This window comes from Arcobacter sp. (assembly GCF_050300555.1).
Classification (GTDB): Bacteria; Campylobacterota; Campylobacteria; order Campylobacterales; family Arcobacteraceae; genus Arcobacter.
The window spans coordinates 27,505-76,348 of sequence record NZ_JBNKXY010000013.1 but is presented as its reverse complement, the minus strand read 5'-3'; the positions used below and the strand labels follow the sequence as shown (position 1 = coordinate 76,348).

47 protein-coding genes and 2 tRNA genes are annotated in these 48,844 nt (G+C 27.5%); 14 read left to right on the top strand and 35 right to left on the bottom strand.

From position 1 onward, the window contains the following. Positions 1 to 401 precede the first annotated feature (401 nt). Together ACQY5W_RS10435 and ACQY5W_RS10430 are read left to right on the top strand one after the other, a co-directional pair. The gene (locus ACQY5W_RS10435) at positions 402 to 671 is read left to right on the top strand and encodes a hypothetical protein (protein ID WP_428024908.1); all 270 of its coding nucleotides are present in this window, start codon (positions 402 to 404) and stop codon (positions 669 to 671) included. A 3-nt stretch (positions 672 to 674) separates the two neighbouring features. Beyond that, positions 675 to 1,442, top strand: a complete 768-nt coding sequence (locus ACQY5W_RS10430; protein ID WP_428024907.1) for a nucleotidyl transferase AbiEii/AbiGii toxin family protein — start codon at positions 675 to 677, stop codon at positions 1,440 to 1,442. Here the strand turns inward: ACQY5W_RS10430 and ACQY5W_RS10425 are convergent. The 3 genes from ACQY5W_RS10425 to ACQY5W_RS10415 all read right to left on the bottom strand — a co-directional run bounded on the left by ACQY5W_RS10425 (position 1,431) and on the right by ACQY5W_RS10415 (position 3,085). After that, positions 1,431 to 2,537 (bottom strand): tyrosine-type recombinase/integrase, encoded by a 1,107-nt coding sequence (locus tag ACQY5W_RS10425; protein WP_428024906.1) that lies wholly within the window; start codon positions 2,535 to 2,537, stop codon positions 1,431 to 1,433. The genes ACQY5W_RS10430 and ACQY5W_RS10425 overlap by 12 nt on opposite strands. Before the next feature lie 118 nt (positions 2,538 to 2,655). Beyond that, a tRNA-Val gene (locus tag ACQY5W_RS10420) sits at positions 2,656 to 2,730 on the bottom strand. A gap of 7 nt (positions 2,731 to 2,737) precedes the next feature. Beyond that, on the bottom strand, positions 2,738 to 3,085 hold the full coding sequence (locus ACQY5W_RS10415) for a hypothetical protein (protein ID WP_428024905.1): 348 nt from the start codon (positions 3,083 to 3,085) through the stop codon (positions 2,738 to 2,740). 140 nt (positions 3,086 to 3,225) lie between these two features. Between ACQY5W_RS10415 and ligA the strand changes: the two genes are divergently transcribed. Then, positions 3,226 to 5,196, top strand: a complete 1,971-nt coding sequence (gene ligA, locus ACQY5W_RS10410) for an NAD-dependent DNA ligase LigA (protein WP_428024904.1) — start codon at positions 3,226 to 3,228, stop codon at positions 5,194 to 5,196. A gap of 33 nt (positions 5,197 to 5,229) precedes the next feature. On the opposite strand, the gene ACQY5W_RS10405 is transcribed toward ligA, so the two are convergent. Together ACQY5W_RS10405 and ACQY5W_RS10400 are read right to left on the bottom strand one after the other, a co-directional pair. Continuing rightward, a complete protein-coding gene (locus ACQY5W_RS10405; RefSeq protein WP_428024903.1) occupies positions 5,230 to 6,153 on the bottom strand; it encodes a FecR family protein in 924 nt (307 codons plus the stop codon). 9 nt (positions 6,154 to 6,162) lie between these two features. Next, on the bottom strand, positions 6,163 to 7,479 hold the full coding sequence (locus tag ACQY5W_RS10400) for a tetratricopeptide repeat protein (protein ID WP_428024902.1): 1,317 nt from the start codon (positions 7,477 to 7,479) through the stop codon (positions 6,163 to 6,165). A 283-nt stretch (positions 7,480 to 7,762) separates the two neighbouring features. Here ACQY5W_RS10400 and ACQY5W_RS10395 point away from each other — a divergent pair, with 283 nt between their 5' ends. Next, positions 7,763 to 8,242 (top strand): acyl-CoA thioesterase, encoded by a 480-nt coding sequence (locus ACQY5W_RS10395; RefSeq protein WP_428024901.1) that lies wholly within the window; start codon positions 7,763 to 7,765, stop codon positions 8,240 to 8,242. 10 nt (positions 8,243 to 8,252) lie between these two features. Here the strand turns inward: ACQY5W_RS10395 and ACQY5W_RS10390 are convergent, their stop codons facing one another. The 6 genes from ACQY5W_RS10390 to ACQY5W_RS10365 all read right to left on the bottom strand — a co-directional run bounded on the left by ACQY5W_RS10390 (position 8,253) and on the right by ACQY5W_RS10365 (position 15,596). After that, the gene (locus ACQY5W_RS10390) at positions 8,253 to 9,842 is read right to left on the bottom strand and encodes an ABC-F family ATP-binding cassette domain-containing protein (RefSeq protein WP_428024900.1); all 1,590 of its coding nucleotides are present in this window, start codon (positions 9,840 to 9,842) and stop codon (positions 8,253 to 8,255) included. Positions 9,843 to 9,912: 70 nt separating this feature from the next. Beyond that, a complete protein-coding gene (locus ACQY5W_RS10385; RefSeq protein ID WP_428024899.1) occupies positions 9,913 to 11,409 on the bottom strand; it encodes a hypothetical protein in 1,497 nt (498 codons plus the stop codon). A gap of 123 nt (positions 11,410 to 11,532) precedes the next feature. Next, a complete protein-coding gene (gene thiI / locus ACQY5W_RS10380; RefSeq protein WP_428024898.1) occupies positions 11,533 to 13,005 on the bottom strand; it encodes a tRNA uracil 4-sulfurtransferase ThiI in 1,473 nt (490 codons plus the stop codon). Positions 13,006 to 13,204: 199 nt separating this feature from the next. Then, positions 13,205 to 13,834: an NAD(P)H-dependent oxidoreductase gene (locus ACQY5W_RS10375; RefSeq protein WP_428024897.1), complete on the bottom strand. Its 630-nt coding sequence runs from the start codon at positions 13,832 to 13,834 to the stop codon at positions 13,205 to 13,207. 11 nt (positions 13,835 to 13,845) lie between these two features. After that, positions 13,846 to 14,979, bottom strand: coding sequence for an iron-containing alcohol dehydrogenase (locus ACQY5W_RS10370; RefSeq protein ID WP_428024896.1), 1,134 nt, complete (start codon positions 14,977 to 14,979; stop codon positions 13,846 to 13,848). 17 nt (positions 14,980 to 14,996) lie between these two features. Continuing rightward, the gene (locus ACQY5W_RS10365) at positions 14,997 to 15,596 is read right to left on the bottom strand and encodes an NAD(P)H-dependent oxidoreductase (protein ID WP_428024895.1); all 600 of its coding nucleotides are present in this window, start codon (positions 15,594 to 15,596) and stop codon (positions 14,997 to 14,999) included. A 126-nt stretch (positions 15,597 to 15,722) separates the two neighbouring features. Here ACQY5W_RS10365 and ACQY5W_RS10360 point away from each other — a divergent pair, with 126 nt between their 5' ends. Next, a complete protein-coding gene (locus ACQY5W_RS10360; RefSeq protein WP_428024894.1) occupies positions 15,723 to 16,094 on the top strand; it encodes a winged helix-turn-helix transcriptional regulator in 372 nt (123 codons plus the stop codon). Between the two features lie 9 nt (positions 16,095 to 16,103). Beyond that, on the top strand, positions 16,104 to 17,264 hold the full coding sequence (locus tag ACQY5W_RS10355) for a DUF3095 domain-containing protein (RefSeq protein WP_428024893.1): 1,161 nt from the start codon (positions 16,104 to 16,106) through the stop codon (positions 17,262 to 17,264). 26 nt (positions 17,265 to 17,290) lie between these two features. Here the strand turns inward: ACQY5W_RS10355 and ACQY5W_RS10350 are convergent, their stop codons facing one another. Further along, complete coding sequence (locus tag ACQY5W_RS10350; RefSeq protein WP_428024892.1) at positions 17,291 to 17,983, bottom strand: aspartate/glutamate racemase family protein; 693 nt, start codon at positions 17,981 to 17,983, stop codon at positions 17,291 to 17,293. A gap of 94 nt (positions 17,984 to 18,077) precedes the next feature. Between ACQY5W_RS10350 and ACQY5W_RS10345 the strand changes: the two genes are divergently transcribed. Further along, positions 18,078 to 19,013 carry a DMT family transporter gene (locus ACQY5W_RS10345; protein WP_428024891.1) on the top strand — a complete coding sequence of 312 codons (936 nt, stop codon included), beginning with the start codon at positions 18,078 to 18,080 and terminating at the stop codon, positions 19,011 to 19,013. Positions 19,014 to 19,027: 14 nt separating this feature from the next. Here ACQY5W_RS10345 and ACQY5W_RS10340 read toward each other — a convergent pair whose 3' ends face one another. The 9 genes from ACQY5W_RS10340 to dapE all read right to left on the bottom strand — a co-directional run bounded on the left by ACQY5W_RS10340 (position 19,028) and on the right by dapE (position 26,877). Further along, complete coding sequence (locus ACQY5W_RS10340) at positions 19,028 to 19,471, bottom strand: GyrI-like domain-containing protein (protein ID WP_428024890.1); 444 nt, start codon at positions 19,469 to 19,471, stop codon at positions 19,028 to 19,030. A 13-nt stretch (positions 19,472 to 19,484) separates the two neighbouring features. Continuing rightward, positions 19,485 to 19,952, bottom strand: coding sequence for a GNAT family N-acetyltransferase (locus ACQY5W_RS10335; RefSeq protein WP_428024889.1), 468 nt, complete (start codon positions 19,950 to 19,952; stop codon positions 19,485 to 19,487). A 3-nt stretch (positions 19,953 to 19,955) separates the two neighbouring features. Then, on the bottom strand, positions 19,956 to 20,588 hold the full coding sequence (locus ACQY5W_RS10330) for a hypothetical protein (protein ID WP_428024888.1): 633 nt from the start codon (positions 20,586 to 20,588) through the stop codon (positions 19,956 to 19,958). Positions 20,589 to 20,635: 47 nt separating this feature from the next. Next, complete coding sequence (locus ACQY5W_RS10325) at positions 20,636 to 21,478, bottom strand: ATP-binding protein (protein ID WP_428024887.1); 843 nt, start codon at positions 21,476 to 21,478, stop codon at positions 20,636 to 20,638. A 66-nt stretch (positions 21,479 to 21,544) separates the two neighbouring features. Further along, positions 21,545 to 22,390 carry a helix-turn-helix domain-containing protein gene (locus ACQY5W_RS10320; RefSeq protein WP_428024886.1) on the bottom strand — a complete coding sequence of 282 codons (846 nt, stop codon included), beginning with the start codon at positions 22,388 to 22,390 and terminating at the stop codon, positions 21,545 to 21,547. A 46-nt stretch (positions 22,391 to 22,436) separates the two neighbouring features. Continuing rightward, on the bottom strand, positions 22,437 to 23,930 hold the full coding sequence (locus tag ACQY5W_RS10315) for an ATP-binding cassette domain-containing protein (RefSeq protein WP_428024885.1): 1,494 nt from the start codon (positions 23,928 to 23,930) through the stop codon (positions 22,437 to 22,439). Positions 23,931 to 24,058: 128 nt separating this feature from the next. Continuing rightward, positions 24,059 to 24,823, bottom strand: a complete 765-nt coding sequence (locus ACQY5W_RS10310) for an alpha/beta fold hydrolase (RefSeq protein ID WP_428024884.1) — start codon at positions 24,821 to 24,823, stop codon at positions 24,059 to 24,061. A gap of 317 nt (positions 24,824 to 25,140) precedes the next feature. Continuing rightward, entirely contained in the window at positions 25,141 to 25,695 is a 555-nt protein-coding gene (locus ACQY5W_RS10305; RefSeq protein ID WP_428024883.1) for an ORF6N domain-containing protein, read from the bottom strand. 81 nt (positions 25,696 to 25,776) lie between these two features. Continuing rightward, complete coding sequence (gene dapE / locus ACQY5W_RS10300) at positions 25,777 to 26,877, bottom strand: succinyl-diaminopimelate desuccinylase (RefSeq protein ID WP_428024882.1); 1,101 nt, start codon at positions 26,875 to 26,877, stop codon at positions 25,777 to 25,779. Positions 26,878 to 26,958: 81 nt separating this feature from the next. Between dapE and ACQY5W_RS10295 the strand changes: the two genes are divergently transcribed. Continuing rightward, a complete protein-coding gene (locus ACQY5W_RS10295) occupies positions 26,959 to 28,968 on the top strand; it encodes a DUF748 domain-containing protein (protein WP_428024881.1) in 2,010 nt (669 codons plus the stop codon). 6 nt (positions 28,969 to 28,974) lie between these two features. On the opposite strand, the gene ACQY5W_RS10290 is transcribed toward ACQY5W_RS10295, so the two are convergent. The 11 genes from ACQY5W_RS10290 to ACQY5W_RS10240 form a co-directional block, all read right to left on the bottom strand. Further along, a complete protein-coding gene (locus ACQY5W_RS10290) occupies positions 28,975 to 29,793 on the bottom strand; it encodes a mechanosensitive ion channel family protein (RefSeq protein WP_428024880.1) in 819 nt (272 codons plus the stop codon). An 11-nt stretch (positions 29,794 to 29,804) separates the two neighbouring features. Further along, entirely contained in the window at positions 29,805 to 32,006 is a 2,202-nt protein-coding gene (locus ACQY5W_RS10285) for an endonuclease MutS2 (RefSeq protein WP_428024879.1), read from the bottom strand. Positions 32,007 to 32,009: 3 nt separating this feature from the next. Then, the gene (locus ACQY5W_RS10280; protein ID WP_428024878.1) at positions 32,010 to 32,741 is read right to left on the bottom strand and encodes a DsbC family protein; all 732 of its coding nucleotides are present in this window, start codon (positions 32,739 to 32,741) and stop codon (positions 32,010 to 32,012) included. A gap of 41 nt (positions 32,742 to 32,782) precedes the next feature. Next, positions 32,783 to 34,117 (bottom strand): SLC13 family permease, encoded by a 1,335-nt coding sequence (locus tag ACQY5W_RS10275; protein WP_428024877.1) that lies wholly within the window; start codon positions 34,115 to 34,117, stop codon positions 32,783 to 32,785. Positions 34,118 to 34,125: 8 nt separating this feature from the next. After that, the gene (gene mog / locus ACQY5W_RS10270; RefSeq protein WP_428024876.1) at positions 34,126 to 34,656 is read right to left on the bottom strand and encodes a molybdopterin adenylyltransferase; all 531 of its coding nucleotides are present in this window, start codon (positions 34,654 to 34,656) and stop codon (positions 34,126 to 34,128) included. A gap of 2 nt (positions 34,657 to 34,658) precedes the next feature. After that, positions 34,659 to 35,177, bottom strand: coding sequence for a pimelyl-ACP methyl ester esterase BioV (bioV, locus tag ACQY5W_RS10265; RefSeq protein WP_428024875.1), 519 nt, complete (start codon positions 35,175 to 35,177; stop codon positions 34,659 to 34,661). Further along, positions 35,167 to 36,651, bottom strand: coding sequence for an AAA family ATPase (locus ACQY5W_RS10260; protein WP_428024874.1), 1,485 nt, complete (start codon positions 36,649 to 36,651; stop codon positions 35,167 to 35,169). The genes bioV and ACQY5W_RS10260 overlap by 11 nt, the downstream gene beginning before the upstream one ends. Then, complete coding sequence (gene mtaB, locus ACQY5W_RS10255) at positions 36,635 to 37,900, bottom strand: tRNA (N(6)-L-threonylcarbamoyladenosine(37)-C(2))-methylthiotransferase MtaB (protein ID WP_428024873.1); 1,266 nt, start codon at positions 37,898 to 37,900, stop codon at positions 36,635 to 36,637. Before mtaB ends, ACQY5W_RS10260 begins: the two co-directional genes overlap by 17 nt. Before the next feature lie 3 nt (positions 37,901 to 37,903). Next, positions 37,904 to 39,553, bottom strand: coding sequence for a mechanosensitive ion channel family protein (locus tag ACQY5W_RS10250; protein WP_428024872.1), 1,650 nt, complete (start codon positions 39,551 to 39,553; stop codon positions 37,904 to 37,906). Further along, positions 39,554 to 40,588, bottom strand: coding sequence for a 3-dehydroquinate synthase (gene aroB / locus ACQY5W_RS10245; protein ID WP_428024871.1), 1,035 nt, complete (start codon positions 40,586 to 40,588; stop codon positions 39,554 to 39,556). It abuts the gene before it with no gap. A gap of 88 nt (positions 40,589 to 40,676) precedes the next feature. Continuing rightward, entirely contained in the window at positions 40,677 to 41,042 is a 366-nt protein-coding gene (locus tag ACQY5W_RS10240) for a helix-turn-helix domain-containing protein (protein ID WP_428024870.1), read from the bottom strand. Between the two features lie 205 nt (positions 41,043 to 41,247). Here ACQY5W_RS10240 and ACQY5W_RS10235 point away from each other — a divergent pair, with 205 nt between their 5' ends. Continuing rightward, the gene (locus ACQY5W_RS10235) at positions 41,248 to 41,469 is read left to right on the top strand and encodes a hypothetical protein (protein WP_428024869.1); all 222 of its coding nucleotides are present in this window, start codon (positions 41,248 to 41,250) and stop codon (positions 41,467 to 41,469) included. Here ACQY5W_RS10235 and ACQY5W_RS10230 read toward each other — a convergent pair. After that, positions 41,466 to 42,104, bottom strand: a complete 639-nt coding sequence (locus ACQY5W_RS10230) for a Crp/Fnr family transcriptional regulator (RefSeq protein WP_428024868.1) — start codon at positions 42,102 to 42,104, stop codon at positions 41,466 to 41,468. The genes ACQY5W_RS10235 and ACQY5W_RS10230 overlap by 4 nt on opposite strands. An 86-nt stretch (positions 42,105 to 42,190) precedes the next feature. Here ACQY5W_RS10230 and ACQY5W_RS10225 point away from each other — a divergent pair, with 86 nt between their 5' ends. The 5 genes from ACQY5W_RS10225 (at position 42,191) to ACQY5W_RS10205 (ending at position 44,977) form a co-directional block, all read left to right on the top strand. Further along, positions 42,191 to 42,634 (top strand): hemerythrin domain-containing protein, encoded by a 444-nt coding sequence (locus ACQY5W_RS10225; RefSeq protein ID WP_428024867.1) that lies wholly within the window; start codon positions 42,191 to 42,193, stop codon positions 42,632 to 42,634. Next, positions 42,621 to 42,845 carry a hypothetical protein gene (locus ACQY5W_RS10220; RefSeq protein WP_428024866.1) on the top strand — a complete coding sequence of 75 codons (225 nt, stop codon included), beginning with the start codon at positions 42,621 to 42,623 and terminating at the stop codon, positions 42,843 to 42,845. Before ACQY5W_RS10225 ends, ACQY5W_RS10220 begins: the two co-directional genes overlap by 14 nt. Before the next feature lie 10 nt (positions 42,846 to 42,855). Further along, on the top strand, positions 42,856 to 44,103 hold the full coding sequence (locus tag ACQY5W_RS10215) for a hypothetical protein (protein WP_428024865.1): 1,248 nt from the start codon (positions 42,856 to 42,858) through the stop codon (positions 44,101 to 44,103). Positions 44,104 to 44,206: 103 nt separating this feature from the next. Further along, the gene (locus tag ACQY5W_RS10210) at positions 44,207 to 44,686 is read left to right on the top strand and encodes a helix-turn-helix domain-containing protein (RefSeq protein ID WP_428024864.1); all 480 of its coding nucleotides are present in this window, start codon (positions 44,207 to 44,209) and stop codon (positions 44,684 to 44,686) included. A gap of 96 nt (positions 44,687 to 44,782) precedes the next feature. Then, on the top strand, positions 44,783 to 44,977 hold the full coding sequence (locus ACQY5W_RS10205; RefSeq protein ID WP_428024863.1) for a hypothetical protein: 195 nt from the start codon (positions 44,783 to 44,785) through the stop codon (positions 44,975 to 44,977). A 23-nt stretch (positions 44,978 to 45,000) separates the two neighbouring features. Here ACQY5W_RS10205 and ACQY5W_RS10200 read toward each other — a convergent pair. Then, a tRNA-Glu gene (locus ACQY5W_RS10200) sits at positions 45,001 to 45,076 on the bottom strand. A gap of 96 nt (positions 45,077 to 45,172) precedes the next feature. Beyond that, positions 45,173 to 48,844, bottom strand: a 3,672-nt coding sequence (locus ACQY5W_RS10195; protein ID WP_428024862.1) for an Ig-like domain-containing protein, incomplete at its 5' end; no start/stop codon positions are given.

Sequence of the window (48,844 nt, the reverse complement as noted above, 5' to 3'; positions counted from 1 at the left end):
ATTTTCAAGATGATTTTATCATCTATATTCATAAATTAACGGAATAAATTTTTGTCTATATTTTTGGGGTCATTCCAGAGTGTAAATCCAAGTAAATGTCTAAATTGATGAAGTGTCATTGTGTCTATACCACATTTCTTTCTCAATTTGTGCCATTGCCTTTTAGGAAATGTATAATATCTTTCCCCTGTTACCGGCGAAGGGAATATTAAACCTTCTGTATTAACATTTAAGCACTGTATAGCCTCTTTTAACTCTGGATAAATAGATTAATTAAAACTGTACTGTCAAATAAAACAAATTAAAATATTCAATAAATTGTAATTTTTATAAATATTTGATATAATTAGTTTCAAAACACAGTACTTTTTGCTTTACACAAAAAAAGAAAGGAAAATCATATGACAATGTCACCTAAAATAAGTGCTCTTAGTGCTATTTGTTGGGATTACGATATTGATGCAACTTCAGTATATAAGATATTAACAACTAAAAATGATGTTGATTCTCCTGTTTCATATGATACACTAAGATATAAAATATTAAAATATTTGCCGGTTGATGACTTAAAAAAAGCTTTTTCGATGGAAGAAATAAAAAATATTTTTTCAGATATTAATGTTAAACGAATTAGAAACTCAAAAACTAAATATTTCATAGAAACACTTTAAATAATGGAAAAAAACAAAGAGCAATGGGATAAGCTCTATACTTTCCAAGAAGAAGTATTAGAGAGTTTCTCTCAAATAAAACAATCTGTTTCTACCATATATTTTGGAGGAGGGACTGCTTTAGCTAGATTTTATTTAAACCATAGACTTTCTGAAGATTTAGATTTTTTTGCTGATAATATTTTCCAATTTTATCAAGAATCATTACTCATTTCAAGACAAATACAAGCAAAATATAAAACAAGTGAGAATTTACCAAAAGAAGAAAGTGAAGATTACTCTTTCTTTTATATAGAAAAAGATGATATAGCTCTAAAAATTGAGATACAAAATTATTTTGAAAATAGAGTTGGTAAAATTCATACTTTAAGAAATGGTTTAAAAATTGACAATTTAGAAAATATATTATCGAATAAACTCACTACTTTTTGCAATAGAAATGAACCAAAAGATTTATTTGATATTATATGTATTGCGAATAATTTTTGTTTTGATTGGAGTTGTATACTTCAAGCTTCTTCAAAAAAACAACTTGAGACTGATGAATATGCTGGAAAAAAAGAAAATGTAGTAAAATCAATATATAATTTTAATTATGATCGATTAGAAAAATTTCTAAACTCTTATTATTGTTTAGATAAAAAAAACAATTTTAATGAATTAAAAAAAAAAGCTTTTACTTTGAGAGATGATCTAAATAAGGAACAATGGAATTCTTTAAGCCAGTCGTCTATATTGATAGAGGATGCAAAACCACATTTACTTCATTAATTTCAAATAACTATTAACCGCACTTGCTGCCATTTCTTCTTTTTGATTACTGTAAATTTGAGTAGTTGAAATTCTGCTATGTCCTAGTGCTCGTGATACTTGCTCAATTGGAACATTATTATTGATAAGAGTATATCCAAGAAGATGTCTAAAATCATGCAATTTCATATTAGCAATTCCACATTTCTTTTTTAAATTATGCCATTGTCTCTTAGGAAATGAATAATATTTTTTCCCTGTTACAGATGAAGGAAATAATAAGCCCTCTGTTTTAACTTCTAAACACTCTAAAGCCTCTTTTAACTCTGTATCTAATACAAAAGTTAAAGTCTTCCTTATTTTGCTTTGTGAATCTATTATAGTGTATCTATCATTTTTTAAATCTACATATTGCCATTCAAGTGATAATACTTCCCCTGCTCTTCTTCCTCTTAATAAAAATAAAAACATTGTTCTTATCTGATTATCTGGAATATTCAATATTTCACTATATAATAACTTTGCTTTTTCATCATCAAGAGTAAAATATCTATTTTTATCAAATTTAGGAAATTGCAAACCTTTTGAAATATTTTTATTAACATAATCAAGTTCAACTGCATAATTAAGCATTGGACTAAATACATCTTTAATAGTTAAAATTGAAGCAGGTTTATAACCAGCTAAAGCCATTTTATTTATAATTTTTTGTAAATCATCTTTTTGTAAATCTTTTAGTTTTTTATTTTTTAATTTTGAATCTACATGTTTATTAAAGAACTTTTCATAAATATAAATTTTATTGGAACTTATCATATTTCTTTTATATTTTATATATTCATCAAAAAATTCACACAATTTTGGATTTTCTATTTTTTTAATAGATTCACCATTTTTTATTTTGTTAATTAATTCATTTCTTTTTTCATAAGCTATTGTAGGATTAGTTTTTATTGCATCATTTGAATAACCTACTATTTGCTCTGTATCAATTATGCCAGCAACTTTAATTCGTGCAATATAAGTTTTTACTTTTGATTGAGAATCTTGAACAAAGTAGATTCCTGGAAATTTTGTCTTTTGATAATCACTTCTTTTTAATCCAATACTTCCCACACTTTTCCCCACACTTTTTTAGTAGTATTTATAATATTTGAAGTATATCTTAAAAGTAATTAAAAGTAATATATTAGAGACAAAAGCCCTATTTATAAGTATTTAGTAGTAATTTAGATGGTGTTCGATACTGGATTTGAACCAGTGACCCCTACGATGTCAACGTAGTGCTCTACCCCTGAGCTAATCAAACAATTTTACTAAATACTTCTTGATTTAGCTTTTTGAATATCGTATGAATATTTATAAACCATAAAATCATACATTGTAGTATTTTTATTTTTTGAAAAGAAAAGAAACATCTCTAAAAGTCTTAAAGACATCCTAAAAAAAGCAGTGAATGGTACAATATAAGAGGTTAAAATCTCTATTTTTCTATTTGGATAGTATTTATCAAATTCATATTTCAAATCTTCTAACAATCTCGTTTGTGCTTTTATTTCTTCTATGTCATTAGTTTTTATTACTCTTACAGCAAGCAATAAATTAACTACAAACATTAAAGCATTTAAATTCCAACCTAAAATAAAAATATCTAAATAACTCATTTTTTCTCCAAAGTCTATAATTATATCAAAAAAAATATTAGGTTAAAATGATATAATTCACTCACAAAATTAATAACTATTAATACAACTATATTTTATGCTAAAAATTTAATTTTTTACAAAAGAAACAAGAGAGAAATATGACACAAAATGAATACAATAAAAAAATAGAAACTTTAATAACATGGGCAAAAGCTTATTACGTATATGATAATCCACTTGCAAGTGATGAAGAGTATGATAAACTTTCCCGTGAATGTTTAGCTTTTGAACAAGAAACCCCTACCCTTTCTCACCCTAATTCTCCAAATAAAAGAGTTGGTGGTTTTGTTTTAGAAGGCTTTGAAAAAGCTTCTCATCTTAGTCGTATGTGGTCACAAGAAGATGTTTTTAACACTCTTGAATTAGAAGATTGGATAAAAAGAGCTCAAAAAGTAAATACAAATCTAGAGTTTTATTGTGAGCCAAAGTTTGACGGAGCTAGTTTAAATTTAATATATGAAAATGGTGTTTTAAAACAAGCTATAACCAGAGGTGATGGAAGTGTTGGAGAAGATGTAACTAATAATGTAAAAACAATTCACTCTATTCCTTTGCAAATAGAAGAAAAATCACTTATAGAAATTCGAGGTGAAATAGTTATAAAAAAAGCTGACTTTGAAAAAATAAATGAAGAAAGAGCTTTAAATAATGAGCAACTATTTGCAAACCCTAGAAATGCAGCTGCTGGAAGTTTAAGACAACTTGACCCAAATATTACAGCTAAACGTAAACTATTTTTTAATGTTTGGGGGATAGGAGAAAACTCACTTGAATATAAAAATCTAAGTGATAAGATGAACTATATTTATTCACTAGGTTTTGTAAAACCACCACTTCAAAAGATATGCAAAAATACTCATGAAATTGAAGAACTTTACCATGAAATAATTAAATCAAGAGATACAATTGAGATGATGTTAGATGGAATGGTTGTTAAAATTGATGATATTGAAACCCAAGATGAGTTAGGATATACAGTTAAATTTCCTAGATGGTCTTGTGCTTATAAGTTTCCTGCAGTAGAAAAAACAACTAAACTTAAAGATATTATTTTACAAGTTGGAAGAACAGGCGTTGTTACTCCTGTTGCCATTGTTGAGCCAACACTAATAGATGGAAGTACGGTAAGCCGTGCAACTTTACATAATTTTGATGAGATACAAAGATTAGATTTACGTATTAATGATGAGGTTATTATTATCAAAAGTGGAGATATTATTCCTAAAATCACTAAAGTTTTTACAGAACGAAGAACAGGAGAAGAAGCTATAATTAATCGCCCTACTTCATGCCCAGAATGTGAAAGTGAGCTTTTAGATGAAGGTACACAAATCAAGTGTCAAAATCTTGATTGTCCATCAAGAGTTGTAAACTCAATTATTTACTTTGCAAGTAAAAACTGTATGAATATTGATGGATTAGGAAATAAAATAGTTGAAACTCTTGTAAAAGAAAAAAAGATTTATGACATACTTGATTTATACTCACTTAAATATGAAGATTTGGAAAACCTTGAAGGATTTAAAGAAAAAAAGATAAACAATCTTTTAAATGCCATAGAAAACACTAAAAAAAGTTCTTTACATAGGGTTATAAATGCCTTAGGAATTGAACATATTGGAGAAGTAGCATCAAAACAAATATGTTTAGAATTTGGTCTTGATGTTGTAAGTATTGACTATAACTCTCTTGTAGCACTTGATGGTATAGGTGAACAAATGGCAAACTCTTTTTGTGAATTTATGAGAGTTAATGAAGAACTTGTAGGAAAATTAATAAATACTATAAATCCAACTGTTGAAGAAAAGATAGAAGTAAGCGAAAATGCCTTTAAAGGTAAAACAGTAGTTATTACTGGAACTATGAGTGTAAGTCGTGGAGAAATCAAAAAACAACTTGAAGCATTAGGTGCCAAAGTAAGCTCTAGTGTATCTAAAAAAACAGATTATGTAATATTTGGTGAAGATGCTGGAAGTAAATATGACAAGGCAGTTGAACTAAATGTAAAAACTATAAATGAAGAAGAAATGAATAAAATGGCAAATAAAAGTTCAAATATCAATCAATAAATGAATATGATATTTGAACTTAAAGATTAGTTATTATTCGGCGTGATTTCCATGGTTTCCATTATTTCCATGGTTTCCATTATTACCTAGCTTAATACTAGATGAGTTGCTATTATTCAACTCTGTATCTTTAACTTTAACAACTTTTGTTTTGCTATTGTTAACTTTTTGAACTAAATCTTTTGAGATTTCATTTCCTTTATTATAACCTTTAGAAGAAACTATCTTACCTACATTATTAGAATCAAAATTAATTTTTTTGTCAACTTTATTTTCATGTACACTTGTATTCTCATATGTAACTAAATCAGTTTTTTTACTTTTAGTTTCTTTTGAAGAATTGTTTTGTTTTTCTTTTATTTGTGGCACTGTTCCACCATCAAATTCTTTTTCTAAACTGTTTAAAGTTTCAGGTATAAGAGCTTGTGCAGAAGTTGGTATTTGACCTTGAAGTGTTTGTGTAAATTGTTGTTTTTCTACAAATACACTAACTCCATTGGCAGTTACACTAATTGCTCCATCTGTACATGCAATTATTCTTTGATTTCCAACTATAGTTGTCCCTCTAATACCAATAGATGCAGATTTTGTTTTAAGTTTAAACTTCTCTTTATTTATTTTTCCAATTTTTCCAGTTATTGATTTAAATGAACCTTCCATAAATCCAAAGCTAGCTTTAGACTCTTTTAGATTACTTTCATCATAAACATAATCAAAAATATTCAAAGTTGAATTCTGTCCAATAGTAATAATAGTATTGTCATTCATTGTAATTTGTGCCTTTGAACCTTTTGCACTATTTACTACGTCATTTTTTTCTAACTTTTCTCCAAGTTTTGCTAAAATAGTAGTATTATCTCTAGAGATTTTTATTTCTCCAACTAAAGCTGTTATTTCCCCTATACTTGCAAAAAGAAAATTTGTAAGTATAAAAAGTAAAAAAAGTGTTTTTTTCATGTTAAATCCTTAAAATGTATAAATCAATGATGATTTAATAGTATATTTACTATAGTCAAATGGTACTTGATTTGAAATAGTATTTTCCATGGTGCCCGTTAACCCTAAAATAAAATTCTTTGATATTGGTTTTACAATACCAAGTGAGAAACTAAATGTTTTATCTACTCTCCTATTCAAAAAATTAACATCCTGCTTCGTATATATTACTTTTTTTGTACCAATATTACTATTCAAAGTATATTCAGCAGGAAGAGGTAAACTGTTTTCTATATTAACTTCATAAGTGTTTTTACTAATATCAGTTCTTGTATTGTATATAGCTATTTCTTTATTATAAAAAGTGTTTAAAGTAAACAGCCCAAAATCATTTGTATTATGTTTATAACTATTTTTAAGTTCAAATACATGGGAATTTTTTCCTTTATCATCATTTTGATCATATAGTTTTTTACTAATTTTTAGTGAAATATCATTTAAAATAAGTTGATTAAAAATATGAGAGTTTGATAGAGTTAAATTATAATTTTTTAAATAATTTTTATCATTTAATATAACATAATCAATCCCTAATCCCGTTGAATATTTATTTTGTTCATTAAAATATGTAGGCGTTGTAGAAAAAGATATTACATCAATATTACTATCTTTTTTTCTTTTATAATTTTGTGTATAAAAAACTAAATTATTGTTTAATGTCATATTCTCTTTATATTTGTAAACATGATTTAAAACTGCAATTGCATCATATGAGTAATCTGATTTATTAGTCTCGTCATTTGTTAAAGTCAAGTTACTAGATGTTTCAGGTACATAAATCGAATAATTACCAGTTTTTGAGGAATTACTTGCATTAGAATCATATAATACATCAAATATTAAAGCACCACTAAAAAAGTTTTTTTGCATAGTTTCATTTATATAATCAATTCTTGATAGTACATTAGTTCTTACATTTGGAGGAATTTTTGTATCAATAAGTACATTTTCAAACTCTTTTATTGCTTGAACATAGTTTTTTAACATCAAATAACTTTGCGCAATCTCTAATTTTGCTTGTGAATTATTTGGTTGAACGAAAAGTATTCTTTCATAATAACTTATTGCTAAGTCATATTCTCCTCTTTCATATGCACATCTTCCAAGATAGAAATTTAAAGTTTGATTTCCTAAATCATTTTTTGAAAGCGATTGAAATATCTCATATGCTTTCTCATAATTCTTTTCTTCAAAATATTTAACTCCTTGATCAAAAGAAGTATATGTTTCTTTTGCAAAAAGTAGTGATGTAACAAAAACTGTTGATAATAATATTTTTCTATTCATAATTCCCATTTTCAAAAAAATAATATTTTTTATTTATTCTAACACAACTTTGGTCACTAATTGGTCACATTTTAATTAAATTTTTTAAAAATCTCAAAAAATTAATAATAAATTACTAATTATATATATTTCAAAGCATAAACTTTTAACAAAGATTTAAATATATTTACATGTGTTACTTTTTTTATACGTTTTTTCTCTAATTTTATCTAAATATAACTTTTTATTATACATTTTTAATTTTTTAGTCTATAATAACTAGATATTTACAAAAGGTTTTTATATGAGTAATACAGTAAAAGGTGAGAAATCTCTTACAATGACGATGTTAATGACACCTGATAAAGCAAACTTTACGGGACAAAATGTACATGGTGGTGAAATTTTAAAAATGTTAGACCATGTTGCATATGCCTGTGCAGCTAGATATTCTGGTGGTTATGCTGTAACATTATCTGTTGATATGGTTTTATTTAAAGACCCTATTAAAATTGGTTCATTAGTTACTTTTCACGCATCAGTTAATTATGTGGGAAGAACTTCAATGGAAATTGGTATCAAAGTGATTTCTGAAGATATCAAAGATCATACTATCAAAAATACAAATGTTTGTTATTTTACAATGGTTGCAGTTGATAAAGATTGGAAGCCAATGCCTGTTCCAAAACTAGAACCAGTAACAGAAGATGAAAAAAGAAGATATAACGATGCTATAAAAAGAAGAGAGCAAAGAATGTCTTCAAAACACGCTACAAAGTTATAACAAAAGAAGCCTACGCTTCTTTTGATTCAATATACTCTTCGTAAGTACCTTTAAAGTCTACAATAGTTCCATCATTTTTTATTTCAATAATTCTATTTGCATACGCATCAAGTAATTCCCTATCATGAGAAACACAAATAACAGAACCTGGATATGCTAAAAGTCCCTCACCTAATGCAATAATTGCTTCTAGGTCTAAGTGGTTTGTTGGCTCATCTAGTATCATAAAGTTTGGTTGCTCAAGCATTATTTTAGAAAGCCACATTCTATGTTTTTCTCCCCCACTACAAGAACTTACTTTTTTCTCTTGTTCTTGACCATTAAACAACATTCTACCAAGACAATTTCTTATTTCTGCAATATCTGCATCTCTATCAAAGTTTCTTAACCAATCATATAAAGTCATATCTCCAGAAATAATATCCGTTGCATTTTGAGGGAAATAACCATTTTGAATAGTTGCACCCCATAAAACTTCTCCAGAATCTGGTTTTAAATTTTCTACCATAATTTCACATAAAGTAGTTTTACCAATACCATTTGGTCCAATAAGCGCAATTTTGTCACCTTTTTCAACTGTAAATGAAATATCATTTAAAACAACTTCACCATCGTAAGATTTAGAGATATTTTTAACAGTAAGTAACTCTTTACCTACTTCTCTTTTTTGTCTAAAAATAATAGATGGGTCTCTTCTACTTGAAACTTGAATAGTCCCAACATCTAATTTATCAAGCTGTTTTTGTCTTGAAGTTGCTTGTCTAGCTTTAGAAGCATTTGCACTAAATCTAGCGATAAACTTTTCTAACTCTTCTTTTTCTTTTAATTTTTTATTTACATCAGCTTGTTGTTGTTTTGCTATTAATGTAGAAGCGATATACCAATCATCATAATTTCCACTATATTCTCTAATTTGTTTAAAATCCACATCTAAGATATGCGTACAAACAGCATTTAAGAAGTGTCTATCGTGAGAGATAACTACCATTGTACCATCATGATGTTGTAATTGATTTTCTAACCAACCAATCGTTTCAATATCAAGGTTATTTGTTGGCTCATCTAAGAATAATACATCTGGTTTTGGATATAAAACTTGTGCTAATAAAACTTTAAATTTATCTCCACCAGTAAGCGTTGACATAAGATTTTGATGTTCACTTGCTGGAAAACCTAAATCCTCTAATATTTTAGTAATTTTTACATCATATTCATATGTTGGATCTTCTTCACAACAAACTATTTCAAGCTCACCTAATCTTTCACCTACTTCATCAGTGTACTCTTCCATATAAAGTTTTTCTTTTTCTTTAATAGCATCATATAATCTTCTATTTCCAAGTAAAACAGTATCAAATAAAGTATATGCTTCATAAGCAAATTGATTTTGACTTAAAGTTCCAACTTTTTTTCCGTTTTGAACTTGTACTTCACCCTCAGTTGCTTCTTCTTCTCCAGAAAGTATTTTTAAAAATGTAGTTTTTCCAGCACCATTAGCACCTATTAAACCATATCTTTTTCCAGCATCAAGCTTTAAATTTATATCTTGAAATAAAACTCTTGCACCAAATGCTTTTTTTAAATTAACTGTTTGAACCATATATTTTCCCTAATTCTTGTTTTAGTAATCCGCGATTCTATCAAAAATAAACTAAGTAGAAAGTAAAAAACTAAATTTCCTGATCAAAAGCCAGTTTTAATAACTCTTTTTCAGATAATTCTTTCTCTTTTTCATTCTCACTAGGATTTCTAATACAAAGTACTTTTTCTTTTAAATCATTTAGATTATATTTTGTTAAATTTTTAAGTAAAGTATCTGTAACCATCTCTTTAGTTAAAGTATTTGTATTTATTAACTTAGTTATACCATTATGAAGTTTTTTTCTTGTATTTTCAAAAACTTTCTCTTCATCTGTCAATGTAACATAAATTCTGTCTAAATATTCACAAACTAAATCACCAGCATATTTATAAGTTGTAATTTTGTTATAAACAAATTTTTGTGACTTTATATCAGGCAAAGATACATTTGTAAAAACAGAACCTTGAACTAAATTTAATCCCTCTAAACTATCTATTGGGTTATGAGAACAAATAAAATCATCCTTTACTATTGTTGGAGCATATTTTAAGTTTGAAATATTATTTTTAAGAATAATATAGTTTCCATGAACCTCTTTTGGTCCACCTTTTAAAGAGTAAATTTCATTTTTAAAGGCTAAAAAGTCACCTTTTACTATATTTGGACAACCTTCTAATGAAGTTAATTCATTATCACTTATATCAAAATCACCATTTATTTCATTAAACTTTAAAGGTAGTCTAGATAAATTTGCCAATCTATCAGCTAATTTTACCCTACCATTTACATCAACTGAATTATCTTCTAATATTCTATAATCTCTAATATCATATTTATGTAGCCACTTATCTATATCTTCTTTATTTTGTAAAGATACAATTGGTTTATATACGTGTTCAACAACATCTTTACCTTTATATCTCCAAGTTGTTGTTATCTCATCAAAACTGTGTACAAGATGGTTAAGTCTAATATCTGTAATTAAATCCCAACCTATTTCATCAGAAATACCATCCAAATCCTGAATATCATTTCCATTACAAATATAATCTTCACCAACTGTAACAGGGCCACCTTTTAACTCTCTAATAATGTTATGTGAACAATCAAAATATGAAGATACATATTTAGGTCCTCCTTTTAAGGAGTGTATTTTATTTTCAGAACAGTTAAAATATCCTCTGATAGTTCTCGGACTTCCTTTTATTGATATTATTTCATTATTTGAACAATCAAGATAACCCATCAATTCTTTTGGACAATATGCTAAACTAGTTAATTTATTGTGAGAACAATTAAAATCATATACCGCATTAGGAGAACCTAGTAAAGAATCAATATTATTATATGAGCAGTTAAAATCCCCAGTAACTTTTTCTGGACATCCTTCTAGTGAAGTAAGTGTATTATGACTGATATCAAAATACCCATCAACTACATCAAATTGTACTGGTAATTTATTTGTAGTTAATTTACCATTTAAATTTACATTTCCATGAACTGTTACTTTTAAATCTTTTGAAATAAAATAATTACTTATAGAATTTTTTTCGAGCCATTTTTCGACATCAGATGAGTTTTTCATGAAATACCTTATTAAGAAAGATTTCTCTTATCTTTCATTTTATATTTTATTATTTTTACTTTTAAAAAGCAATTTATAACTACAATTGTCTTATTTTTCAATTAAATTAAAAAAATTAATTAATTATTTTTCAGGTCTATATACTTTTATATTATTAAAATTTTTTGCATCTTTTAAATATTGAGCATGCAACTGGCTTAAAATTCCTTTTTCACAATAAAACAGATACTCTTTATCTTGTGGAAGTTTTTCAAACTCTGTTTTTAATTTATAAAAAGGTATTTTTAAAGTTTCACAACATGTCTGTATGCAATCTGGACTTTGTCTAATATCAATGATAACATATTTACCACTAGAAATATCACTAACAACTTCCATTTGTCCAATATCTTTTATATCATCACTTATTTCATCAACATTAATTTGAACAGCATTTTCTACAGCTTTATCTAAAACTGTATAATCAAATTTTTGTGACTCTTTTTCCATTCGTTCATATGAACCATGAGTTGTAGGATTTTTAGATATTACTCCACAGTATTCTGGCATACTTTCAGCAAATCTACGTGTTCCTATCTCATTTGCAATATTTATAATATCTGGCTTATTCATTGTGGCAAGTGGTCTTAAAACTAATTTATTAGTAAATTGGTCAATAAGTGCTAAGTTTCTAAGTGTTTGACTAGAAACTTGAGCTACACTCTCCCCTGTAAGAAGTGCATCAATACCCAAATCATTTGCTATTTTTTCAGAAGCTTTTAACATAAGTCTTTTTAGTGTTACTCCCATATATGTTTCATGGGTTGATTTAAATATTTCTGTAACGACATCATCAAAAGGAACAGAAGTAAATGTTACCCTATGAGATGAACCAAATTTATTCCAAAGATAAAGAGCAACTTGTTTTACCCCAATCTCATGTGCAATACCACCAAGATTAAAGAAAATGAAGTGCGTTTTAATCCCTCTTTTCATAGTTAAATAACTAGCAACAGTAGAATCAAATCCTCCTGACATAAGTGATAATATCTCACCTTGAGAACCAAGAGGAAAACCACCTAGCCCTTTGTGTCGTAGTGTTATAATATTTAATTGGTTATTTATAAGTTCAAGATTTATTGTAACTTCAGCATTTCGTAAATCAACACCTTTTGTTAAATCTTTATTTTTATGTAACATATAACCACCAACAGTTTGTTCCACATCAATTGATTTAAAATCATGGGTTCCTGAACGTTTAACTCTTACTACAAAAGACTTTCCAACAATCTCTTTTGACATATTTTCATTTACTATCTCTTTAATTTCATCAATTGTAGTTATCTTGTCAAATTGTAATGCTTCTAAAACTAATTCTATTCCTGGAGTGTCCAATAATTTAATTCTAACTTCAGTAACAAACTCTATTGGACAAACTACTTCTATCTTATCAAAAAATTTTTTAGTTGTAATATCTGGTGAAATTCTAGCTAAAAGCTTTTGTAGGTTACCATGAAGTCGTCCTACCATTTGTCTTTTTGCAGATGTTCCTTTTATCATTATTTCTGGGAAAAGTTTTATTATAAATTTTTGTGTCTTTATCGGAGAGATTTCCATTATTTATTAAGCCTTCTTTTTAATTAGTCGCAATTATATCATAAGAATAGTAAAGGTTAAATTTGAAAACAATATAATTATTAACTTAAAACTCTGCCTATTTTTTAGTATTGTTTAGATAAAAATTTTTTAATTAATTGATATATTAAAATAGAAATGCTTATATTAGGGGATTAGTTAAATAAAGAGTATTAACTCTTTATTTAATAAATTCAACAACCTCTTCAAAAGGAACTCTAAGTTGTGTTGATTGTTCATTGATTCTATATCCAAATGGAACTATACAAGCTAATTGGAATTTAGAAGTATCAAGTCCAAGTACACCTTCAACACCATTTTTATCAAAACCTTCAATAGGACAAGAATCTATTCCTTTTATAGCAGCTGCTGTCATCATATTACCCATTGCAATATAAGATTGTCTTGCAGTCCAAGAATAGATATTTTTATCACTACTTAATGTCTCTTTTAAATGTCCAGCATAAAGGTCTAAATAAAAGTCTAATTTTTCTTTTGGCATATCTCGTCTAGCAAATCTTTTTTCAGGAATTCCACTTTCTGGTTTTACACCTTCAATTCCAGCTAATATAATAACTAAATGAGAACAAGTAGTAATTTGAGGTTGTTCCCAACAAAAAGGTCTAAGTTTAGCTTTTAACTCTTCATTTGTAATAACTAAAAATTTCCAAGCTTCCATACCAAAAGAAGATGGTGATTTTCTTCCAGCTTCAAGTATAAATTTCATATCCTCATCATTAATTTTTTTTGTATCATCAAATACTTTACACGCATGTCTAAAATCCATAGCTTCCATAAATGTTTTTTCCATAATTATTCCTTTTAAATTGATTTTTCTAATATTTTAACAACAACAGCTTTGTTTACTGTACCTCTATCACCAAATTCAGTAAAGCCATGCTTTTCTAAAAGTGATGTAACTTTTTCAATAATCTTCGTATCATCTGTATATGAAGAGATTTTTAAATCTATATTTAATGATGAGTATAAAGCTCTTATCTTTTCTACCACATCTAAAGAATTATTTGTATTTAGTCTAAATACATTTTCTCCCATTTGTAAAAGTTTATCTTTTTTCTCATCAGCCAATATTGTAAGTAGATTTGGTTGAATAATTGCTAAAGTTCTAGCATGATCTATCCCATATAATCCACTTAATTCATGCCCTATAAAATGTGTTGCCCAATCTTGAGGAACACCAAGTCCAATTAGACCATTTAAAGCTTGATTTGCAAGCCACATAAGATTTGCATACCATAAGTCATCTCTAGATTCAAAAGTATCTGCAAGTTCAACTAAACCTCTTAAAAGACCCTCACAATAATAATCCTGTGCTAAAGCACCATGAGGCTGTGTTAAATATTGTTCGCAAGTATGAACAAAAGCATCAACAATTCCATTTACAAGTTGTCTATCATCTAAACTTTTTAAAACATAAGGATCCAAAATTGCAAATTTAGGATAAGAAAATGGTGAATGAAAAAATCTTTTCTCTTTTGTTTCACCCTTAGTTATAACAGAACCTGAATTTGACTCACTTCCAGTTGCTGCCAAAGTTAATATAGCTCCAATATCTAAAGCTTTTGTAGGAGTAAATTTACCCTCAAGTAAATCCCAACCATCACCCTCATAAAAAAAAGCATTTGAAACATATTTTGAACCATCAATAACTGAACCACCACCAACAGCTAAAATATAATCAACTTTGTTTTCTCTACCAAAAGCGATAGCTTTGTCTAAAGTCTCTTTTGTAGGATTAGGTTCAACTCCACCAAATTCAAAGAAAGTATGATTTTCAAGTGCTTTTATAACTTGTGTATAAACACCATTTTTTTTGATACTTCCACCACCATAAAGAAATAATACTCTTTTGTCTTTTGCTATTAATTGTGATATTTTATTTATTTTACCCTGCCCAAACTCGATTTGAGTTGGATTAATATATGAAAATTCCATTATGCTCCTTTTATAAATTATATATTAGATAAAAAATTTTTAGCTAAAACTTTCTCAAATCTTTCTAACTCTTTATCTAAATTCATATCACCTTTAAATATATCATGCACAGAAAAAGTCTCTAGTTGCTGCGCTCCACAAAATTGAAATGTTTTATGTACAGCATAATTTGCTTCATCTAAAGATAGACCATCAAAAAAGCCATCTTTATTATCAAATTCACTAATTGGACAATTATATGTAAGGCTTAGCATATATTTTTTATCAGTCATTAATCCACCACTACCATACTTTTTACTAGCATCATCCCTACTTCTTCCATCACTTATATAGGTAACTTTCCCTGCTCCAGCTGAAAAAATCTCATCAACATATTTTTTTGCTTTCCATGGTAAAGTCATCCAATATACAGGATATTGAAATAAAATATAATCAGCCCATGCAAACTTCTCTACTTCTTCATTTACATCATACTCATCATCTACAATACTATGTTTTACTGTAAAACCATTTTTAGTAAAAAACTCATCTGCTTTGTTTATAAAACTTTTTGTTAGATTTCCTTCTGCCACATTTTTATAAAATTGATGTCCATTTATTATTAATACATTTTTCATAACATCTCCTAGTATTGATATAAAAATTATATATATAATAAACTTAATCTACTCTTACTTTACTTTATGTAAGTAATGAAGTTTTATTTACTTTATGATATAATCAAGTCAATAAAAGGATTTAAAATGTATTACGTAAATGATAAAGAATATAGATGTAGTGTTTCAGTAACACTTGACATTTTTAATGATAGATGGAAATTAGCAATTATTTGGCATTTACTTGATGGCGAAAAAAGATTTAAAGATTTACATGAAATAGTAAGTGAAATTACTCAAAAAACATTAACTATTAAATTAAAAGAACTAGAAGAAAAAAATATTATTCACAGAGAAGTATATGCTGAAGTTCCTCCAAAAGTTGTTTATAGTTTAACAAAATGTGGTAAAAAACTAAAACCTGTACTTGAAGAGATGTACAAATGGGGGATAGACTATGTCGGAGAATGTGGAAAAATAACTAAGGATAACCCTTGTGAAACAACACTTTGTAAATAAGCTTAATAGATGAATACAACATCATTTTATAAGAATATAAAAGAGATAAAAGATTTTTCTAAAATTATGGACAATGGCAATTACCACAAAGTCCCTAGTGATTGGTATGTATTGATTTCTGATGTTGTTGATTCTACAAAAGCTATTGAAGATGGTATGTACAAAAAAGTAAATTTTGTAGCAGCACTTACTATTATTGGTATATTAAACATAGATAAAGAGTTAGAATTTCCTTACATATTTGGAGGTGATGGGGCAAGTTTAATCATACCTCCAACTTTATTAGACAAATCAAAAATTGTATTGTTGGAAACTGCAAAAAAGGCAAAAGAAGCATTTGATTTAGATTTAAGAGTTGGTGTTATTAGTATAAAAGAGATTGAAAAGAGAGACTCTTTTATAGAAATTACAAAATTTAATGTAAGCAAAGATTTTACCCAAGCTATAGTTAGAGGAAATGGCTTAGAACTTGCAGAAAACTTACTAAAAAAAGAGTATAAAACTTTTAAAATAGATGAAAACTTTACTTGTAATTATATCCCTGATTTTGTTGGTTTAGAGTGTAGATGGAAAGATATAAAAAGTCCCAAAGATGAAACGAGTTCGTTGCTAATAAAAAGTATAAATCCAGAAAAATCAAATGAAATTTATCAAAATACTTTAAATAAAATAAATAAAATAGCAGGTTCTTATATGCAAAGAAATCCTATCAAAGAGATAAATCAACTTGTTATATCATTTAATCCTATGGTTTTAAATGCAGAAGCTTTAGTTTTTAGTTCAAATATATTTTCTAGATTTTTTTTAATACTTAAATTACTTCTTGAAAATATACTTGGAGTTGTCTTTATGAAATATTCCATTGGACAATGGAGTAATTATAAAAATAGAGTTATAAGAACAACCGACACAGAAAAGTTTGATGATATGCTTAGAATGGTGATTTCAACAAATAAGTCTCAAACAAAAGAACTTGAAGAATACTTAGAAAAAGAGTATCAAAGGGGAGATTTAGTTTATGGCATACATAAATCAGACTCTGCGCTTATGACTTGCCTTATTTTTGAAAGACATGGAAAACATATTCACTTTGTGGATAGTTCAAATGGTGGTTATGCCTTAGCAGCAAAAGCTTTAAAAAAAAGATTAAAATCAAAAAATGAAATATGAAGTAGATAAAATAGTTTAAAACTATTTTATCCTAAAGCTAAATTTACTGCTTCCATTGCATGTATTTTAGTTGTATCATAAAGCTTCACATCAGTATCTTTTGATGAGATTAACATACATATTTCTGTACATCCTAAAATAATCCCTTCTACTCCATTTTTTACCAATTTATCAATAATTTTTAAATACTCTTTTCTTGACTCTTCTTTTATAATTCCAAGACATAACTCTTCATATATTATTTTATGTACTATTTTTATATCTTCATTATCTGGAACAAGAACTTCTATACCAAAGTTTTCTATAATTCTATTTTTATAAAAATCTTCTTGCATAGTAAAAGCAGTTCCTAATAACCCTACTTTTTTTATAGCATCATTTTCTAATACTTTTGCAGTTGCATCAGCAATATGCACTATTGGTATATTTATATTTTCTTGAATTTGTGGTGCAACTTTGTGCATGGTATTAGTACAAATAAGTAAAAAATCTGCACTTGCTTTTTCTATATTTTGAGCAGCTCGTGATAATATATCAGCAGTTTTATCCCACTCTCCACGATGTTGTAATTTCTCAATTTCATCAAAATCAACGCTATGTACAACTACTTTGGCAGAGTGTAAAGAACCTAATCTTTTTTTAATCTCTTCATTTATTTGTTTATAATATAAAGCTGTACTTTCCCAACTCATACCACCTAATAATCCTATTGTTTTCATTTTTAAATCCACTTTATAATTTTTAGCACTATAACACAAAAAAAATAAAGTAACCTTGTGTTAGACTTCACAAAATTGATTTATGGGAACCTTTATGATTAAACTTATTATTTTAGGGATTATTGCTGGTGCTTTTTTTAGTACAACATTTGTTTTAAATGAACTTATGAGTGTATCAGGTGGTCATTGGCTTTGGTCTGCCTCACTTAGATACTTTTTTATGATTTTATTTTTAGGATTAATTTTATTATTTCAAGGTGGAGTACAAAGGATAATTGATATTTTTAAACTATTTATATCTAATTATATTTTTTGGACTATAAGTGGGACTATTGGTTTTGGATTTTTTTATGCTTTGATTTGTTTTAGTGCTGATTTTTCTCCAGCATGGGTAATAGCTGCAACTTGGCAATTTACTGTTGTAGCAACACTTTTTGTACTTATGTTTTTTGGTAAGAAGTTTCCTAAGAAAATTTGGCTTTTTTCACTTATAATATTTATTGGTGTTTGTTTAGTAAATCTTGCTCATATGGAAACTTTTGATTTAAAAGCACTACTTTTAGGTGGTATTCCTATTCTTATTGCTTCTTTTTGTTATCCAATAGGAAATCAACTCGTATGGGAAGCAAAAAATGGAAATCATAAAAATGTACCTCAAATAAAATCAAAGTTGTTAAATAATGCTTTTAATAAAGTATTTTTACTCTCTCTTGGTTCTTTACCTTTATGGTTTATATTATTAGTAATCATTCAGCCCTCTTCTCCAAGTAATTCTCAGATAATTAATACAGCACTTGTTGCCCTATTTTCAGGTGTTTTTGCTACATCTATTTTTTTATATGCAAGAAATATAGCAAAAGACTCAAATGAAATTGCAGCTGTAGATGCAACACAAGCTAGTGAAGTAGTTTTTGCATTAATAGGAGGAATGGTACTTTTTAGTAATAGTTCTTTAAATTTAATTTCAATTATAGGATTAGGTCTTATTATGATAGGACTGTTTTTATTTACAAAATATCAAAATGCCTGATATTTTGTAAAACTTTATTTTATAGAGATATAAATCTCTATCTCATCTTCTTTTACATACTTTTCAAAATCTATAGTGTATTTTCTTTCATATTCACTATTGTTTTCAAAATATTCCCAAATCTCTCCCCATGTTTGTAAAACCACATCAGGAAGTTCACCTTTGTTTGAAAATACTAAATATCTCTCATCTTCAATTACAATAGCATTTTTAGGTTTTGTAACTTCAACACCAACAGTTACTTTATAGTCACCATTTACATCACTTGTATAATCACTATAAACCCCGTACATATATTTGCTATTGGCTTTATTAAAAGTGCTTCCATAAGCATTTTTTTCAATATAGTCAGCCCATAATTGAGCGATTTTACCATTTTCTGATTCTAACTCAAACTTATTATTTGTGATTGTACTAAGACCTGCAATCATTAGATTTTTTACTCTTGTTACTTTCATTAAAACTCCAATTTTATTTAATATCCAATTCCATAGAAAAATTAATCAACTCTTCTTTGTACCTTTTTACATGATTTATTTTTACTTGCTTAAATCCAAACTTTTCAAAAAATGGCTTTGCAGTTATACTTACATCAACTCTTATTTTAAATACATTATTCTTTTTTGCGATTGATAAAACATGTTCTAATAAACTTTTTCCTATACCCATACCTTGATACTCATGATGAATATAAAAACAGTCAATATAATCTTCATAAAACTCTACAAAGCCTACCAACTTATTTTGAATAATAGCTAAATAAGGTTTCGTTTTAGCTACTCTTTGCTCCCAAATTTTAAAATCTATATTTGGATTTGCCCAAGCATTAAGTTGTGCTTGTGTGTAGTCTTTACTGCAAGTTTTATGAATAGTGTTTGTAAAAAGTATTGGGATATCTTTTTTAAAGGAGTTATCATATGATTTTATTTGGATTTTCATTATTTACTGTTCACTACAAATTTCAATACCCATTTTTAAAAAGCCAGTAAAAGCAGCATTATCAAAAGATAGTGGCCCTGAAACTTTTGATTTGATATCATCTAAAACTTTAGTGTACTCTTTATAAAACTCATATGAAGGTTTTGGTTTATATATTAAGTCTGGTATTTCTAGATACTTTATGATATTTTTTGTAGTTGTTGGTTTGATAAAATATTCTGTTTGTCTGTTGAAACTATAAGGTACCAAGGTAACCAAAGTCCACTTTGCCATGCCAAATTCAGCTAAAAACTCCACAAGTCCATCAAAACCATTTTTCTTATTTCCATACAACAACTCATAAAGCTCGATACTAAGCATATCTTTTTCATAAGAAGTCAAAGCCTTAATCACATCACGAAGTTTCGCTTTATCAAAAAGCGAAACCATGACTGATTTTTGAATAGTTTTAAAATAAGCATCTACTATAAAATGTGGGTCTGAAAAATTTTCTTTTTTAAAAGCTTCTTTTGAATAAGCTTCTAATTTTTCAGGGTTGAACTTTTTTATTATACGGATTAATTTTTCATCTTCAAATCCTTTAGGATAAGCATCAAAAAATTCAGACTCCACATCTTTTAGTTTTTCTATATTCACTTTAAAAGTTTCCTTTTCAAATAATCTTTTAATTAAAAAAGATTATATCAAAGTTCAATAATAGTTAGTTTATTTCCTATCATTTGTGGTAAATATAATTTATTTGATTTCTCATCAATCCATAAATCAGCAGCTCCCATAAATGGCTCTACTTTTAAAACATACTCTTTTTTTGTTTTTAAATCATAAACTCTAATAATCCCTGATTTTTCAAAATTTACCCAATCACTTACATAAATTTTGTTGCCAACTTTTTGTACTCCATCTAAAACACCCTCAAAAGTACCTAGTTGAGTTAGTTTTTTATTCTTTAAATTTATTTGGTAAAATTTACCTTTTCCATCAAACATTGTTTTTGGACTACTTCCAAGTTCTGCAGCATATAAAATACCATCTTTATAAAATAAACCATTTGCAGTAGTAAAATCTATAACTTTTTTATAACTTTTATTTTTGATATTAACTTCATATATTGCACCAACATCTGTAGCACTCACAAAAAGAGTATGATTATCTTTTATTGTAATGTCATTTAAAAATCCAACATTATCAAAACTCAAAGAAAAAACCTCTTTTTTTGTTTTAATATCAAAACCTTTTACGGTATCTACATCTGCTACAAAAAGTGTGCTTCCAATGATTCCCATACCTTTTGGAGCATTTAAACCATCAATAAAATGTAACTCTTTTATTTTCCCATTTGTATCTAATTTTGAGATAAAACCATCACCATCTTTTGCTGTTGGTTTTAACTCTTTTCCTACATTACTTACGTAAACATCTTTATTCTTAACGATTACACTTTCTGGGCTACTAAACCCCTCAATAGTAACACTACTTGCAAAACTTATAGTTGCTACTAGCAACATAGATAAAATTGTTTTTTTCATATATCTTCCTTGTTTTTTAGAAAGTATATCAATTATTTTTCTTATTTGTTTATCTGTAAGGATTGATTATTTATCTATAAAGCTAGGATTAGTTCCGTATTCATTTGTATATAATCTAGTAAAATGAGCATGGGTTTTAAACCCCACTGTATGAGCAGCCAATCCAACCTCATAACCCAATTCTTGGATAAGAAACTTACCTTTTTCTAATCTTTTTTTCAAAATCCATTTCATGGGAGTTTCTTTGTAGATAGACTTAAACTCATTTTTAAATGCACTAAGACTTCTACCACTAAGTCTAGCAAACTCTTCAATAGTTAAATCTTTTTCGTAATTATTTTCCATAAAACTTTTCAAATCACTTTTATCCAAAATGGAATTTTGAAAAAATCTTATAATATCTTGTCTAGCATTGCTTCCTAAAAGCAACAACATCAACTCTTTTAATTTTAGAGCAAGTAATTCTTCTGTAAAAGTAGGTCTGTCATCCAAATAAAGTTTTAATGAATCAACACTATTTTGTAAAAAAGAATCAACTTTAAATTTTAATAAATTTGATGTGTTACTCGTCTTTTTAGAATTGATTTTAAAAGGTAGTTCTGAAATAAGCTGTTTTGTAAGCTGTTGTTCAAAGAAAATCAATAAACACATATACTCTTCATCTCCAACTACTTCACTCATAAAATACTCACCCTTAGTTATCAAAAAAGCCTCTCCAGCTTTTACCTCAATATCCCCCTCTTTAGTATGTAATATCTTTGTACCTTTATAAACAATATTCAAAAGATTACAGGGAATAATCGCACTGTTTTTATGAGTAGTTTCTAAGGTACAGAACTTAGCAAGAGTAATACCTTTACTAATTATTGTATCTTTAGCATGATTTTTTTTTAAATATTCTATAGCGTTCATGATTACCTCATTCTTTTAAAAGAAACTTGATATAGCATTTTCAACTTCAAGTTACCAATTCTTTTAACTCATAAAAATCATCTGAACCTTTTATTATAGAGTAAATCCTTGCTTTTATATTTTTGATAAAAGTTTTATCATGGCTTACAATTATCAAGGTATTTTTATACTCTTTTAAAGCTTGCTCACATGACTCAATCGAATCAATATCCATATAGTTTGTTGGTTCATCTAATATTATAAGTTGTATTTTATCCAATAAAGCCTTTGCAATAAAAAGTTTTCTAAGCTCTCCAGGACTTGCACTATCATTTTCTAAAAGATTTTTAGGATTTGAAGAGAGCCTTTGAATTAGGGTAAAAAGTTCCCCTTTTTTTTCATTATCCAAGTTATCTATTGCTTCAAAAAGTTCTTTTTTTTGTTTTTCTTCTATTTCTTGGGGAAGATATAAACAACTTTTTAAGGGTGCTATTTTTGAAATAAGTAGTTTTAAAAAACTGCTTTTACCTACTCCATTTTCACCTATTATTGCTATTTTATCACCTTTATTTAAAGATAAATTTTCATACATTAAAACTTTTTTTTCACCTAAAGCTAATTGACCTTTTTCTAAAAGAAAAGAGAACTTCTCTTTTTTGTTATTTTCATCTTTTATTGTAATACCTTTGTCAAAGTTTTTTTCTATTTCATTTCTTTTAGAAGATAATTCTTGGACTTTTTTAGCAAAGCTTGTTACAAGTTTTGAATCAGATTTATCTTTTCCTGTAAGTTTTGCTAGATTTATTTTCTCTTTTAGACTCTTATCTTTTGTATTTATGTTTTTTTTGGATAATCTGCTTTTTGATTGGGATACTTTCTCTTTTTGTGATTGAATATTGTTTTGTAATTTCTTTATTTTGGTATTTATGTTTTCATTTTCTTTTTCTAAAAAGTTAAAATATAAATTTAACTCTTTTATAGCTTTATCATAAGTAGTTTTATAATTATAAATTTTCTTATTTTTTATAATCACTGTATTACTGCACAAAGAGTTCAAAACCTCTCTATCATGGCTTATTAAAATACCAATGCCTTTAAAATTTTTCAAACTTTTTGTTAATATCTCTTTTGATTTTATATCCAAATGATTTGTTGGTTCATCCAATAACAAAATGTCAGGTTCTAAAAAAAGAGCAATAGCTACTTGTATTCGTTTTCTCTCCCCAAAACTAAGAGTTTCCCACCTGTAAAACCACTCCTCTTCTATGTGAAGTAACTCTTTCAATCTAAATGTTTTAGTATTGTATGTGTAAATAAACTCTTCATAGCCATTTGGTTTTTCATGAAGTTCTTGTTCACAATAATAGACCAATTCATTGCCAATGATAGTTCCCTCTTGGGAGTTTAGTATCTTGGCAATAAGTTTAAAAAGTGTGGTTTTACCAGAACCATTTGAACCAACCAAACAGCTCCAACCATTTTCAAAACTCAAATTAAGATTTAAAAATATGTCACTGTTTGAGTATTTAAAAGTAAGATTATTTATTTTTAGATATTGCATATAAATTCCTTGATATATCTATGTTTAGTATCAAGGATAAGTCAGATTTTACCCTTGAATTAGAGTAAAGTATTCATTGTTTTTTCCTTTTTTTATTTATGGATAGTATATCGTTTTTCATTTTATACTTATTTAAAAAACTTTTCTAAAGCAAAACTTACTGTTTTATAATCTTCCTTATAAACAGTATGGGAACAAAAAGGAACATTTAGAAAAGAGCAATTTGCTATCTTTTTTTGTAATTGAGCTTGGCTAGTTAGTGAAACTAAAAAGTCATTGTCTCCTCTTATTAGAAGTGTATCACAAGTGATATTTTCTACACTTGTATCAGGATGTCCACTTTGACTTTTATCTTTCCACATTGTCACAACTTCTTTGGTAAATTGTTCGAAATTTGGTTCTTTATTTATTTGTTCATATAATTTGTATTCGGATTCAAATATCATCTTTGCTTTTTCACAAGTAATTGAATCCAAAATTTTACTTATTTCTTCAATATCATTTTTTGACCAAGAAGTACCTATAAGTGCCATTTTTTCGATATTGATTTTTTTTGATGAAGCCATTCTAAGAGCAATAATACCACCATCACTAAAACCTATGATTGATATTTTACTTATACCTAAATAATTCAATACAGCATAAACATCATCTTCTAATAACTTATAACTTAATCCTTCATTACCTAAAGTTGAAGCACCATGTCCCCTACTATCAATTGCCAATATTCTATATTTTTTTGAAAAAGAATCTGCTATTTCATTTAAATCTTCAATATTACCAAAACCGCCATGTAAAAGTAAAAGAATTTCTTTCTCTTTTGATCCAATATCTTCATAATATATTTTTGTTGAATTTATTTCTAAATAAGTATTTTTTTTATGATTAAACATAATTGTATTTCCTTTATAATATGTATTAAAATAGTATCAAAAAATAAAAAAACTGATAAAAAAGATTACAAAATGTAATATTTATTTAGGGAAATGCCATTTTAATCTTTTTGTCTATGTACTAATTACATATCCTCTAGGCTATATCCAATATATTTACTAAAGTTCTTTCTCTATTGTAAAATCTAATTTTAACTCTTTATAGTAATATGTGTTACTGTAATGTATGTTACTATAATTTTTTTACATACATAGTAATTGAAAAAAGTATTAAATCTTTTATAGATTTATTAAAAAGTTCATAATGCAATATCCACTTAATTTTCCATCTTTTTCATTTTTTCAATTCTAAACCCCATCACTTTATTATCTGTCTTTTTTGTATCTTCTAAAATTTGAGAAAGTAATTCAAATGCTGTTTTAATATGCTCTGTATTTTGAGTGGTTTGATTTTGATTTAGTTTCAAATCTTCTTTTAGATTTTTTAGTTCTATTACTATATCTTTGTAAGTGAGTGCAAATTCTCTAAGCTTTGTAAAGGTACGCATGATATTTATAGTCACATCAGTAGCAACTTTACTTTTAAGGACTGTTGCTAACATATAAACACCTTGTTCAGTGAAGACTTTTGGCAAAGTTCTTGTTTTGGAAAATTTTGTGGTCGAAATTTTCGACCGCAAAACTTCAAACTCTTCTTTTGTCAATTCAAAATAAAAATCTTCTGGGAATTTTTCAGGGTTATTTTTAACAGCTTCATTTATTCTTTTAGTTTCAACTGCATAAAGAGTTGCCAAATCACTGTCTAACATAACTTTTAATCCATGTAAATCATATATCTTATCATGAATTATTATTTGAGGTAATTTTTCCATAGAATCACTCCATAATTAATATAAAGTAATTCTATCAATCTTTTTTAAAACCAATAAAAATATTATAAATTGTAATTAAATTTAAAAATTTTTAATCAAGTCCTCAAACACAGCAGTTAATCCCTCTACTTCTTTAACAGTTGTTCGCTCCCCAATACTATGAATAGTGTCATTTATTACTCCAAATTCTATGGCTTCTATTCCAAAGGCTCCAAAATATCTAGCGTCACTTGTTCCACCATGGGTTGAGTGTTTTGCGGTTACTTGTAAAACCTTTTTGATAGAGTTTTCCATAGCACGTACTACTTTTGATTCTTTGTTTGTCACAAATGGAAATGAACCCTGTGTTGTTCTAAAATCATATTCTAAACCTTCTAGGTTTTTATGGATAAACTCTTCTACAGACTCTCTTGTGGTATTAGTTGAATTTCTTACATTGAACATAAGTTTTAGTTCATTTGGTGTTACATTTGTAACTTCCATACCACCTCTTATGTCTGTAATTACCAACTTTGATGGGGCAAAATATTCATCTCCATCATCAAGGTTATGTCCTGCTAATTTTGGCAAGATTGAGGCAAAGTTATGCACAGGGTTGATACATTTTTCAGGATATGCAGCATGCCCTTGTTTACCTTTTATTGTGATATATCCATTGATACTTCCTCTTCGCCCTACTTTTATGGCATCTCCAAAAACCTCTTCACAAGTTGGTTCAGCAACAACTGCATAATCTGGGATAAAATCTATGCTTTTTAGGTGTTCAAGCATTTTGATAGTTCCATAAGTTCCTTCTCCCTCTTCATCACTTGTCATAAGGATACTTAACGTCCCATCAAAATCAAGAGCATGTTTACAAGCATATAAAAAAGCAGCATCTCCACTTTTCATATCTTGTGCACCACGTGCACTTATAACTCCATCTATAACTTCTGCTGCAAAGGGGTCTATTTCCCAACCTTGTCCCACTGGCACAACATCAATATGTCCTGCAAAACATAGATGTTGGGCTTTGTCATTGAACTTTTTATAATAAAATCTATTTTTAGTGCCTTCCATATCAAGTTTTATACAACTCCACTCAGCTCCTAAATACTCTTCAATAAAATCAAAAGCTCCATCATCATCGGGTGTTAGTGATTTAAATCTTAATAATTTTTGAAATAATTCTATAATAGTCATCTCTTTCCTTTAAAGAAGACATTGTATCAAATTTGTAATTTATTTTGCTATAATGAGCTAATATATTATTTGGAGATTTTTATGAAAAACAACCTATTTATTAAGATTTTATTATCTATATTTGTGATTTATTCCCTAGTAGGTTTCTTTATAATCCCTTATATTGCAAAAGACCAAATTATAAAAAATCTTGACAATCTTCTTATTTATAAAAGTAATTTAAAAAAAGTATCTTTTAATCCATATACTTTAAAAGTACAGATTAAAGAGTTCTCTATTTCAAACAAAAACGAGAAGCTAATAGCTTTTGATAAATTGGAAATCGATTTTTCTCTTTTAAAATCAATCTATGAGTCACATATAAGTTTTAAAAAACTAAATCTTATAAAACCTTATGTAAATATAGTCCAAGATGAAAATGAAAATATTAACTTAGCTTCTATTTTAAAACCACAAGAAAATAAAAAAGAAAAACAAACTAATGAAAAAGCAACTATTCCATCATTTAAAATCACAAAAACTCAAATCATAGATGGGAATTTTCTTTTTACTCAAATATTTAACTCTAAAAAAACAACAACCAATATAAACAACTTCAACTATACTTTTTATGACGTAGGTACATTTAAGAACTCTCTAGCATCACACAGTCTTGTTACAAATATAAATAAATATACCAAATTATATATCAATGGTGGGCTAAGATTAAATCCATTTAAAATGGATGGAAAAATAAAACTTAAAAATCTAAAACCAAAAGAATATATAGGATATACAAAAAAATTATTAGATTTTAATATAAATGAACCTACGATAAATTTAACTTTAGGCTATGATATTAATACAAAAGATGGTTTAAAACTATATATTAATACTGCAAATCTAGATTTAAAAGATTTAAAACTACTTAAAGATGATAACAAATTTTCAATTGATACTTTAAAGATTGTTCTTAATGATTTAAATATTGATGATAAATCATTAAAACTATCTAGTGTAAATATAGATAATCCAATAGGGTCTATTGTATTAGAGAAAAAAGAAGATAAAGTAAAAAAAGAAAAAACAACTACAAGTATAAGTGATGACACAACAAAAGAAAAGTCAAATTTCTTTTTAGATATAGGTCCTGTAAATATAAACAATGCCCAAATAGCTTTCCAAGATAATAACTTAAATATCCCTTTCAAAACAAAAATCACAAATCTAAATGGTAGTTTTTCAAAACTTAACTCAAAAGCTTCAAAACCTGCAGAATTGAACGTTGAGGGAAAAGTTGATGAATATGGATATACAAGGATTACTGGATTAATTGATTCTCAAAATATACAAAATCTTACAGATATTAATCTTATATTTAAAAATATTAACATCAATAATTTAACTCCATATTCAGGTAAATTTGTAGGAAGAGAACTAAATAGTGGAAAATTAAATCTTAACTTGAAATATAACATTACCCAATCAAATCTAAAAGCACAAAACAATATCATAATCAATAATATAAAGCTTGGTAAAGTAGTAAAAAGTTCAGAAGCTGCAAATTTACCATTGGATGTAGCAATTGCTTTATTAGAAGATTCAAATGGTGTTATAGATATTAACTTACCAATTAATGGAAATATAAATGATCCCAACTTTTCAGTTACTTCAATTGTTTGGAAAAGCTTTGTAAATTTGATATTGAAAGCTGTAACATCACCTTTTTCATTACTATCATCCATTTTAGGAATAACTACAGATGAGATAAAAAGTTTAGATTTTATTTATGGAGAAAGTAAACTTCTTGATTCTGAAAAAGAGACTTTAGATAATATTGCAAAGATTTTTCAAAAAAGACCAAATTTAGCTTTAAAAATTGAACCATCTTATAACATAAAAAAAGATAAAGAGGCAATACAAAAGTTAAAAATTGAGATGAAACTAGAAACCTTAACTTTAAATAGAATAAACTCAATAAAAGAATACCTTCTTAAAAAACATGCAATTCAAGAAGATAAAATACTAATCAGTGATGAAATAAAAGAAATAGATGATAAAGATGCTAAATTTGACAAGTTTATATTAGGCATAGATATTAAAAAGAAGTAGTTAAATCTACTTCTTTATAAGATATGTTGGGAAAGGGATATTTATATTATTTTCTTTTAGTGCATTGAAAATATCAAGATTTACTTTGTATTGAGTATCAAAAAAAAGTTTTGTATGCGCCCAATATCTAAGCTCAATATTTATAGAAAAATCACCAAACTCTTTTATACCAACTTGTGCTTTAGACTCTTTTGAAATAACACTTTCATCAAATTTATTTAGTACTTCATGAATAACAGCAATTGCCTGTTCAGGCTTTGAACTATAATCAATACCAATAACCGTTTCAACAACTCTATACTCAAAGGAGTTAACTAATATTTCTCCAATAATATGCTTGTTTGGGATAGTTATTTGCTCACCATCTTCTGTTGATAAAATTGTATGTGCTAGTCTTATCTCTTCTACCACACCAAAAACACCATCTACACTAATAGTATTACCCACAATAAAAGGCCGACCAATAATTATAGAAAGCCCTGCTCCATAGTTTGACAAAGTTCCTTGTAAAGCCAAACCAGCACCAAGTGATGCAGCACCAATACCTGCAATAAAAGGAGTAAGTGTAATACCAAGTTTTCCAACTGCTACAATTCCAACACCAATTATAATTGCAAATTTAACAATATTTACAACAAACTTTGTAAGTGTTACATCTAGCTCATTTTTTTCACATAGTTTTCTAACTGCTTGTGAAACTTTATTGGCAACATACCAACCAAGAATAAAGATAATTATTGCACCAATTAATTGGAAACTATAATTCACAAAAAATTCTATAATAATATTATAAAACTTCTGGATACTTTCTAACTCTTTTTCCATGTACCTCTCCTTTAAAGTTTAATAACCTTAGCACCAAAACCACCTTGACTTGGGTGGGCATCTGTAAATGATTTTACTTTAGGATGTTTGATTAAAAAGTCTTTTACTATTTTTGATAATTTTCCAGTTCCAATTCCATGATAAACTAAAACTTCATCAAAGCCAGAAATCAAACAATCAGATATAAATTTATCAAGTTTTTCTACTGCTTCTTCACCCCTTAATCCATGTAAATCAATGTTTACATGTCCACTTTGAGGTTTCTCGACAGTAACTGTTGTTTTTTTCTTAACTATTGGTTTTATCTCATTTCCAGAAGGTCTAAGTTCATCAATATTTACATGAAGTCGCATACCAGCATCAGTTAAGATAAATGCTTTTTTACCTCTGATTGAAATAATTTCACCCTTAGAACTTTTGTACTTAACTCTATCTTTTTCTTTAAAAGTATAGTTTTCTTCTACTTTTTCTACTTTTATATCTTTTACTTTTTTATGGGCAATATTTAGATGCTGGTGAGATTCTTGTGATATTTTTGCTTTAATTGCTTTTTTTGCTTCTTCTCTTGCGTCTTTGTACTCTTTATGTAATTTTGACTTTTCCATGTGAATATGGTCATCAAGTTCTTGTTTTGCCTCTTTTAGATTTCTATTCAATCTTTCATGGTTTTCAATTTCAATATCAAGTTTTGCAATTTTTTGTTGATACTCCATCTCTAAAGCACTACTTCTTTCAATCAGCTCATTTAATCTATCTTGGTCATCACCATAAACTTCTTTAGCTTTTTTTACTACATTTACAGGTATTCCATATCTTTGAGCAGTTTCAAAGGCATATGAACGTCCTATTGTTCCTTGTAAGAAATCATAAGTTGGTCTTTGATTTGCTTCATCATAAATAGCAGCGATAAGTTCAACTTTTTCATTGGCTGCCATAAGTGCAGCAAGTCTTTTATGGTGAGTTGTGATTATGATTTTTATATTTTTATCAATAAGTTCTTCAATAATCACTTTAAATAAACTTGCAGCTTCATCTGAATCAGTTCCAAGTTCTATTTCATCTACTCCAACTATTACATCTCTTTGTGTAAATAGTTTAGAAAACTCAACCATCCGTCCTGCAAAAGTTGAAATATCATTTTTAACACTTTGCGGATCATCCAAAACTGCTAAAGCATTTTTAAAATAACCAATAGATGAGTGTTCACTTGCCTTAAATGGAATTAGATATTTTGATAAAACAACTGCTGAAAGAATAGATTTTAGCATCATTGTTTTACCACCAGCATTTACACCAGTTATCATAATTACTGATTTAGAAAAATCTATTGAGATTGGTTTTCCATCATGAAGTGCTGGATGAACAAACTCTTTTAAAATATTTTTCCCATTTTTTGAAGGGATAATAAAGTTTTTATCTCCCATTTTAGCAAAAAATAATCTTGCTAAATAGTGATCAATCCTATCAAACTCTTTATTTATAAACTTTAGAAAAAGTAAATTTTTTTCAAAGGTTGAAGAAATACTCTTACAAACTTTTAATAAAACCTCTTCTTGTTTATTTTTAAGATCTGATTCTTTTTGTTTAAGTTCTGAAATTGAGTGGGGTAAAATATAAAAAAATCCAGAATTTGACCTATGTACAACAGTTGCTTTTATTATATTATTAAAACCACCTCGTACAAGTAAGGTTTCCTCTGAATTTACATAATGTACTTGTGAATCAACTAAATATGGTCTTAGTTTACTATTATTTATAGTTTTATGTAGGGCTTGTTTTATGGCTTCTTTATTTCTATAAAGTGCAGATTTAATAAGGTCTAAATCTTCATCTATACCATCTTTTAGATTTCCTTTTGAATCAAAAAAATCAACTATTTTTTCTATATCACTTGGTACTAAAACCTTATCAATCCATTCAGCTAATTTACCCTCAAAAGTGAATCTTTTTAAATAAAGAAAATAGTTTATGATTTTTATAAATTCATAAATCTCTTCAACTCTTAAAATACCTTGTTTTTGGATATGAATCAATCTTCCATCAAGGTTTTCAACTTTTTGTGGCTCTTTTAAATCATACTTTGATAATTCATTTATCAGTCTATGGTGTAAATTAATATCACCTTCTAAAACTACTGACTTCTCTCTTGCTAGTAGTTTAGAAAATGAGTTTAAATAATCTTCTAAATCTAACTTTTTAAATATCTCTTGCATATATTATTTAACTTCTACTCCATATCTTTGTAAAACAGTAACCCATGATAATGATTTTCCATCTATATCATATAATGCTGGAGTTCCTCTTACACCTAACTCTTCAGCTAACTTCATATTAGCATCAATAAGTTTATCTAAAGACTCTTCTTGTGCAGCAGTAAATTTTTTATTTTTAAACTCTTCACTATCAACAGTTACATTTAATAAAGCTTTTACCCTATCATTATTATTTTTTTTGTCTAAAATAAATCTTGTTAGAGGTATTGCATTTTTATGGAAACTTAATGGAAAGAAAAATATTTTAAGTTTTACATCATTTTTTATATTTTCAAAATATGACTCAAATTTTTTACAATAAGGACATTCTGGATCTGTAAATAAATAATATACATCTTTTCCTGTACCATAAGTTAAAGCCTCTTTACCCTCTAAAATTGAAACATCATTTGGTATAGTCATCTCTTCACCAGTATTAGCATTATAAATCTTACCAGCTATTAAATGTTTTTTATCGTTAGTAAGCGCCAATTCTTGAATATTTTCTTGAATATTTACTCTTAGTAAATAAAACTGATCATCCGCAAATGCCTTTAAAACTTTCATTCCAGAACCAGTAAATATTGGTAATTTTTCTATTTCACTAATTTGTTTTTTAGATAATTCATTTGATGCACTAGCATTTAATGAAAACAAAATACCTATTATAGATATCACTTTAAAAATCTTTTTCATCTTTTCTCCTAATTGCTATAGTAGCAAGTTATTGTTTTAAATTATAAATAAAATTGCCAATAAAGTATAGCAATAATAGTAATCAAAACTATACCTAAAATATTGAACATTAATCCATATTTTGCCATATCTTTTACTTTTACTGCACCACTACTCATGGCAATTGCATTTGGTGGGGTTGCTATTGGCAACATAAAAGCATAAGAAGCACAAATAGTTGCAACAAATAATATCAATGATAAATCAATATTACCAGCATTTCCTAAAGAGTAAAGAATAGGTAAAACAACTGATATTAGTGCAGTATTTGAAGTAATTTCTGTGGTAAAAGTTACTAATGAAGCTACTAATATTATCAATAATATAACAGGTAAATCTGTTAAGGATAATAATTGATTTGCAATTACATCTGCTAAGCCTGTCTTTGAAAACGCCATAGCTATAGAAAAACCTGCACCAAATAAAAATATAATCTCATAAGGTATTTTTTTTGTATCATCCCAAGTTAAAAAACCAATTTTAGGTAAAAACATCAATAACCCGTACCCTAAAAGTATCCCTTTTTCATTTAAACCAAGTCCCATATAGTATGGTTCAATTTTAGAGTTAACAAATAGTAAAACAACTAAAGATAATAAAATATAAAGTAACCTTTTTTGCTCATCACTTAAAGGCTTTAACTCTTTCAAACTTGAATCTATCTCTAAATCTTTAACACCCAAAGATAAAATATAAGGTATTACAATAAGCATAGCTAAAGCTAAAGGTGCTGTTAAAAATATCCATTTAATAAAAGGAATTGTTTCCAAATGATGTTGTTCCATAAAACCTAAAAGTATAAGATTTGGAGGTGTTCCAATAGGAGTTACAATACCACCAATACTTGCACCATATGCAATAGATAAAACAAATCTAAGTCTTAGTTTTATCTCATCACTTAAATATATTGCAATAGGAATTAATAAAAGCGCTGTTGTTGTATTTGATATAAGTGAACTCAAAAATGCAGAAGTAATTGCTAGAGAAAACATTATTCCCCTTGGAGTATTGGGAAAAAGTCTTAATAACTTATTTGAAATATACTTATGCAACTCTATTTTTTGAGTTGCTATTGCAATCATAAACCCACCCAAAAATAAGAAAATTATAGATTTTGAATAATTAGATACGGTTTCATTTGTAGTTAAAATATCAAATGTAGGAAAAAGTAAAATAGGAAGTAAGGAAACAACACCTAAAGGTAAGCCCTCATTTGACCACAATACAACAAGAAAAAATATAATACAAAGTAAAATAGAGTGTTGAACACTAAAATAATAGTTCAACAAAAAAAATAAAATTGCAGATAATATTAGGGTTAGTGTTATTTGTTTCAAATTAACTCCTATTTTTGTTTAGGTCTAAAAGGTTTAATAACCTCTTCATTACACTCTAAAAATGGTCCTTCCATCAAATCAATACAATAAGGAATAGCAGGGAAAACTGCATCTAAACACTCTCTTATTGATTTTGGTTTTCCTGGAAGATTTACAATTAAAGAACTTCCTCTTAATCCTGCTGTTTGTCTTGATAAAATAGCTGTGGGAACAAATTTCAAAGACTCTGCACGCATAAGCTCACCAAATCCTGGCATCATTCTATCACATACATTTTCAGTAGCTTCAGGAGTTACATCTCTTTTAGCAGGTCCTGTTCCTCCAGTAGTTACAACTAAACAACACTTTTCATTATCAACCAAATCTTTTAGTGTATTTTCGATTGTTTCTTGATTATCTTCAATACATCTATAAACAGGTTCCCATGGACTTGTTAAATACTCATTTAAGGTATCAATAATTGCTTGACCAGACAAATCCTCATAAACACCTTGACTTGCTCTATCACTAGCTGTTACTATACCAATTTTTATTTTCATTATTACCCTTTTAAAATATGTCCACTATTTTTTATTAAATAAACAGTTGAAAAATCTTTAAAAAACTCATAAGCTTTTGATGAATCTATGATTTTATCAACTCCACCTAAATATACTTCTATTCTAGTTCCCTTTTCCAAAACTTTATTTAACTTCTCTTCATCCCATTTGTAAGTAAGAAGAGTCTGTAACTCTTCATAACTTCCCTCTTGAAAATATACAGAAGAATCAATATTTGAAGGATAAGATATGTTTTTTAAGAAATTCTCACAATAACTTTTTGAATCTTTATTAAAAAACATTAACTGCATTCTTATAAACTTTTCATTTTGAGTTTGAAAAAATGCGGGTGAAAAAAGTTGAAGTAAATCAACCCTTTTTTCACTATTTAAAACCTCTTCAAAAGCCTTTATAGCACCATATGAAAATCCCGAAATAGTAAAATCATTTTCCACTAAATATTCACTAAAAAGCTCTTTTTCATCTTTTAATGAAAATCCTGAAAAATATTTAGATTTCATCTTTTTCTATAACTTCTTTTTCTATCATAATTTTTGTTAATCTATTTAACTCTTCATAATTTTCATCAAGTATGGTTTTTAGTTCAACTTTAGTTTGCTCAATTAACTCTTTATAATCTTTTGCCATGGCATACTTATCAACCATATCTTTTGCTAAATTATCTGCCTTTTTTAAATCCTCTTCAAAAATAGCATACTGTTCATCTTTTAATACCTCTATACCAATAGTTCCAGATAGATACTTTTTAAGCTCACTTTTAAGCTCATTTTTTGAAGGAAATATACTTTTTAAAGTGGTACTATTTTCATCAAACAAACCTACTTTCTCTTTGGTAATAAAAGCTTTTGAAGCTTGATAAATAGACAATATCTCTTTTTCAACATCATTTAAAATAAAATTCTCTTTTTTCCCAAATTCCAACTTGTTTTTAGCAATATCAATATGTCTATTTTCTAAAACTTTATCATTTGATTTAATCATATAAAGCATAGCTTCATTTATAAGTGTAGAAATTGTAGCAGATGAGAATCCTGATAATTCAGAAGAAAGTTTTTTAACATCAAGTTTATGTTTAATTGATTTTAAGTATAACTCTAAAATAAGTTCCCTATCATTTATATTTGGTAGGCTTAATTTAACTCTTCTATCAAATCTTCCAGCTCTTAAAAGAGCATCATCAAGAACTTCAATTTTATTTGTTGCAGCTATTACAATAACTCCATTTTCTCCCTCAAAGCCATCCATTTGAGTTAAAAGTTCATTAAGTGTCGCTTCCCTTTCATCATTTGATTTACCACTTCTTGTTTTTCCTATGGCATCTATTTCATCAATAAATATAATTGATGGGGCATTTGCCTTTGCTTTTGCAAAAAGTTCACGAACTCTTTTTGCTCCCATTCCCACATATATTTGAACAAAACTTGCACCACTTTGATAAAAAAATGGAACATTTGCTTCTCCTGCAACTGCCCGTGCAATAAGTGTTTTACCTACACCTGGAGGTCCATAAAGTAAAACACCTTTAGGTAGTTTTATTCCATACTTGTAGTATTTTTTAGGATTATCTAAAAACTCAACTATCTCTTCAAGCTCTTCTTTAACACTTGCAATTCCAGCAACATCTTTAAAGGTAGTATTTGGTTTTATAACTTCAATATGAGAATTATCTTCTTCATTTTTTATGTCTTCATTTTTTGCTTGTGTTTTTTGAAGTTCTTGCTCAAAAGCAGAGTTTTTGATTTTGTTTTTATTAATAAATTCCTGAATTTTGTCCTTTTTTAGTCTTGCAACAACAGCAAATACCAAAAGAATAAATATAAAAATCAAACCAAAACTATAAGTACTACTTTGGATATAAGAAGAACTTTTATAAATAGTATAAAAGAAAAGAACAACTAATGCTGTTCCCGATAAAATCATAAGTTTTAAATTTTTATCTCTGTTTTTTTTCAAATCATTAGAATTTTGCAACATTGACTTTTTCCTTTGCTTCATAATTCTCAATAAAAACCCAATCTCCAACCAAATCAGCACTACTTTGGATTTCTATTTGATTAAAGTGTTGATCCAAACCTAAATATTTACCATTTTTTTCTTGTTCAATTAGAACTTCTAATGTTGTTTTATTATTTTTTCTAAAATTATAATTTTTTTCATCAATAATTGAAACAAGTTCATTATATCTTATTTTTGCAATATCACCTTTTACTTGCTCTTTCATTGTAGCACTTGGTGTTCCATCTCTTTTTGAGTAAGTAAAGGCATGAACATGGGTCAATGGAAATCTATGTAGATTTTCTATAGCCTCTTTCCATAACTCTTCAGTTTCACCAGGGTGCCCAACTATAAAGTCTGTTCCAAGGGCATATCCATTATCCTTTAAAAATTCAAAAAGCTCTAAATCTTTTAAAACTTTATTTCTTCTATTCATAATTTCAAGCATCTTTTTAGAAGTATGTTGAAGTGCTATATGAAGATGTTTTGCCATAAATGGTTCATTTATGATTTCTCTAAACTCATCATCTATCTGGATAGGCTCAATACTTCCCATTCTAATACGTCTAACACCTTTTATTAGTGACATTTTTTTTAGAAGTTTTGCCAAAGATGTATGTTGTTTTTTTCCATATGAGCCAACATTTGTACCTGTTAAAATAAATTCACCAAAACCATTTGCAGCTAGTGTTGTTACTTGTTCAAGTATTTTATCTTCACTATAACTTCTAGCATCACCTCTTACATAAGGAATAATACAATACGAACATCTAAAATCACATCCCTCTTGAATTTTGATAAATGCCCTACTTTTACCTACAAACTCTTCAACAATAGTTTCATCTATATGTTCTAAATCACCAGCATTAAAAAATCTCTCTTCATTTTTAAGAAGTTCATTAATATTTTCTTTTTCGCTATGACCAAATAAAGAATCAACTTTGTCCTCTTTAAATAAAGTTTCACCTTTAGTCCAAACTCCACAACCTGTGAAAACAACTCTTGGTTTATTTGGAAGTTTATTTAGTGAGTTTATATAACCTCGAGCTGTAGTATCTGCACTATTTGTAACTGTACAAGAGTTGATAACAACTACATTTGCTTCATTTTCATTTTGTGTAATTTCAAAATCTTTTAGATTACTCATCATAACTTGAGTATCAAAAACATTTGTTCTACAACCAAAAGTTTTAAAATAAACCTTTGGTTTTGTACTTGTAAAATTCATCTATTATAGAACCTCTGGAAGATCTGCTGGAGGAACTCTTTGTGATTTGTTTTCCCCCAAATTAATTTGTTGAGTAGGATAAGCAATCGTAATGTCATCCTCTGCCATAAATGCCTGTAATATTTCAGGAGACATTGTACTTCTTAAAACAAGAGCAGCATAAGAGTTTGTAAGATACCAAGAAGATATAACAATACCATATGGCTCAACAAAAGTATAAACTCTTGGCTCTACTCCTGTTGCTCTTAGGGCATATTTATTTCTCATTTTGGATAACTGTTTTCTTGTGATATCAGTATAACCTTTTGAATAGTGTTTTAATATCTCTTTTGCAATATGCTGTGCTTTTTTATAGTTTGAATCAAAAGTAATAGTAATATCAATACCATCCCAAACAGTTCTTAAACCTGAGTGAGTATAGTTTGCAATCATTTCAGAAAAAACATAGTTATTTGGTATAAAAAATATTCTTCCTGTTCTTCTATTAACTTGATACGAAGTTAAGGTAATATCTTCTCTAATTGTAATTTTAAATAATGAAATATCAAGTACATCACCAACTGCTTCAACACCACCTCTTGTTACTTTTATCCTATCACCAACTTGAATAGAACCAGAAGTTACGATTACCATCCATCCAAAAATAGACATAAACCAGTCTTTTAAAGCAATAGCAATCCCAGCTGATGCAAATCCTAAGATTGTAATCACATAAGAAACATTGTCAATATATGAAAACAAAACTATCATAACAATCAAAAATACTAATACGAAATTAATAACTTTGTTTGCCATATAAAAGTTTTCATTTTGAGAAAAATACTTTTTAAGTGCAAGTTTTACTAAAAATGAAAATACAAATACAACAGCAATAATTGAAAATATAATCAAAGTTTTAGATATTTGTTCTGAAATTTGATTATCTGTTTCTAAAATAACTTGTTCTATTTTTCTTGTATAAACTTCATTTGTAGTTGTTAAAATTTCTAAAACTAGATTAAAATCTTTTTTCTGTGCATCTAAAAAATTTATCTTTTTTTCGTACTCATCTTTAAAATCAATATTATATAAATCTAAATAAAGTAGCATCTTTTTATCTAAAAGAATTATCAAATCTGAAACTTCATCAATCGTCTTACTAAACTCTTTTTTGTGGTCTTTCATTTTCTTTTTATAAGAAAGAGCATTTATAATACCAAAAGGATTTGTTATTACTTCATATTTTTCTATTTCAGGTGGGTCAATAAGTTTTCCTACTGGTGAGTCTTTGTATTCTGAAATAAGTTCTAACTCATTGTTTTTAATTCTTATTTTATTTTCAACTTTATAAATTAAATCTCTATTTTTTTTATTTACTTCTGCTAATTCAGTCTTTAAAACATGAAGCTCTTTTGAGATATTTCTATAGGCAATATAATTTGAATATCTTTTTAATAAAATATTATCTTCAAGTATTTCGTCTATATTTTTAATGTCAGAAGTTAATTTTTCAATCTTACTTTGTACTTCAGGAGTTGGTTCTAAAACTACAATTTTAGCTTCTTCTTTTACTTCTTTATTAGAAGTTGTATCAGGTGCAGGATTTTCAGTATTTGCAGCACTTAAAGCGATAGCAAAAAAAATAGTAAAAACAAGAAAAAATATTTTTTTCAATTAAAATCCTTTTAAAACTTCAATAACATCTGTTTTAGATATTTCATCAGTAATTTTACAATCACCAATACCAACTGGTAAGATAAATTTTATCTTATCATCAAGACTTTTTTTGTCTAAGAAAAAGTGTTCATAAAAATCTTCCACATCATCTATTTTATAACTTGTTGGGATGTCATATTTTTCTAAAACAGCTTTTACTCTTAAAGCATCATTTTCACTCATAAGTCCAACTTTTTTGGCAACTTCATTTGCCATAATCATACCAATACCAACAGCTTCACCATGAAGATATTTTGAGTATTTTGTTTCATTTTCAATCACATGTCCAAAAGTATGTCCATAATTTAAAGCAGCTCTGATTCCATTTTCTTTTTCATCTTGTGATACAACCCAAGCTTTTGTTTCAACAGATTTTTTTATAGCAACTTTTATATTCTCTTCATTTGTTAAATCATTTTTTTCAATCCACTCAAAAAAATCTTTATTGAAAGTTACTGCCATTTTTACTATTTCTGCAACACCTGCTGCAAATTCTCTTTTTGGTAAAGTAGTCAAAAAGTATGGGTCAATATACACAGCTTTTGGTTGATGGAAAGCTCCAATTAAGTTTTTACCAAACTTATTATTTACTCCCGTTTTACCGCCAACACTTGCATCAACTTGTGATAGCAAAGTTGTTGGAACTTGTATAAAATCAATACCACGTTGGTAAATAGATGCACAAAATCCAGTCATGTCACCTATTACACCTCCACCAAATGCAATTAGTAAAGATTTACGATTTAATCTATTTTCAAAGCAATGCTCTAAAATCATATCAACAGTTTCCATGTTTTTATACTCTTCACCATCTGGCACGGTTACTATACTTAGATTGTTAGATTTTATTTTATTTTTTAAATATTCTAAGTGAAATCCACTAACTGTTGGATTAGTTACAATTACAACTTTTCTATCAAAAGTTAACTCTTTTAATTTATCAATAGTTATATCATATGAAATGTTATTTGGTAGTTTTATATTTACAATCATTTTTAGAATTCCAAGGTTTATAAAGTAAGTAGATTATATCTAAAAAGATTTAAGAAAAGATAAGCTTTTTTTACAAAAAGTCTTTATTTTATGTACGTGTAGTATTTTCTTTTATTTCAAGTTCTAAAACATCTGATTTTATTTTATGGTAATAATATTCTTGCTGTTTATGTGACAAAACTTCCAAATACTGATTTACCAATTCTATATAGTTTTTTTTGTTAGACATTTTATTTTTTTTGAGAAACATTTCTCCTTCTCCAGTTATTAACCACTCAAGAGAAATATTATATTTTAGATTCAATTTTTCAAGAAATGTATGAGGAATATCTTTTACTTTAGCTTGTTCATAACTTTGATAAGTTCTAATTGGCATATTTAAATCTTCTGAAAAATCTTTTTGTGATGAAAAACTCAAAGCTTCTCTTACTTGTTTAATTCTTTTATATATCAATATTATATTCCTATATAACAAATTTATGTGTTTTTTACTTGACATAAAACATTATCTTATGATATTATTAATATCATAATGTTACAAATGAGTTTCATTTGTAGTATAACCTGTAAGAATACCGAAAAATCGTTTATTAATCAAATAAAAATTCGAAAAATTATTTAATAAAATTTTGCTTTGACAGATATTTAAGGAAGAAAAAATGATAAAAATTATATTTAACTCTGAAACTAATAAATTTGATATATACAGAAAATCTGCTAACAATAATGATATAAAAGAGATTTTAGAAGAGAGTTTAAATCATACTGAAATAAATGAAAAAATATCTGAATTTAGCACACAAATTTACAATATGGTAAATACATTAAATGAATTATATCTCGCTGTACAAAAAAATCCTTCTAATGACATCTCAACTTAAAACTCAAATAACTCTTTTAATTTTTTGTGATTTAATATTTTTATATATCCCTCATCATTTTCTATAATTTTATCTTTTTTTAGTTTCGATATTTTTCGAGATAAAGTCTCTGGTGTTATATTTAAAATAGAAGCAATTTTCACTTGTCTTAAACTAGATAATATCTCTTCATTTTCATATAAAAATTGTGCTATTTTTATATTTGAGTCTGCTGTTATGTTGTAGTTAATAAAATTTTCTAAAGCTTTAATCTTCTTAGTTAATGACTTAATTAGCATCATTGATATTTCAGGTTTAGCTAAAAATCTTTTTTTAAATTCACTATATTCTATAACATAAATTTCTGAATCGGTTTCAAAAGAACAATTTGCAGGATAAGGTATCTCTTCATAATTCGCAATTTCTGCAATAAAAGTTGGTGCCAATAAATTATGAATAATCACTTCATTATCTTTATAATCATGCTTATAAACTCTTACTATACCTTTTACTAGAAGATACAAGTATTTTGCTTCATCACCTTTATAAAAAAGTATTTCATCTTTTTTATAATATTTTTTTCTACTAATTTTTTCTAACTCTATTTTTTCTTTTTCATCTAAAGAATCAAAAAAATAGTATTCATGTATTTTCATTGTTTTTCTTTGTATTGATTGGTATCAATTTAATTTTTTTTATTTTATGTAAAAATCATAAAATTTAAAATAAAACGAGGTTTAAAATGACTATAAAAGAATACATGACTCAAAATCACAAAGAGTGTGACGAGATACTTGCACAACTAGAAAATGCAGTAGAAAATAACAATTGGAATAAAGCAATTGAATTAAATGAAAAATTTAAAAATGAAACTTTAAAACATTTTGATATAGAAGAAAACTATCTGTTTCCTATGTTTGATGAAAAAGCATCAACTGGTGGCTGTGGTCCAACACAAGTGATGAAAATGGAACATGAGCAAGCAAGAACAGTTTTTCCTAAAATTGAAGAATCTATAAAAGAAAAAGATAGTGATAGATTTTTTGGACTAAGTGAATCACTAATGATACTAATACAGCAACATAACTCAAAAGAAGAACAAATGTTATATACAATGATTCAAAATCTTTTCAATGATGAAAATGAAACTATAATAGAAGCATTAAAAAACTATGAATTTAACTAAAACTATTATTTTAGATGTAAGTGAGCTTGAAGCTCCTTACCCACTTTTAAAAGGTATAGAATCAATTCATAATTTAAAAGATGATGAAATACTTATTTTCAAACATAGAATGAGTCCTTGTAAACTTTTTGAAGTTATAGAAAAAAATAATTTATGCTATAAAATCATAAAAGATGAAGAAAATATTTTTGAAATGAAAATTTACAAGTAAAGGCTTAAATATGCAAATGCAAGGCTTATCTTTAGATCAAGCACCCCCTTACAAAATTCCTATGTTTTATTACATAATAGCAAGTATTTATTTAGTAATTTTTTCAATACTTACTATTTTTTATGCTCTTCAAATAAATAGTAGATACTACTATGAGGCAATTGCTATTACCCATATATTAACACTTGGTTTTTTTACCCATGTTATGTTTGGTTCGCTTTTTCAAATGGTTCCTGTAATTATTGGAGTTGCATATAAAAATGTAACTCTAAAAGCTAAAGCAATACTTATTTTGTTGAATATGGGAACATTATGTTTTGTAACAGGTTTTTTCTTAGCAAATAAAATTTTTATGTTTATTGCTGCTTTATGTTTAATCCTTGCACTTATATATTTTGCAATTAGTACTTTTCTTACTATTATAAAAACTGAAGATAAAAATCCAACTGTTAAGACATTTTTGTCTGCTCTTATTCTTTTAGTTTTTGGGGTAGCTTTTGGTATAATATCTTTAATAAATCATGGTAGTGGTTTTACTTCTAAAAACTTTGCTGATGCACATATAAGTTCAATATTCTTTGGTTGGTTAATCATGCTTATTTCTGGAGTTTCTTATAAAGTAATTCCTATGTTTTATGTGACAAAAGAGTATCCACTTTTTATAAAAAATCATTTTTATTGGTTACTTTCTTTAATTATAATTATCTTATCACTATTAACAATCTTTGATTCAAGTGCTATTGCTCTATTAAAAATTATTCTAGCAATAACTACACTTATATTTTCAATTACAACCATATATTTACTAAAAAATAGAAAAAGACCAAGAAGAGACACTACAATCAATCTTTGGTATTTTTCAATGATTAATTTATCTTTTGTATCAATTATTTGGATTTATTCTATTTACTTTGAAAAAGATTTAAACTTTTTACTTGCTATTATGTTTGGACTTGGATTTGCTTATTCTATTATAAATGGAATGTTATATAAAATAGTTCCATTTCTTACGTGGTTTCATCTAAGTTCAAAAATGATATTTGATGCAGAGATGACTTTAGTAATCCCATCTAAATATATAAAAATACAATACAATATCTACATTGTTTCTTATTTTATCTTTTTGTTAGCTATTTTATTTAAACCCTTAGTCTATCCTGCTAGCTTTTTATTTCTTGTTTCATCTTTGATATTAAGTTATAACATTATAAATGCTTTTAAATATTATATAAAACTAAACAAGCCTATTTTGACTTAGTTGAAAACATAACTCTATAATTTATTTTTTCTATAAACTTTTATAAAAACACACTTTTATATCACTTTTTTATGTAATCATTCTTACATAAAAAGGATTTATTATGTTAAATGAACATGTCAATATATATATTACAAATATAGATAAAGAGTATATGGATGTAATTCAAAATGAATACAATGAAAAATTTCATATAAAAGACAATAGTATTCATTTGGAAATTCCAAAATCTTTATATGGAAATTCATTATTAATAGAGTTACATGATTTCTTAGAAAAATTTAAAAATAAAAAAAAATATCAACTAACTTCAAATTGTAGCTTTGATGTAAATAATTTACTTTTAATAAAACCTAATAAAATAGAATATCTAACTTTTAAAGAGGGAGAATTCTTAAAACACTTACTAAAAACTAATGAAATCATAACATATGAATATATGAGTGAATTACTATGGAATGATAATATTAATATCTCACAAAATGCTCTTAGATTATTTGTAAAAAATTTAAAGAAAAAATTACCAACAAAAATATTAAAAAATATCAGAGGAATTGGATATAAATTAAATCTTAGCTATTAAAGTTATATCCCCAATTTTTAACTTAAAATTTATTTCTTTCTATGAAATAAAAATATATGATACAACTACTAAACTGATATTTAAAAGGATATTTTTATGTTGATGTATTTAATTATATTTGTTATTGTAGGTTTTATTGTGGCAAAGCTTCTAAAAAATACAAAAAAAGCTTTTCTTATTTTTACTTGTTTAGCAATTTTATGTGGAATAGTTTATGCTCCAATGTGGGGATTAGTAAGCTTTGGAGAGATGGCTTTTGGTTACTTTATTGTAGTTTTTACAAGAGATTAGAAAATAATAATGAAATAAATAGTTGGCGACCCCATCAAGATTCGAACTTGAGTTTACAGGAGGAAATCCTGTCGTCCTTGGCCACTAGACGACGGGGTCGAAGATTGGAATTATAGTTTAGATTGTTTTTATTTATGCTTAAAAATTATGGGAAAATTGAGAAAAAGGGCTTTTGCATAAGCCCTTTTTTGATTATTAGATGTCAGTTACTGTTATATCTGTGTCAATATAAACTGTCACATTATCATTAGTCCATACATCAAATGTATCATCACCATCTTCTACTTGTACATCTGATTTTTCCCATGCAACATCACCAGCATCATTTGTTAAGCCAATTTCATCACCTGCATCGCCGATAATTTTTAAGATATTATCATCATCAGTTAGTGTAATTACATCTTGTACATCTAAAGTTGAACTATCAAGTTGATTATTGTTTTCAAGATTTATTTTTTCTATATTTTGTGCTGACATAGAATCAAAATCTAAAATAGTATTTTCTTCAATTACTAAAGTATCAGTACCTGCTCCACCATCAACTGTGTCATTTACTTCAAAAGTAATAGTATCATCTCCAGAAGTTCCAGTGATAATAGATGTATCAACTACTGAAGTAATACTATTTAAATCACTTGTATCAATTTCAGAAGAACTTACTAACGTAACATTTGCATTTCCTTCTTCATCTAAAGAAACATTATAACTACCATCTTCATTTGCAAGGATTTCATTTCCATTACTATCTTTTAGAGTAACATTATCAGGAAGGTTATCCATTTTTACACTAGAAAAAATTCCGCCATCAATATCTAAATTTAGTGAGATAGGATATTCATATTGTGTTTCCAATGGAGCAGAAAGTTGAATTGATTCACCAGAACTAAATTCAATATTTTCAATGTTTTGGGCAGTCATTTTAAACATACCATTATCATTACCCCAATAGTCTATAGTTGCAATACTATAAGTTCCATCATCATTGTGTGTTATTCTATAATCATCTTTATTACCTTTTAGAACTAAAGTGTCAGTTCCTTCTCCTCCATCAAAATGACTACCAAGACTCAATGTATTCATAATAGCTTTATCATTACCAGCTCCACCTTCTATGTGAGCATTGTGAACCCAAGCATAACTATCTTTTATCTCTATTGTATCATTTCCAGTTCCACCATAAGCTTTTTGATTATCATTTAAGTTTAATCTTATATAGTCATTTCCTTCTTCACCATATACTGCAACTCCTGAGTTAGAATAACCATCTTTAACTTTTATATAGTCATCACCTTCACCAGCATATACAGTTTGATTTGTTCCTAAACCTAGTTCAATACTATCATCACTAGAAGTTCCAGTTGTTGTTTTATAGTTATTCCAATGCCAGTCCTCATCATTGTCAATAGAATTTTCTGTTCCTGTTTCCTCTTTAGCTACTCCAACACTATCATTTATAACTTGAGCATCACCTATACTCATTTGTACATTTGGAATAATTTCAACATGAGCGCTATTACTTACGCTATTTTCATCTCCATTAACATCTGTTGCTGTTGCTATTGCTGTCACTGCGAATTTTCCAGCACTTTCTGGAATATACATTTTTACATCAGTAAGATTTACACTTGTTCCATCAACAGGGATTACCCAAGTTCCAGCTTCTGTTCCTGCATGTCCAACTTCTAGTGTTGCACCTGTTGGGATTCCATTAAGTGTTACAGATAAACTTTCACTTCCATCTGTATCTGCAAGCATAGCACTTACATCAACGTTGTATTCAAGCATACTTTCTGTAGGAGCCATATAAATATTATCTATAGCCATACCTGCATTATCATTACCCGTACCAGTTTCTTTAAAAGATAATAAGTTTGAACCATCACCAGAACCACCAACAAGTTCAATATTTTGTGTTTCCCAAGTAGTATTATTTCCATCTATTGTAGCTACACGTTCACCACCCCAATAGACTTCTAAAGAAGCTGAATCTGTACCTTCCCATTGCATTAATGCTTTATCAATAAAATCAAAAGATAATGAATAAGAAACGCCATCAACAGCATTTATTACTTGACCTATTTGAGTATTGTCATTATCATTATCGTAATAGTTTGTTTCACCTAAATCCATATAATTATCACCATCAGTTGAACCAATACCTGCATGATATTTATTATGAACTTCCATTGTAGTTGCATCTGCACCTTCATTTGAAATAAGAGTCCATCCTGTCATAGACTGCATACCTTGCCATCCACCATCAACAACATCAATATTAGATACACTATTTCCAGCAGCATCTGTTCCACTTACATCTTCAAAACTTCCATTTACTACAAGATTAACATTGCTAGATGATACATTTCCTGTTGCTTCAACACTAATTGAAACATTTATAGGTGCATCAGCTACTGCTTCAATATTTATAGTTGTTGTGGCACTATTTTCACTCCAAGAACTACCATCACTTACTTTATAATCAAAACTAACATCTACATCACTATTTGATGCTGGTGTAAAGATAAGATTTCCAGAATTTATATCATCAACACTTATTTCATCTCCAGCATTTACTGCTATACCATTTAATGTCAAAGCACCAGCAACTGGTAAAGAAGTTATTTGAACTGCACTTAAAGAGCCACCGTCATCATCACTAAATCCAAAATCATCTACACTAAGTGTTAAAGCTGTATCTTCTAATGTAGATACACTATCATCTTGAGCAGTAGGGATAAAGTTTCCAGTAGCTACATCATATGTACCATCAGCAAATTTTACTATTTCTACATTTCTAAGTTCAGTAACATCTCCTTTTCCATCTCCATCACTATCACTTGAAGTACCTTCAGTCACAATTACATTTCCGTTTGCATCTGTTGTGATTGTATAATCAGCCATATTATGACCAAAAGTTACAGTGTCATTTCCATCTCCACCATCTATTACGACTTTATCATTTGTATCATCATTAGCACTTGTAACAATGCCATTTTCATTTATACCTATTAGTGTTGCATCTGTATTTATAACATCATTACCACTACCTGCCATAATAAAATCATCAGTTGATTCTGTATTAATTCCTGACCATGCACCATGCCAATAATGTGTGCTATCAGTTTGTGCAGTTTCGTTTCCTGCTATATCTGTTTCACTTACTTTAAAAAATTCATTATCATTTATACCAGTTGCTGATAGATTTGAAATATCTGCACTCCACGTTCCATTAGCTTGAACAGTAGCAGTTCCTACACTGTTCCCATCTTCATCATAGATAGTAATAGTGTTACCAGCCTCTGCACCAGTTCCAGTCATAGTTACTGATGTATAATCACCATTATTATCTACAATATCTGTAATAGCCAATGCAGAAATATCACTTGCACTTGTATCTACAGTTATTGTTTGTGTTTCAACTCCTGTATTTCCTTCACTATCAGTTGCTGTGATTGTAAGAGTTTGTGTACCATCTGATAATTCACTTGTAGTAATAGAATAATTACCATTTTCATCTGCTGTAGTAGAGCCAACTACATTGCCATCTTTATCAGTTATTGTAACAGTTGCACCATTTTCAGTTACACCAGAGATTGTTGGAGTGTTATTATTAGTAATATTATCACTATTACTAATACCTGTATCACTTTCATCTGTAATATCTGCAGTTGGTGTCAATGTTAACCCATCAGAAGATATTGTTACAGCTGAAGTTGTACTTACTTTTGCGCCTTCTGAATCTGTTGCTGTTACAGTTATTGTATCTACTCCATTATAGTTTGCATCTGGAGTATATGTTATTGTTCCATTATCATTTACTGTTACTGTTCCATGTTCTGCTACTGCACTTACTGACACTGCTCCTTC

Bases quoted from the DNA above. Each gene is read 5' to 3' on its own strand.
- ACQY5W_RS10390 (WP_428024900.1), bottom strand. From the start codon at position 9,842: ATGGTTCAAACAGTTAATTTAAAAAAAGCATTTGGTGCAAGAGTTTTA.
- ACQY5W_RS10385 (WP_428024899.1), bottom strand. From the start codon at position 11,409: ATGAAAAACTCATCTGATGTCGAAAAATGGCTCGAAAAAAATTCTATA.
- ACQY5W_RS10285 (WP_428024879.1), bottom strand. From the start codon at position 32,006: ATGCAAGAGATATTTAAAAAGTTAGATTTAGAAGATTATTTAAACTCA.
- mtaB (WP_428024873.1), bottom strand. From the start codon at position 37,900: ATGAATTTTACAAGTACAAAACCAAAGGTTTATTTTAAAACTTTTGGT.
- ACQY5W_RS10320 (WP_428024886.1), bottom strand. From the start codon at position 22,390: ATGAACGCTATAGAATATTTAAAAAAAAATCATGCTAAAGATACAATA.
- ACQY5W_RS10365 (WP_428024895.1), bottom strand. From the start codon at position 15,596: ATGAAAAATGTATTAATAATAAATGGACATCAATTTTATAAAAATGTG.
- aroB (WP_428024871.1), bottom strand. From the start codon at position 40,588: ATGATTGTAAATATAAAACTACCAAATAACATTTCATATGATATAACT.
- ACQY5W_RS10395 (WP_428024901.1), top strand. From the start codon at position 7,763: ATGAGTAATACAGTAAAAGGTGAGAAATCTCTTACAATGACGATGTTA.
- ACQY5W_RS10290 (WP_428024880.1), bottom strand. From the start codon at position 29,793: ATGGAAAAAGAGTTAGAAAGTATCCAGAAGTTTTATAATATTATTATA.
- thiI (WP_428024898.1), bottom strand. From the start codon at position 13,005: ATGGAAATCTCTCCGATAAAGACACAAAAATTTATAATAAAACTTTTC.
- ACQY5W_RS10375 (WP_428024897.1), bottom strand. From the start codon at position 13,834: ATGGAAAAAACATTTATGGAAGCTATGGATTTTAGACATGCGTGTAAA.
- ACQY5W_RS10205 (WP_428024863.1), top strand. From the start codon at position 44,783: ATGTTGATGTATTTAATTATATTTGTTATTGTAGGTTTTATTGTGGCA.
- ACQY5W_RS10210 (WP_428024864.1), top strand. From the start codon at position 44,207: ATGTTAAATGAACATGTCAATATATATATTACAAATATAGATAAAGAG.
- ACQY5W_RS10230 (WP_428024868.1), bottom strand. From the start codon at position 42,104: ATGAAAATACATGAATACTATTTTTTTGATTCTTTAGATGAAAAAGAA.
- ACQY5W_RS10295 (WP_428024881.1), top strand. From the start codon at position 26,959: ATGAAAAACAACCTATTTATTAAGATTTTATTATCTATATTTGTGATT.
- ACQY5W_RS10405 (WP_428024903.1), bottom strand. From the start codon at position 6,153: ATGAAAAAAACACTTTTTTTACTTTTTATACTTACAAATTTTCTTTTT.
- ACQY5W_RS10340 (WP_428024890.1), bottom strand. From the start codon at position 19,471: ATGAAAGTAACAAGAGTAAAAAATCTAATGATTGCAGGTCTTAGTACA.
- ACQY5W_RS10355 (WP_428024893.1), top strand. From the start codon at position 16,104: ATGAATACAACATCATTTTATAAGAATATAAAAGAGATAAAAGATTTT.
- ACQY5W_RS10325 (WP_428024887.1), bottom strand. From the start codon at position 21,478: ATGAAAAAAACAATTTTATCTATGTTGCTAGTAGCAACTATAAGTTTT.
- bioV (WP_428024875.1), bottom strand. From the start codon at position 35,177: ATGAAATCTAAATATTTTTCAGGATTTTCATTAAAAGATGAAAAAGAG.
- ACQY5W_RS10215 (WP_428024865.1), top strand. From the start codon at position 42,856: ATGCAAATGCAAGGCTTATCTTTAGATCAAGCACCCCCTTACAAAATT.
- ACQY5W_RS10235 (WP_428024869.1), top strand. From the start codon at position 41,248: ATGATAAAAATTATATTTAACTCTGAAACTAATAAATTTGATATATAC.
- ACQY5W_RS10435 (WP_428024908.1), top strand. From the start codon at position 402: ATGACAATGTCACCTAAAATAAGTGCTCTTAGTGCTATTTGTTGGGAT.
- mog (WP_428024876.1), bottom strand. From the start codon at position 34,656: ATGAAAATAAAAATTGGTATAGTAACAGCTAGTGATAGAGCAAGTCAA.
- ACQY5W_RS10305 (WP_428024883.1), bottom strand. From the start codon at position 25,695: ATGGAAAAATTACCTCAAATAATAATTCATGATAAGATATATGATTTA.
- ACQY5W_RS10335 (WP_428024889.1), bottom strand. From the start codon at position 19,952: ATGAAAATCCAAATAAAATCATATGATAACTCCTTTAAAAAAGATATC.
- ACQY5W_RS10345 (WP_428024891.1), top strand. From the start codon at position 18,078: ATGATTAAACTTATTATTTTAGGGATTATTGCTGGTGCTTTTTTTAGT.
- ACQY5W_RS10225 (WP_428024867.1), top strand. From the start codon at position 42,191: ATGACTATAAAAGAATACATGACTCAAAATCACAAAGAGTGTGACGAG.
- ACQY5W_RS10400 (WP_428024902.1), bottom strand. From the start codon at position 7,479: ATGAATAGAAAAATATTATTATCAACAGTTTTTGTTACATCACTACTT.
- ACQY5W_RS10260 (WP_428024874.1), bottom strand. From the start codon at position 36,651: ATGTTGCAAAATTCTAATGATTTGAAAAAAAACAGAGATAAAAATTTA.
- dapE (WP_428024882.1), bottom strand. From the start codon at position 26,877: ATGACTATTATAGAATTATTTCAAAAATTATTAAGATTTAAATCACTA.
- ACQY5W_RS10350 (WP_428024892.1), bottom strand. From the start codon at position 17,983: ATGAAAACAATAGGATTATTAGGTGGTATGAGTTGGGAAAGTACAGCT.
- ACQY5W_RS10310 (WP_428024884.1), bottom strand. From the start codon at position 24,823: ATGTTTAATCATAAAAAAAATACTTATTTAGAAATAAATTCAACAAAA.
- ACQY5W_RS10360 (WP_428024894.1), top strand. From the start codon at position 15,723: ATGTATTACGTAAATGATAAAGAATATAGATGTAGTGTTTCAGTAACA.
- ACQY5W_RS10370 (WP_428024896.1), bottom strand. From the start codon at position 14,979: ATGGAATTTTCATATATTAATCCAACTCAAATCGAGTTTGGGCAGGGT.
- ACQY5W_RS10280 (WP_428024878.1), bottom strand. From the start codon at position 32,741: ATGAAAAAGATTTTTAAAGTGATATCTATAATAGGTATTTTGTTTTCA.
- ACQY5W_RS10415 (WP_428024905.1), bottom strand. From the start codon at position 3,085: ATGAGTTATTTAGATATTTTTATTTTAGGTTGGAATTTAAATGCTTTA.
- ACQY5W_RS10220 (WP_428024866.1), top strand. From the start codon at position 42,621: ATGAATTTAACTAAAACTATTATTTTAGATGTAAGTGAGCTTGAAGCT.
- ligA (WP_428024904.1), top strand. From the start codon at position 3,226: ATGACACAAAATGAATACAATAAAAAAATAGAAACTTTAATAACATGG.
- ACQY5W_RS10430 (WP_428024907.1), top strand. From the start codon at position 675: ATGGAAAAAAACAAAGAGCAATGGGATAAGCTCTATACTTTCCAAGAA.
- ACQY5W_RS10315 (WP_428024885.1), bottom strand. From the start codon at position 23,930: ATGCAATATCTAAAAATAAATAATCTTACTTTTAAATACTCAAACAGT.